The sequence below is a fragment of the Clostridium sp. 1001271st1 H5 genome (assembly GCF_005845215.1).
GTDB lineage: Bacteria > Bacillota > Clostridia > Lachnospirales > Lachnospiraceae > Enterocloster.
Genome location: NZ_SPHO01000006.1, coordinates 115,344 through 172,005, shown reverse-complemented (window position 1 = coordinate 172,005; position 56,662 = coordinate 115,344). Strand labels below are relative to the sequence as shown.

At 48.2% G+C, this 56,662-nt stretch carries 62 protein-coding genes and 1 riboswitch (2 of these 63 only partly in view); of the genes, 34 read left to right on the top strand and 28 right to left on the bottom strand.

The annotated features are described in order from the left end of the window. From FGS84_RS11175 to FGS84_RS11155, 5 genes are all read left to right on the top strand, one after another. Positions 1-204 carry the final stretch of a cytochrome c biogenesis CcdA family protein gene (locus FGS84_RS11175; RefSeq protein ID WP_138308347.1) on the top strand. Its footprint begins 489 nt before the window's first position, so 204 of the gene's 693 nt are visible here — the last part of the coding sequence; its start codon lies beyond the left edge, outside the window; its stop codon occupies positions 202-204. Between the two features lie 129 nt (positions 205-333). Next, positions 334-1,260 (top strand): permease, encoded by a 927-nt coding sequence (locus tag FGS84_RS11170; protein ID WP_138308345.1) that lies wholly within the window; start codon positions 334-336, stop codon positions 1,258-1,260. A gap of 63 nt (positions 1,261-1,323) precedes the next feature. Next, positions 1,324-1,770 carry a thioredoxin family protein gene (locus FGS84_RS11165; RefSeq protein ID WP_347563826.1) on the top strand — a complete coding sequence of 149 codons (447 nt, stop codon included), beginning with the start codon at positions 1,324-1,326 and terminating at the stop codon, positions 1,768-1,770. Positions 1,771-1,782: 12 nt separating this feature from the next. Further along, a complete protein-coding gene (arsB, locus tag FGS84_RS11160) occupies positions 1,783-2,829 on the top strand; it encodes an ACR3 family arsenite efflux transporter (protein ID WP_138308344.1) in 1,047 nt (348 codons plus the stop codon). Then, positions 2,822-3,214 carry an arsenate reductase ArsC gene (locus FGS84_RS11155; protein ID WP_138308341.1) on the top strand — a complete coding sequence of 131 codons (393 nt, stop codon included), beginning with the start codon at positions 2,822-2,824 and terminating at the stop codon, positions 3,212-3,214. The genes arsB and FGS84_RS11155 overlap by 8 nt, the downstream gene beginning before the upstream one ends. 33 nt (positions 3,215-3,247) lie before the next feature. Here the strand turns inward: FGS84_RS11155 and FGS84_RS11150 are convergent, their stop codons facing one another. Continuing rightward, complete coding sequence (locus FGS84_RS11150; protein WP_138308339.1) at positions 3,248-3,601, bottom strand: helix-turn-helix transcriptional regulator; 354 nt, start codon at positions 3,599-3,601, stop codon at positions 3,248-3,250. 138 nt (positions 3,602-3,739) lie between these two features. Here FGS84_RS11150 and FGS84_RS11145 point away from each other — a divergent pair, with 138 nt between their 5' ends. The 6 genes from FGS84_RS11145 to FGS84_RS11110 all read left to right on the top strand — a co-directional run bounded on the left by FGS84_RS11145 (position 3,740) and on the right by FGS84_RS11110 (position 8,244). Next, positions 3,740-3,943, top strand: a complete 204-nt coding sequence (locus tag FGS84_RS11145) for a cysteine-rich KTR domain-containing protein (protein ID WP_138308336.1) — start codon at positions 3,740-3,742, stop codon at positions 3,941-3,943. Between the two features lie 433 nt (positions 3,944-4,376). Continuing rightward, entirely contained in the window at positions 4,377-4,805 is a 429-nt protein-coding gene (locus FGS84_RS11135; RefSeq protein ID WP_138308334.1) for a sigma-70 family RNA polymerase sigma factor, read from the top strand. Positions 4,806-5,388: 583 nt separating this feature from the next. After that, entirely contained in the window at positions 5,389-5,781 is a 393-nt protein-coding gene (locus tag FGS84_RS11125; protein ID WP_138308332.1) for a type II toxin-antitoxin system PemK/MazF family toxin, read from the top strand. Further along, positions 5,774-5,977 carry a hypothetical protein gene (locus FGS84_RS11120; protein ID WP_138308330.1) on the top strand — a complete coding sequence of 68 codons (204 nt, stop codon included), beginning with the start codon at positions 5,774-5,776 and terminating at the stop codon, positions 5,975-5,977. Before FGS84_RS11125 ends, FGS84_RS11120 begins: the two co-directional genes overlap by 8 nt. Before the next feature lie 64 nt (positions 5,978-6,041). Next, positions 6,042-7,844, top strand: coding sequence for a recombinase family protein (locus FGS84_RS11115; protein WP_171042611.1), 1,803 nt, complete (start codon positions 6,042-6,044; stop codon positions 7,842-7,844). Further along, entirely contained in the window at positions 7,795-8,244 is a 450-nt protein-coding gene (locus tag FGS84_RS11110) for a macro domain-containing protein (protein WP_347563830.1), read from the top strand. The genes FGS84_RS11115 and FGS84_RS11110 overlap by 50 nt, the downstream gene beginning before the upstream one ends. Positions 8,245-8,471: 227 nt before the next feature. Here FGS84_RS11110 and FGS84_RS11105 read toward each other — a convergent pair whose 3' ends face one another. Further along, positions 8,472-9,758 (bottom strand): MFS transporter, encoded by a 1,287-nt coding sequence (locus FGS84_RS11105; RefSeq protein WP_138308326.1) that lies wholly within the window; start codon positions 9,756-9,758, stop codon positions 8,472-8,474. Further along, positions 9,758-10,930: a M20 family metallopeptidase gene (locus FGS84_RS11100; RefSeq protein WP_138308324.1), complete on the bottom strand. Its 1,173-nt coding sequence runs from the start codon at positions 10,928-10,930 to the stop codon at positions 9,758-9,760. The genes FGS84_RS11105 and FGS84_RS11100 overlap by 1 nt, the downstream gene beginning before the upstream one ends. Positions 10,931-11,129: 199 nt before the next feature. On the opposite strand from FGS84_RS11100, the gene FGS84_RS11095 reads away from it, so the two are divergent. Beyond that, the gene (locus tag FGS84_RS11095; protein WP_138308322.1) at positions 11,130-12,485 is read left to right on the top strand and encodes a hypothetical protein; all 1,356 of its coding nucleotides are present in this window, start codon (positions 11,130-11,132) and stop codon (positions 12,483-12,485) included. A 269-nt stretch (positions 12,486-12,754) separates the two neighbouring features. Here FGS84_RS11095 and FGS84_RS11090 read toward each other — a convergent pair whose 3' ends face one another. The 11 genes from FGS84_RS11090 to FGS84_RS11040 form a co-directional block, all read right to left on the bottom strand. Then, the gene (locus tag FGS84_RS11090) at positions 12,755-14,380 is read right to left on the bottom strand and encodes a recombinase family protein (RefSeq protein ID WP_002594230.1); all 1,626 of its coding nucleotides are present in this window, start codon (positions 14,378-14,380) and stop codon (positions 12,755-12,757) included. Between the two features lie 127 nt (positions 14,381-14,507). Continuing rightward, on the bottom strand, positions 14,508-14,702 hold the full coding sequence (locus FGS84_RS11085; protein ID WP_002594231.1) for a transposon-encoded TnpW family protein: 195 nt from the start codon (positions 14,700-14,702) through the stop codon (positions 14,508-14,510). Then, a complete protein-coding gene (locus FGS84_RS11080) occupies positions 14,699-15,553 on the bottom strand; it encodes an ATP-binding protein (protein WP_002594232.1) in 855 nt (284 codons plus the stop codon). The genes FGS84_RS11085 and FGS84_RS11080 overlap by 4 nt, the downstream gene beginning before the upstream one ends. After that, positions 15,550-16,290, bottom strand: a complete 741-nt coding sequence (locus FGS84_RS11075) for a replication initiator protein A (protein ID WP_002594233.1) — start codon at positions 16,288-16,290, stop codon at positions 15,550-15,552. The genes FGS84_RS11080 and FGS84_RS11075 overlap by 4 nt, the downstream gene beginning before the upstream one ends. 130 nt (positions 16,291-16,420) lie before the next feature. Further along, the gene (locus FGS84_RS11070) at positions 16,421-16,807 is read right to left on the bottom strand and encodes a cysteine-rich VLP domain-containing protein (RefSeq protein ID WP_002594234.1); all 387 of its coding nucleotides are present in this window, start codon (positions 16,805-16,807) and stop codon (positions 16,421-16,423) included. Beyond that, positions 16,797-18,422: a relaxase/mobilization nuclease domain-containing protein gene (locus tag FGS84_RS11065; protein ID WP_002594235.1), complete on the bottom strand. Its 1,626-nt coding sequence runs from the start codon at positions 18,420-18,422 to the stop codon at positions 16,797-16,799. Before FGS84_RS11065 ends, FGS84_RS11070 begins: the two co-directional genes overlap by 11 nt. Next, positions 18,394-18,789 (bottom strand): plasmid mobilization relaxosome protein MobC, encoded by a 396-nt coding sequence (locus tag FGS84_RS11060; protein ID WP_002594236.1) that lies wholly within the window; start codon positions 18,787-18,789, stop codon positions 18,394-18,396. Before FGS84_RS11060 ends, FGS84_RS11065 begins: the two co-directional genes overlap by 29 nt. Before the next feature lie 38 nt (positions 18,790-18,827). Further along, on the bottom strand, positions 18,828-19,049 hold the full coding sequence (locus FGS84_RS30840; protein WP_156327584.1) for a hypothetical protein: 222 nt from the start codon (positions 19,047-19,049) through the stop codon (positions 18,828-18,830). Positions 19,050-19,416: 367 nt separating this feature from the next. After that, the gene (locus FGS84_RS11050; protein WP_002569239.1) at positions 19,417-19,905 is read right to left on the bottom strand and encodes a hypothetical protein; all 489 of its coding nucleotides are present in this window, start codon (positions 19,903-19,905) and stop codon (positions 19,417-19,419) included. Positions 19,906-20,019: 114 nt separating this feature from the next. Further along, a complete protein-coding gene (locus FGS84_RS11045; protein WP_002569240.1) occupies positions 20,020-20,325 on the bottom strand; it encodes a hypothetical protein in 306 nt (101 codons plus the stop codon). Positions 20,326-20,488: 163 nt separating this feature from the next. After that, positions 20,489-20,887 carry a metal-dependent transcriptional regulator gene (locus FGS84_RS11040; protein WP_138308536.1) on the bottom strand — a complete coding sequence of 133 codons (399 nt, stop codon included), beginning with the start codon at positions 20,885-20,887 and terminating at the stop codon, positions 20,489-20,491. Positions 20,888-21,152: 265 nt separating this feature from the next. Between FGS84_RS11040 and FGS84_RS11035 the strand changes: the two genes are divergently transcribed. From FGS84_RS11035 to ahpC, 8 genes are all read left to right on the top strand, one after another. After that, positions 21,153-21,362, top strand: a complete 210-nt coding sequence (locus tag FGS84_RS11035; RefSeq protein ID WP_138308320.1) for a ferrous iron transport protein A — start codon at positions 21,153-21,155, stop codon at positions 21,360-21,362. A 39-nt stretch (positions 21,363-21,401) separates the two neighbouring features. Beyond that, positions 21,402-21,623: a ferrous iron transport protein A gene (locus tag FGS84_RS11030; protein WP_138308317.1), complete on the top strand. Its 222-nt coding sequence runs from the start codon at positions 21,402-21,404 to the stop codon at positions 21,621-21,623. A gap of 85 nt (positions 21,624-21,708) precedes the next feature. After that, complete coding sequence (gene feoB / locus FGS84_RS11025) at positions 21,709-23,883, top strand: ferrous iron transport protein B (protein WP_138308315.1); 2,175 nt, start codon at positions 21,709-21,711, stop codon at positions 23,881-23,883. A gap of 139 nt (positions 23,884-24,022) precedes the next feature. After that, positions 24,023-24,304, top strand: a complete 282-nt coding sequence (locus tag FGS84_RS11020; RefSeq protein WP_138308312.1) for a transcriptional repressor — start codon at positions 24,023-24,025, stop codon at positions 24,302-24,304. An 81-nt stretch (positions 24,305-24,385) separates the two neighbouring features. After that, positions 24,386-24,718, top strand: a complete 333-nt coding sequence (locus FGS84_RS11015) for a DUF6110 family protein (protein ID WP_138308310.1) — start codon at positions 24,386-24,388, stop codon at positions 24,716-24,718. An 87-nt stretch (positions 24,719-24,805) separates the two neighbouring features. Next, positions 24,806-26,881 (top strand): heavy metal translocating P-type ATPase, encoded by a 2,076-nt coding sequence (locus FGS84_RS11010; protein ID WP_138308308.1) that lies wholly within the window; start codon positions 24,806-24,808, stop codon positions 26,879-26,881. A 240-nt stretch (positions 26,882-27,121) separates the two neighbouring features. Continuing rightward, a riboswitch (glycine riboswitch) is annotated at positions 27,122-27,203 on the top strand. A gap of 291 nt (positions 27,204-27,494) precedes the next feature. Further along, positions 27,495-28,523 carry a PTS sugar transporter subunit IIC gene (locus tag FGS84_RS11005; protein ID WP_138308306.1) on the top strand — a complete coding sequence of 343 codons (1,029 nt, stop codon included), beginning with the start codon at positions 27,495-27,497 and terminating at the stop codon, positions 28,521-28,523. Positions 28,524-28,813: 290 nt separating this feature from the next. Further along, positions 28,814-29,377 (top strand): alkyl hydroperoxide reductase subunit C, encoded by a 564-nt coding sequence (gene ahpC / locus FGS84_RS11000; protein ID WP_138308304.1) that lies wholly within the window; start codon positions 28,814-28,816, stop codon positions 29,375-29,377. 388 nt (positions 29,378-29,765) lie between these two features. Here ahpC and FGS84_RS10990 read toward each other — a convergent pair whose 3' ends face one another. Then, positions 29,766-29,999 (bottom strand): hypothetical protein, encoded by a 234-nt coding sequence (locus FGS84_RS10990; RefSeq protein WP_138308300.1) that lies wholly within the window; start codon positions 29,997-29,999, stop codon positions 29,766-29,768. A 199-nt stretch (positions 30,000-30,198) separates the two neighbouring features. Here FGS84_RS10990 and FGS84_RS10985 point away from each other — a divergent pair, with 199 nt between their 5' ends. The 3 genes from FGS84_RS10985 to FGS84_RS10975 all read left to right on the top strand — a co-directional run bounded on the left by FGS84_RS10985 (position 30,199) and on the right by FGS84_RS10975 (position 34,540). Beyond that, entirely contained in the window at positions 30,199-30,873 is a 675-nt protein-coding gene (locus tag FGS84_RS10985; RefSeq protein WP_347563825.1) for a helix-turn-helix domain-containing protein, read from the top strand. 137 nt (positions 30,874-31,010) lie between these two features. Next, on the top strand, positions 31,011-32,801 hold the full coding sequence (locus FGS84_RS10980) for an ABC transporter ATP-binding protein (RefSeq protein WP_207739905.1): 1,791 nt from the start codon (positions 31,011-31,013) through the stop codon (positions 32,799-32,801). Then, complete coding sequence (locus FGS84_RS10975; protein ID WP_138308294.1) at positions 32,798-34,540, top strand: ABC transporter ATP-binding protein; 1,743 nt, start codon at positions 32,798-32,800, stop codon at positions 34,538-34,540. The genes FGS84_RS10980 and FGS84_RS10975 overlap by 4 nt, the downstream gene beginning before the upstream one ends. A gap of 77 nt (positions 34,541-34,617) precedes the next feature. Here the strand turns inward: FGS84_RS10975 and FGS84_RS10970 are convergent, their stop codons facing one another. The 10 genes from FGS84_RS10970 to FGS84_RS10925 form a co-directional block, all read right to left on the bottom strand. Next, positions 34,618-35,616, bottom strand: a complete 999-nt coding sequence (locus FGS84_RS10970) for a 2-dehydro-3-deoxygalactonokinase (RefSeq protein ID WP_138308292.1) — start codon at positions 35,614-35,616, stop codon at positions 34,618-34,620. A gap of 26 nt (positions 35,617-35,642) precedes the next feature. Beyond that, the gene (locus FGS84_RS10965) at positions 35,643-36,281 is read right to left on the bottom strand and encodes a bifunctional 4-hydroxy-2-oxoglutarate aldolase/2-dehydro-3-deoxy-phosphogluconate aldolase (protein ID WP_138308290.1); all 639 of its coding nucleotides are present in this window, start codon (positions 36,279-36,281) and stop codon (positions 35,643-35,645) included. 14 nt (positions 36,282-36,295) lie between these two features. Then, the gene (locus tag FGS84_RS10960; protein ID WP_138308287.1) at positions 36,296-37,411 is read right to left on the bottom strand and encodes a D-TA family PLP-dependent enzyme; all 1,116 of its coding nucleotides are present in this window, start codon (positions 37,409-37,411) and stop codon (positions 36,296-36,298) included. A 35-nt stretch (positions 37,412-37,446) separates the two neighbouring features. Next, entirely contained in the window at positions 37,447-37,905 is a 459-nt protein-coding gene (locus FGS84_RS10955) for a RidA family protein (RefSeq protein ID WP_138308285.1), read from the bottom strand. 27 nt (positions 37,906-37,932) lie between these two features. Further along, the gene (locus tag FGS84_RS10950) at positions 37,933-38,664 is read right to left on the bottom strand and encodes an amino acid ABC transporter ATP-binding protein (RefSeq protein WP_138308284.1); all 732 of its coding nucleotides are present in this window, start codon (positions 38,662-38,664) and stop codon (positions 37,933-37,935) included. After that, positions 38,661-39,308 carry an amino acid ABC transporter permease gene (locus tag FGS84_RS10945; RefSeq protein WP_138308282.1) on the bottom strand — a complete coding sequence of 216 codons (648 nt, stop codon included), beginning with the start codon at positions 39,306-39,308 and terminating at the stop codon, positions 38,661-38,663. Before FGS84_RS10945 ends, FGS84_RS10950 begins: the two co-directional genes overlap by 4 nt. Before the next feature lie 5 nt (positions 39,309-39,313). Beyond that, positions 39,314-39,988: an amino acid ABC transporter permease gene (locus tag FGS84_RS10940; protein WP_138308280.1), complete on the bottom strand. Its 675-nt coding sequence runs from the start codon at positions 39,986-39,988 to the stop codon at positions 39,314-39,316. A gap of 56 nt (positions 39,989-40,044) precedes the next feature. Then, positions 40,045-40,881 (bottom strand): transporter substrate-binding domain-containing protein, encoded by an 837-nt coding sequence (locus FGS84_RS10935; RefSeq protein WP_138308277.1) that lies wholly within the window; start codon positions 40,879-40,881, stop codon positions 40,045-40,047. Between the two features lie 53 nt (positions 40,882-40,934). Then, positions 40,935-41,591 carry a helix-turn-helix transcriptional regulator gene (locus tag FGS84_RS10930; RefSeq protein WP_138308275.1) on the bottom strand — a complete coding sequence of 219 codons (657 nt, stop codon included), beginning with the start codon at positions 41,589-41,591 and terminating at the stop codon, positions 40,935-40,937. Positions 41,592-42,079: 488 nt separating this feature from the next. Continuing rightward, positions 42,080-42,292: a hypothetical protein gene (locus FGS84_RS10925; RefSeq protein WP_178332027.1), complete on the bottom strand. Its 213-nt coding sequence runs from the start codon at positions 42,290-42,292 to the stop codon at positions 42,080-42,082. Positions 42,293-42,327: 35 nt separating this feature from the next. On the opposite strand from FGS84_RS10925, the gene FGS84_RS10920 reads away from it, so the two are divergent. Both FGS84_RS10920 and FGS84_RS10915 read left to right on the top strand, forming a co-directional pair. After that, positions 42,328-42,741, top strand: a complete 414-nt coding sequence (locus tag FGS84_RS10920) for a hypothetical protein (protein WP_347563824.1) — start codon at positions 42,328-42,330, stop codon at positions 42,739-42,741. 12 nt (positions 42,742-42,753) lie between these two features. Then, on the top strand, positions 42,754-44,475 hold the full coding sequence (locus FGS84_RS10915; protein ID WP_138308271.1) for a carbohydrate-binding domain-containing protein: 1,722 nt from the start codon (positions 42,754-42,756) through the stop codon (positions 44,473-44,475). A 24-nt stretch (positions 44,476-44,499) separates the two neighbouring features. Here the strand turns inward: FGS84_RS10915 and FGS84_RS10910 are convergent, their stop codons facing one another. Then, the gene (locus FGS84_RS10910) at positions 44,500-45,738 is read right to left on the bottom strand and encodes a HAMP domain-containing sensor histidine kinase (RefSeq protein ID WP_138308269.1); all 1,239 of its coding nucleotides are present in this window, start codon (positions 45,736-45,738) and stop codon (positions 44,500-44,502) included. Further along, positions 45,735-46,409 (bottom strand): response regulator transcription factor, encoded by a 675-nt coding sequence (locus tag FGS84_RS10905; RefSeq protein ID WP_138308268.1) that lies wholly within the window; start codon positions 46,407-46,409, stop codon positions 45,735-45,737. Before FGS84_RS10905 ends, FGS84_RS10910 begins: the two co-directional genes overlap by 4 nt. Positions 46,410-46,710: 301 nt before the next feature. Between FGS84_RS10905 and FGS84_RS10900 the strand changes: the two genes are divergently transcribed. Together FGS84_RS10900 and FGS84_RS10895 are read left to right on the top strand one after the other, a co-directional pair. Then, entirely contained in the window at positions 46,711-47,301 is a 591-nt protein-coding gene (locus tag FGS84_RS10900) for a TetR/AcrR family transcriptional regulator (RefSeq protein ID WP_138308266.1), read from the top strand. Positions 47,302-47,417: 116 nt separating this feature from the next. Continuing rightward, the gene (locus tag FGS84_RS10895) at positions 47,418-48,206 is read left to right on the top strand and encodes an SDR family oxidoreductase (RefSeq protein WP_138308264.1); all 789 of its coding nucleotides are present in this window, start codon (positions 47,418-47,420) and stop codon (positions 48,204-48,206) included. 65 nt (positions 48,207-48,271) lie between these two features. On the opposite strand, the gene FGS84_RS10890 is transcribed toward FGS84_RS10895, so the two are convergent. After that, complete coding sequence (locus FGS84_RS10890) at positions 48,272-48,985, bottom strand: GntR family transcriptional regulator (RefSeq protein ID WP_138308262.1); 714 nt, start codon at positions 48,983-48,985, stop codon at positions 48,272-48,274. 173 nt (positions 48,986-49,158) lie between these two features. Here FGS84_RS10890 and FGS84_RS10885 point away from each other — a divergent pair, with 173 nt between their 5' ends. The 7 genes from FGS84_RS10885 to FGS84_RS10855 form a co-directional block, all read left to right on the top strand. After that, entirely contained in the window at positions 49,159-50,169 is a 1,011-nt protein-coding gene (locus tag FGS84_RS10885) for an SIS domain-containing protein (RefSeq protein ID WP_138308261.1), read from the top strand. A 186-nt stretch (positions 50,170-50,355) separates the two neighbouring features. Continuing rightward, positions 50,356-51,186, top strand: coding sequence for a sugar phosphate isomerase/epimerase family protein (locus tag FGS84_RS10880; protein WP_138308259.1), 831 nt, complete (start codon positions 50,356-50,358; stop codon positions 51,184-51,186). Positions 51,187-51,604: 418 nt separating this feature from the next. Further along, positions 51,605-52,927 (top strand): anaerobic C4-dicarboxylate transporter family protein, encoded by a 1,323-nt coding sequence (locus FGS84_RS10875; RefSeq protein ID WP_138308257.1) that lies wholly within the window; start codon positions 51,605-51,607, stop codon positions 52,925-52,927. Positions 52,928-53,052: 125 nt separating this feature from the next. Continuing rightward, a complete protein-coding gene (locus FGS84_RS10870; RefSeq protein ID WP_138308255.1) occupies positions 53,053-53,874 on the top strand; it encodes a sugar phosphate isomerase/epimerase family protein in 822 nt (273 codons plus the stop codon). A 16-nt stretch (positions 53,875-53,890) separates the two neighbouring features. Beyond that, positions 53,891-54,700, top strand: a complete 810-nt coding sequence (locus tag FGS84_RS10865; RefSeq protein WP_138308254.1) for a BtpA/SgcQ family protein — start codon at positions 53,891-53,893, stop codon at positions 54,698-54,700. A gap of 13 nt (positions 54,701-54,713) precedes the next feature. After that, the gene (locus tag FGS84_RS10860; protein ID WP_138308251.1) at positions 54,714-56,267 is read left to right on the top strand and encodes an FGGY family carbohydrate kinase; all 1,554 of its coding nucleotides are present in this window, start codon (positions 54,714-54,716) and stop codon (positions 56,265-56,267) included. Positions 56,268-56,331: 64 nt separating this feature from the next. Beyond that, positions 56,332-56,662 carry the beginning of an amidohydrolase family protein gene (locus FGS84_RS10855; protein ID WP_138308249.1) on the top strand. It continues 536 nt past the right edge of the window, so the window shows 331 of its 867 coding nt (coding positions 1-331); the start codon lies at positions 56,332-56,334; its stop codon lies beyond the right edge, outside the window.

Genomic DNA, 56,662 nt, shown 5'->3' with positions numbered 1-56,662 from the left:
AGAAATCTTGTGTGGGGCATTATACTGATGCTGCTTTATTCCATTGGGCATAGCACTCTTGTTATGGTGGCGGGAACATCCATCGGATTTATTCAAAAAATCAACAGTAGTGATAATTATAAAAAAACAGCGGCTGTTCTAAAAATTGTAATAGGAGCTGTAATTCTTCTGATTGGTTTATATATGTTCTGGCTTGCATTTTAAAAGAAAGTGTATCGAGTTGTGAGGTGGATTTTATGTGTATATGCGGATGTAGGTTACATTGCCGTTCTCGATAATTGAATTGCTGATTAAAAATTAGAAAATTCAATTTCAGAAAGGTAGGTTTTATTTATGACATTCAATGCGGAAACATTGATTAACGCAGGTAAAACATTTTTAATGCTGTTTGGAGAATTGTTTGGACTGTTCATAGGAATCAGTTTTATTGTTGCTTTGCTACAAGTTTATATTTCACAGGAGCGTATAAAACGTATTCTGACAACGCCAAGAAAAGGATTAAATAGCTTTTTGGGTGCGATGCTTGGGGCAGTAACTCCTTTTTGCTCTTGTTCTACAATCCCTGTATTGGTTGGGTTATTTAAGAGTGGGGCTCCGTTTTGTGGAGCAATTTCATTTTTGCTGACTTCACCCATACTGAATCCAGCCATTATTACTTTAATGTTAGCTTTTTTTGGATTAAAGGCAACGATTGTATATGCAATATTCACCTTTTTATTTGCGGTAATAATGGGTTTGATTTTGGATAAATTAGGTTTTGAAAAAGAGATAAAAAATGTTACGGTAAAGGGTGGGCATCAAGATAATGTATGTTGGGAAAATTTAAAAGGAACTTTTTGGCAGAAGCAATGGCAGGCAATTAAACTGTCATTAAAAGATGCTTTCGGTTTATTTAAAGGTGTTGTTATTTTTCTGTTGCTTGGAGCAGGAATCGGTGCATTTATTTATGAATTTATTCCCACAGACTTGTTAGCGAATTTTGCAGGTGCGTCAAATTTGTGGGCAGTTCCATTAGCAGCCATTGTTGGTATTCCGATGTATATTCGCACAGAAACAATGATACCGATTGCAAGTATTTTGATTTCTAAGGGAGTTGCCCCAGGTGTTATGATAGCACTGATTTTAGGAGGAGCAGGAGCAAGTATTCCAGAGGTATCCTTATTAACTTCTATCTTCAAAAAGAAAATGGTTATTACTTTTGTCCTTTGTATTTTTGCTGTTGCAACAATTACGGGTTATGTATTTAATTTTATTCTTTAGAATGGAAGAAGTAGAAATGTTCTGCTTTTGCCATAAAACAAATTTAAAATGGAGGTAATTCACATGAGTGAAAAAAAGAGTTTTCTTTCTGGGTTATTTGGAGGTAAAAAATCTGGCGGCTGCTGTAATATGGAGATTGTTGAGGAAAAAGATACAGATGCCAAAACAGAGGAACCTACACCTGCTTGTGCGTGTGACTGTAATTGCTCTGCAAGCGAAACAAATGATATTGTAAACGATTGCTGCGATGCTGCGAAAGGTGGTATTTGTTGTATTAAGGTACTCGGCACTGGTTGTAAAAATTGCCATATTTTACTGGAAAATACCAAAGAAGCGATGAAAGCAATGGGACTTTCCATAGAAGTGGAATATATAACTGATATGCAAAAAATTATGGAATACGGCATTATGAGTACGCCTGCTCTTGTAGTGAATGAAAAGGTAGTTTCTTCGGGAAAGGTCTTGAAAAGTGGCGATGTGGAAAAGTTATTGCACAAATTAGGATTCTAAGGGGACTGTTTTATGAATCAAGGAAAAAATAATATCAGTGCTTTTCAGAAGTATTTAACAGTATGGGTAATTCTTTGTATGGTAATCGGGGTATTGATTGGTAAGTATTTACCAATCATCCCCAATTTCCTTAACAGATTTGAGTATGCAAAAGTATCTATTCCAATGGCATTATTGATTTGGCTGATGATTTATCCCATGATGATGAAAGTGGATTTTCAAAGTATAAAAGATGTTGGTAAAAATCCCAAAGGCTTATTTGTTACTTGGATAACAAATTGGCTTATTAAGCCTTTTACTATGTATGGCATTGCAAGCATATTCTTCTTTGTGATTTTTAAGGCATTTATTGAACCAGAACTTGCAACGGAGTATCTTGCAGGGGCTGTCTTGCTTGGAGCTGCACCTTGTACGGCAATGGTCTTTGTTTGGAGTTCATTGACAAAGGGAAATCCTGCTTATACCGTAGTACAGGTAGCGACAAATGACCTTATCATCCTTATAGCATTTGTACCGATTGTAAAATTTTTATTAGGTGTGTCGAATGTTTCTGTTCCGTGGAATACTCTTATTCTTTCGGTCGTGTTATTTGTTGTCATACCGCTTATTGGTGGGATGCTTACCCGCTATTATGTTATTCGTAAAAAAGGAAAAGACTATTTTAATAATATTTTTACTCATAAGTTTGATAATGCTACAAGTATTGGACTTTTATTGACACTAATTATGATTTTTTCTTTTCAAGGAAAAACTATTTTACAGAATCCGCTACACATTATTTTGATTGCAATGCCCCTTATTTTACAGACATTTTTAATATTTGCGATTGCTTATATAGCTTGCAAATTTTTGAAATTACCATATAGTATTGCTGCTCCTGCTGGAATGATAGGAGCATCGAATTTTTTTGAACTTGCAGTTGCAGTCGCAGTTGCTTTATTTGGAACAAGTTCGCCCGCAGCATTGGCTACGACAGTTGGTGTATTAACGGAAGTGCCTGTTATGTTATTTCTTGTAAAAATTGCAAATAATACGAAAGGTTGGTTTAAAAATGAATAAGAAAAAAATAGCGTTTATATGCGTACATAATTCCTGCCGAAGTCAAATAGCCGAAGCTCTTGGAAAACATTTTGCAGGGGAAAAGTTTGACTTTTATTCCGCAGGAACAGAAACAAAGCCACAAATCAATCAGGATGCTGTACGCATTATGAAAAGACTTTATGGAATTGACATGGAAAAGGAACAATTTTCTAAATTGATTTCGGACATTCCTACGCCCGATATTGCGATTTCAATGGGATGTGACGTAGGATGTCCATATATAGGAAGAACCTTTGATGATAATTGGGGACTTCCAGACCCAACAGGAGAAAGTGATGCTATGTTTGAAACAGTAATTAAAGATATTGAAAAAAAAATATCGGTATTGTCAAATACTCTTTAAAACACTCGATGAATAAAAAGTAAACGAAAGTTGTTACTCTTTCGGTTGCCCTTTTGCGGCACAGATACCATTGATAGTACCTTTAATAATTGTAAGTTCGTTATCATTGAATGTGTCAAGTACAGTATCAATTTGTCTGCGAATAGTTGATTTGTCTGTTTTCTTGTCTGGAAATATGTATTGGTCAGCCGATATATCAAACATAGTAATCAGACGTACAAATAGTTGAAAACTTGGGTGTTGTCCCTCGTTTTCAATAGATTGAATGTGTCTTGGAGCAAGGTCAAGAATTTCAGCTAATTGCTCTCTGGTAATGCCTTTAGCTTCACGAGCATTTTTTATTGCTTGACCTAGTGCCATAAAATCGAAATTTTTGATAGTATTCATATTTTCCACCTTCGTACATATAAATTTTTCCTTTTATATTGTATGGAAATGTGGCTTCTTATTAAACGAGATGAAATATCTTGTTTATAGAGATTTTATATCTTATATAAGGAGATTTTAGTTCAGAATGTAAAGGAGATGATTACGATTAAATGTGAGTGGATGTTGTGTCCCGTCTGCGGTAACAAGACCCGTAATAAAATCAGAGAGGATACAGTCTTAAAAAACTACCCGTTATACTGCCCCAAATGCAAACACGAAAGTTTGGTTGAGGTAAAGGATTTACAGATAATTGTCATCAAAGAGCCAGACGCTTTAGACGCAGAGCCGATGAACTTGTGAATAATCACAGAGCATCGGCTCTTTCTTTATATATTATAGGTAAAACAAGCCCACCGAATAAAAAAAACGATGTATCGGTGAGCTGATTTGCCATGCTTTGAAATCTCTCCGACTTCGCTTTTTGAAGTTTGGAGGGATTTTTATTGCCTGCAAGCAGCGGTTTCTATTTACATATACCATATCAAGGATGGACGGATAACCTGTTAAAAAAATCCTTGTCAATACATGGGGGCTTTGCACCCTACAAACAGAAGTAAAATTTCTACATAATAGAAATAAAATTGCCATAAACCGTAAAGGTCTAACAGCCTTTGCGGTTTTTCTTTTGTCGATTTTTGCAGGAATACGCCGCAAGGTTGTTTCTGGCGTTGGATGCCGTTCTCCACCTCTCAATCTGGATTATCAAAAAAATTCAGATTGGAGGTAATAGATTATGGCGTACAACAAAGCCAGAGAAGAACGAAAATGGAGAATATGGAAAGAAGCCGAGGAAAAGCAGCTTAGAAGTTTGGGTGTCAGTGAGGATGATATTGAAAAGCTCCGTGTCCATGATTGGGCGATATTCAATTCCGACAGACGGTACTATGAGAAATTGCAGGATGCAGGTACATATCTTGAGGAAGTTGCAGAGGACGCAGCGCAGCCCGAAGTGAAAACGGTTGAGGAATTTTTGGACAGCATTGAAAATGCAGTGCTGTATCAAGAGCTGTATCAGTTGGACAAGCTCACGCTCCAAGCGTTGCTGATGAGAACGCAAGGTTTTTCAATCACTGAAATTTCAGTGAAATTATGTTTAAACAGGGAAGTCATTTATAAGCGTTTGAACAGGTTTAAGAAAAAAATTAAAAAACTTTTGGGATAGTGTCCAAAATCACACTTTCCCATCGGCTACTGGGTGAGAGGGCAAAAACCTCTTGCCCAGTTTTCTTTTATGTCGGAAACGGGACAGCTCTTTGACAACCGAATACCCATTCACCAAATACATTCTCTTTGTGACTGTAATAAGCATAAGCGTGTGCAGCGGTACGCCATGACCCGCCGAAAGGCAGTAAGCGAAAAATACCGACTGAAAATATCGGACAGCTCCCGATTTCGCCAAGACCCACAAAGAGGACAATGATACTCCCGTCCAGTCACAGTCCGAGTGGTAACCAATCCATCGCAGGCAATGAGGGCGGCTCTGTCAGACCGACAGTTGGGGTGTAACTCCCGTGGCGTCAGTTCGCTGCTGACCGTTTGGTGACTTCCCTTGCGTTGTAACGTATCAGCATTTTCGGGGTGTCGGGGACAAATAGAAAATGCTTTCTATCATAAAGCCAGATGCAAGGCGGTCAATGGAAACGGAGTTTGTTTTATAATCTTCCTACCTTAATTATTCCTTTGCGTCTGGCGGCTACATAGGCAGGAAGTTTCCGCCTAAATCAAGATAGGAGGTCAATCACATAATGAAAAACAATATTAAACGTGGCGATATTTATTTCGCCAGATTAAATCCCATTGTTGGCTCGGAACAAGGCGGCAAACACAGACCTGTACTCATCATTTCCAACAATAAAGGTAACAGATACAGCACTACGGTTATCGTGGCGGCGATTACTGGTATGGAACACAACAAAGCGAATCTGCCTACCCATGTCATAGCGAAAGGATGTGAATTTCTCGAAAAAGACTCCATCATATTGCTTGAGCAGATAAGGACGCTTGATAAACAACGCCTGCAAGAATACATCGGTACTTTTGACAAGCATTTGATGTTGTCAGTTGATGATGCGTTGGCTGTCAGTATAGGAGTAAAGATTGCCAAGCCAGAATCTGAAAAGGAGGTATCCAATGATTGAAAATAAAGTAGGAAGTAAAAAACGGGGGAACAGAGGAATGAGGGCTATTGTGCATATGCATGATGACAGCCATGCAGCAATGAAAGCCTTTTCGGAAAAACGGGCAGCTATGGCGATAGGGTATGTTAGGGATTGCAGTGCCGCAGAGATTAAATGTCTGCGGCATGAATTGTATAAGGAAATGGTAAGTGCGTAATTTGCACATTTGTATGAGGTCAATTCCTACGCTATAATTTTTTAAAAGAATGGAGGTAAGAGATATGCGAAGAAAACCAAGAGTTGGGATTGACCTTAGAGATGTTGCTATTTATACAAGAAAGTCAAAGCTAACGCATATGGGCGACAGCACAGGCATCCAGATGAAGCAGAGTGCTGACTTTGCAAGAAGCCAGTTAAATTTACCAGAGGACTACTGCTTTTTAGAATATGAAGATAAAGGCTTGAGCGGATATTATGCAGACAGACCCGATTTTCAAAGAATGCTTCACGATATTGAAGCAGGGAAAATCCGTGCGGTTGTGTGCTATAAATTAGACCGTATCAGCAGGAAAACATCTGACCTGCTTCGGTTAATTGATTTCTTTAATAAGCATGATGTGGCGTTGTTGGTCTGTTCCAACAATATCAATACACTAATCAGCACTTCAAAGATAATGATTTCTTTTTTGGCAATCATAGCTGAATTTGAAAGGGATATTATTGCAGAACGAATAGCGGATAACTTAATCGAACTTGCAAAGGATGGCAGATGGATGGGTGGCTGTACGCCCACAGGCTTTAAGGCGATACGGAACACTATCGGTAGTGGAAAAAATAAAACTTCCATTACTCATTTAGAGCCTATACCCGATGAAAAGAAAATGGTACAGCAGATTTTTAAAACTTTCCGTCAATGTCGTTCTATCAATAAGACTGCTACTATCATCGGTGAGGACTACAAGACCAAATTTGGAAAAGAGCATACGTCTTTGAGTATCAAAGATATTCTGTCAAATCCTATTTATTGCACAGCAGACGAAATATCTTTTGATTATTTCTATCAGAAGAACGGGAATATCTGCTCTGATGAAAAAGATTTTGATGCCATTCATGGAATTATGGCGTATAATAAGACTGACCAAGAAAGATTGGAAGATGAAGAAAGCACATTTATTGAACCGAAATTTGTTCAGGTTTGTGCGGACAAGCCGATTGCCGAGTGGATTATTTCTGTCGGTAAGCATGAGGGCTTTATTCCGAGTGTTGAATGGATTGAAACGCAGGAGCTTCTTGAAGCGATTGCCGATAAATACAACAGACCTCACAGAGCGACCAATGCTCTGCTTGGCGGACTTGTCTACTGTCCGATTTGCGGCGGCAGATTGCGTGTCCTGCCAGAATCCAATCGTTGGACAAATGGCAAACCACGTTTCAAATATGGCTGTCCGAAAAGGCGAGGGAAAGAGAAATGCAACTTTAAGTCCATTGACGGAAATCGTCTTGATGATTTTGTAATGGAGCAGTTAGGAAAGATTGCGGAACAGGACAGCGAATACTACACAAAGATTTTAGACAGCAAAATGCAGTCCTTAATCAAAAATGACAGCAATGAGCGTGACTTAGCTGAAGCAAAAAAAAGGAAAGAGAAAATACAGTCCACTATTGCTACGCAAGTCAGAAATCTGCGTGAAGCGGACGAAACAATTAAAAAGTATATCCAAGATGATATAACCGCATTGTCTGATGAGTTGGTACAGACAGAACGCATTATTGCCAAATTAGAACAGGCACATCAAGGACAGCAGGATTTGATGAAAGGACTTAGTGAAGTTAAGAAAACGCTGCTTAATTTCAATAGCCTTGTTGCCGATATGGAGTACGAAGATAAACTTTCCCTGCTTACTACTTTAATTGAAAGAATCATTGTAGCCCCGAATGATAAAGAAGAAATATGCCATATCTTTATAAAAGGATGCTCTAATGAGGAATATGATGATTTTTTTCGGGAAAGTGAGGATGAAATGTGTGATTTAGATAGGCATAGCAAATGCGATTCATTCCGCTGCGGGTCTGGGGCTGCGTGAAGCCTGCCGCCGGTACATGGACGAAAAGCGCAGGGAGGAACCGGATTATGAGGAGCCCGTTGGGAGGGCGGTTCTGACGCCGGGATTCTGCCTTCCCTGTAAGTATGTGATTCATACCGTGGGGCCAGTTGTGGGAATGAGGCTGACAGAAGAATTGAGACAGGATTTGAGGAACTGCTACTATTCCTGCATGGCTGCGGCTGCAGAACGGGGAATAAGGAGCATTGCCTTTTGCTGTATCTCTACCGGGGAATTCCATTTTCCCAATGATGAGGCGGCAGGGATTGCAGTGGATACAGCGGCAGAATTCCTGGAACAACGGCAAACAGCCTTTGACCGAATTATTTTTAATGTGTTTAAGGACGTGGACAGGAAACTATATGAGGGACTGTTATCATAAAAGGGTTATCAGCAAGAATGATTGCAGACAGCGGCAATCCTGTGGTACAATCCCGGCAGGCAGCGGATTGGCGGCGAAGGGGAGCCGTCCTATGACTGATGGAGTCCTGAAATAACATAGGGGAAATATGTCGTTAATAGACGATACGCAGACACACTAAAAGGAGTGCTCCGGCACCATTCTGATATACAGATGGTGCTTCGGAGACACTCCTTTTTTACCTGGCCTTATGCATTCTGCGTATTGCTGTCCGGCAGAGGCTTTTCACAGTACTTTCTGGAGGCTGCGTATGCGCCTACCCAGCCCGCGAAGGCGCCCAGGGTCAGGATGAGCAGGAGAATCCAGGCTGTATTGTAGGAGCCGCTGGTATCATAGATGGCAGCCACCATAAGCGCGCCCAGGGAAAGGCCAATCTGTGAGAAGCTGTTGGCGATTCCGTATGCCTCGCCGTATTTTTCAGCGCCGAAGATGGCGGAGGTAATAAGAGGCGGAGTCACGGTGCCGATGGCATCTCCCAGGCCGAAGAGCAGGGCCATGATGTACAGCATGTTTATGTTCTGTCCAAAGAGGATGAAGATGAAGGACAGGGCAAAGGTGATGCATCCAAAGGCAGTGCTGGCCACAACGCCGAACCTGTCATTGAGCCATCCCAGCACCAGTTTGCCGAATATGCCAATCATGGAGTACATGGAGATGATTAAAGCCTGTACCTGGGGACCCTGAAGTTCCTCGATGGCCGGGGGAAAGTGGCCCAGGGAACCGGTATTAATCAGGCCGTTGCACAGCATGCCGAAGATAAAAAGGATGAAGAACACTTTTGTCCTGGATTCCTTTACACTGAGGGGAAATATAATATCTGCCTTTTTGGGGCTGCTTTTGGGCGCAGCCTCCTGTTGGGATACATCCTCGCTGCCGTAAGGCAGGAGTCCCATGTCCTCCGGGCGTTTCCTGAGAATGAACAGGGCAGCGGGAAGGGCCAGCACCAGGATGATGACTGCCATAATGCGGTAGGTGCTCCTCCAGCCGTAGGCTCCCAGCAGCCATGTGATGACAGGGCTGAAGATGGTGCCGCCCACTCCGATTCCGGCCATGGCAATGCTCATGGCAAGTCCCCTCTTTTTGATGAACCAGTTGGTAATCATCATGCTTACGGGAATCAGGGAGGCATTTAGGAAGAAAATGCCGGTGAAAAAGGAGGATATGTAAAGATGAATCACGTTGGTGGCAAGGGAGAAGGAGGCGTATGAAAGGACAAAGCCAATGATGCTGACGGTCTGGATACGCTTCATGTTGCCCCTTGCAAGCCTGGCGGACACCATGGGGGACAGGAAGATTCCCAGGCCCTGGAGAATGGTGTTGGCCAGGGTAAAGGCGCTTCTGGAAATCTGCAGCTCACCGGTGACCTGAATCAGGAATTTATTGCTGAGCGCCATGATGGGGGGCACCATGGTACATGTAATCATGAGACATCCAAAGACAACAAACCAGCCATAATATATTTTTTTGTGCTCCATTATGCGTTCCTCCTGTTCAGCCAGTTATATGCACAGGCTGCATGTACGGCGGCCCCGTAGGGCATGACGGTTTCATCGAATAATACCCCTGGATTGTGGTGCTGGACCGTACATCCTTCCACCTTGCATCCTATCATGAAGTAGACAGAGGGAACCTTCTCAGCCACACGGGCAAAGTCGTCGGAGGGCGTGACGGAGTAATCCGTGCGTTGGATGAAATCAGGCGTTATCTCTGAGGCGTAGCCTGCCAGCTCCCTGGTAAGGTCCGGGTCGGAATAGGTGGAGGGAACCTCGGAGAGGGATTCATATAAAACAGTGACTCCGAAGACCCTGCCCGTGTATTCGGTAATCTCATGCATTCTTTTTACCAGTCTGGCCCGCAGCTCCTTATTATAGGTGCGCAGGGTGCCCATGAGCACGGCGCTGTCAGGAATGATGTTGGAGGTGGAGCCTGCATTGAAGGCGCCCAGGGTAAGGCTTGCCTTCTCGCCCGGGTCGCATTCTCTGGCTATGAGATTCTGGAAGGCGCTGTAAATATGGAAGCCCACATTGATGGGGTCAATGCCCAGATGAGGCATGGCGCCATGGCAGCCCACGCCCTTTACCGTGATTTTAAAACCGTCGCAGGAGGATGTCATGAAGCCGGTGCCATAGTTGAGGGAGGGAACCGGGGTGTCTAACATCACATGTATACCCATGGCGGCATCCACTGTTGGATTGGACAGGAGCCCTGCTTTAATCATGTTTTCAGAGCCTGAGAAAACCTCTTCCGCGGGCTGGAACATCAGTTTCACGTTCCCCCGGAGTTCATCCCTGCGCTCGTACAGAATCCGGGCAGCCGCAAGCAGCATGGAGGTATGTATGTCGTGGCCGCAGTTATGGGCTGCACCCGTGACCGTCTTAAAGGGAAGGCTGTTTGTCTCATTCATAGGGAGGGCATCCATGTCAGCCCTGAGAAGAATGGTCTTACCAGGGTGTCCGCCTTCAATCAGGGCAGTGATGCCTGAGTCGCAGATTTCCTGGGGGGAAAGCCCTATAGAGGCAAGGCGTTCCATGACATATGCCGTTGTGCCGGGCAGGTGTTCGCCTGCTTCGGCGTGCTGGTGCAGATAATGGCGGTCCTTCTGCATCTGGGATTCAAGTTCCATTGCTCGCTGTAAGAATTCATTCATTATGGTACCCTCCTTAAAATATAAAAAGACTATATAGAGACATGTCTTTATTATAGCAAATATACTATGGTTGTCAAGGGACTAAAAAAGATTTATATACAGAATTAACAAAGAAATAAGGTTTTTTTTATTTGGAGGGTGCGGATTTTACGTTGCTATGTTAAGATTAAGGGACAGAGCGGTTTTGGGAGGAATGAAATTGAAGAGGAAGATTGCAGTTATCGCAACAGAGTATATAAAGGAATTTCTCCAGTCCATGCTTGCGGATTTGGACTTTGATTACAGCATATTTACGTACAGGACATTTGCAGATATACAGCAGATTCATGAAAAGATAACCGATGAGTATGACGGCATTCTTACATCCGGCAGTTTTCCGGCCCACATGATACATCTTTACTATAAAGAAGAGAACCGTCCCATCTGTTTCTTCAATACGGATGAGGCTGCCCTGTACCGTTTGTTCCTGAAGCTGTTAAATGAGAACAGGAATCTGGATTTTACAAGGGTATACGCCGACATTGTGGAAGTCTTCGGCGTGGGTCTTAAGGATTTCGTGGAGGGGCGCAGCCCCATGCCTGATATCCGGGAGCTTTCAGAGGACGAGTTTGACATGGAGCGGATGCTTCAGATTGAGCAGGAGGAGTACAAAAAGCATGTAAGCCTCTGGGAGGAAGGAAAAATTGATTTATCCGTCACCCGGTTTTCCAGTATTATGCCGGCTCTTGTGGAGGCTGGTGTGAAGGTCTATTTTCCCTTCCCCGGCAAGCGGTATGTGGGGGAAGTGTGCGATAAGCTGCTCAATGAGATAGAGCGCAGGAAACTGGAGGAGCAGATACCGGGCGTCATCATTGTGAAGCTGTCGGAGCATGGTTCCGCAGACGAGATGTTCCAGGGACTGGATTACGATTACATGCGGCTTGAAAATCTTGTGATTGAATTCATAGGCGCGTCCATGATTGACTGTTCGGTGCACCGCCGCCATTACGGGCTGGAAATCGTGTCCACCAAGAAACATGTGGCCGGATGGACTGGAGATTTTAGGGAGGACCGGCTGAACGCCTTTCTGAGGGAGAAGAAGCTGTCAGCCCGTTTCAGCATAGGCTACGGCCTTGGAAACAGCCTTTCCCAGGCGCGGTTAAATGCCCTTGACGCCTGCCATGAGGCGGAACTGAAGCAGTCCCCGGCCTATCTGATTAATGAGCGGGAGCAAATCATCGGTCCCATGGGGGAGGCGGGCCAGCTTCTCATAAATGTGGACAACAGCCAGGTACTGGATGTACAGTCCAGGCTTTCACCCCTGACGGTAAAGAAAATATTCACAGCCATCAGCGCCTCTGACAAACAGGAAATCACGGCCAGGACCCTTGCCCTCAGACTGGGCATCACCAAACGCAGCGCCAACCGTTTTCTGGCCGTACTGGAGCAGGAGGGATATCTGAGGATTGCATATAAGACAAGGACCACCACCAAGGGGCGGCCGGAGAGCGTGTATATAAGAACAGGACGGCCGGAGGTTCCGGAAGAAGAGCAGGGACAGCAGAGTGAACATTAACAATAGGGGAAAGTCATCGCAGGAACCATCAGCAGGGAGCATCAGCAGGGACCATCAGCAGGAACCATCAGCAGGAACCATGAAACAATGCGGAAATAGAACAAAAAACACAGCGCTTCCAGGCGGCATGGCCGGGAAAGGCTGTGTTTTTGCGTATATATGAATATATGTCTTACGATTTTGCTTATGTGTGATAAAGAAGTAATAGAAGTGTAAAAAATTTTGCCGTTCCTATCCGGCACATGAGGTATGTCGGATAGGTCGGGCGGTTAGGTGTCGGGCAGTTCTACCTTGCCGACAAAAGAATAATAGATTTCGATTTCCTGTCTGCGTAACTTGCCCCGGCGTTTCCCGTCAAGGGCAACGCTTTCATGGACAACGATTTTCTCCACAAACTCCCGCAGCAGAGTAGGGGTAAGTTCTTCAATGGTAGTGTGCCTGCGTACCACATTCATAAACTTTTCAGCGTTTGCGGTGGCTTCCTGCGCTTTGGAAAGTTCTTCCCGCAGTCTGGCGGCACGTTCTTTCAGTTCTTTCTGCTCGGCTTCATAGTCTGCCGACAGCTCTGTGAAACGCTCGTCCGATATGCGCCCGGTTACGCTGTCCTCATACAGCCGCTTGAAGATAGCAGATAACTCGGCTATGCGTTTCTCGGCGGCTTCCAGCTCCTTTTTCTTGGCGGCGTTCCTGCGTCTGTCCCCGTCCTCATTCTGCTCGATTAAAAGCTTCATAAACCGGGCTTCATGCTTTGCCGCATAGCTGGTAACTTTCCGCAGATTGGAGAGTACGCCAGCGGTCAAGAGGTCAGTGCGGATAAAGTGCGCTGTGCAGTCGGCGGTGCGTTTCTTGTAGCTTCCGCAGATATAACAGTCCTGCTTGCGCTTGTCCGTCTGGTATCGCTGCTGGTACATGACGCTGCCGCAGTCGGCACAAAAGAGTATGCCGGAGAACAAGCCCACTTCGTCATAACGGTTGGGGCGTTTGCGCTGCTTGCGTAACTCCTGCACCCGTTCCCACGTTTCCCGGTCAATGATAGGCTCATGGTGGTTCTCAAAAACCGCCTGCTTTTCCGGGGGATTTTCTATGCTGTGTTTCAGCTTGTAGGACGGCTTCTCGGTCTTAAAGTTTACCAGACAGCCCGTATATTCCCGGTTTTCCAGCAGATGAACCACGGTATTGGTCGCCCACTTGCACTCATAGCCGGGGTGGTAGCGGCGGGTGCTGCCCGTCCTGCGGTATTCCAGCGTCCCCGGCGTGGGGATTTGCTGCTCGGTCAGCATACGGGCTATCTTGGTCGGACCGTTCCCGGCAAGGCAAAGGCTGTAAATCTGCCGTACCACCGGGGCGGCTTCCTCGTCAATGATAAAGTTTTCGTCCTCGTCCATGAGGTAGCCATAGACGGGCTTGCTTGTGATGGGCTTTCCGCTCATGCCCTTAGAGCGTTTTACTGCCTTGATTTTCTTGCTCGTATCTCTCACCAGCCATTCGTTAAAAATGTTCCGCAGCGGGGCAAAATCATTTTCCCCCTGTGCGCTGTCCACTCCGTCATTGATAGCGATGAAGCGGACACCTTTCTGTGGGAAAATCATTTCTGTGTACATTCCCACCTGTAAGTAGTTTCGCCCTAACCTCGACATATCCTTGACGATAACTGTCCCGACTTTCCCTGCTTCAATGTCTGCAAGCATGGCTTGAAATCCGGGTCTTTGAAAGTTCGCACCGGAATAACCGTCGTCGGTGTACCAGCGCAGATTAGAAAATCCATTCTGTTTGGCATAGGTTTCCAAAATCCTCTTTTGGTTGGAAATGGAATTGCTCTCGCCTTGCAGCTCGTCCTCATGGGACAGTCTTGGGTAAAGGGCGGTAATGAGTTGCTGGGTGGTCTGTCTTAACATAAATTCCTCCGTTTCCGACAGCCAGCCCCACTATTCCGTACCTTGATTGTACCACATGGGGCGGCTGTCTGTATAGCGGCAAAAGCGTCAAATCTGCTTCTTTACGGTCGGTAAAAATGACGGTTTTTCAATCAGGCTTATCACAGGTCAAATATCCGGCGGCGGCTTCTGCTTCCAGCACTTTCATCATCTTGTCAGCGGCGGTGTCGGTCGCCCCCTCCTTGAAAAAGCCAGACACCACAAGGATTGTGTTGCCTATCCTCGTTTCGGTCACGCAGTCCGGGCGGCGGGCAGGGCGTTTGTTTCTCTGGGTGTCGGTCATAGGCAAATCTCCTTTCCGGCAAGCAGCCGTTTCAGCTGTTCCATTTTTCCCTGTGCGGCGGCTTTCCTCAAATTCTCCCCGGTAAAGCAGAGAGGGGAACACATTTCAAGCAGGCGGTCATAAATCCGGGCGTGGGCGGTGTCCTCCGGGTGCTGCAATTCCTCCAGCGTGAGGTTGGTCGTCACAATCAGCGGCTTCCTGCTCCGGTAGCGGCTGTCAATCACATTGTAGACCTGTTCCAGACCGTATTCTGTGCCACGCTCCATTCCAAAATCGTCAATGATGAGCAGGGGGAAGCTGCAAAGGCGGGAAATATATTCGTTCCTGCCCGCAAAGCTGGCGGCAAGGTCGTTTAATATTGCTGCAAAGTTTGTCATGCACACCGGGACTTCCTGCTCCATGAGGGCGTTTGCAATACACCCGGCAAAATAGCTTTTCCCAGTGCCTACCCTGCCCCACAAGAGCAGCCCGTAGTTCCCGTCCTTTATCTGTTCCCAGCGTGCCACATATCCGGCGGCGTTCTTCATCTGCGGGCAGCTGCCGTTATCGTTGGCAAATGTCCAGTCCTGCATGGTCTTGTCTGTAAAGCCCTGCCGTTTCAGCCGTTCCACCGTTTCAAGGTGGCTGCGCCGCTTCTCGGCGGCTTCCCGTTCCTTACGGGCTGCCCGCTGGCAGTCGCACTCTGACGGGTGGCGGTCACGCCCGAAAAAGGTCTTGCCCTCCGGGAAATAGGCTTCTTTGGGTTTCCGGCATTTGCCGCAGTATAAAAGCCCGTCCTCCCCGGTGTAATCCTCCGGCTCGGCTGTGGTGTCGGTCATAGGCAGTATGGTGTTGTGGATTGTATCGGTCATAGGCTTTCTCCCTCCTTGAATGAATAGTCCGGTATGCCTTTCTTTGGCTTCTCTTTGGCAGCGTCCTCCTGCGCCCACTTGTAAATGGTGGCTGCATGGCTCTGGTACTGCTTCCCGGTGGAAGCGATGTGGCAGGAAAGGCGGTCAAGGTAATACTCCCACTTGCCGGGGAAGTCCTGTTCCAGCTCCAAAAGTTCTGTGTCAGAAAGAAATACATTTTTATATCTGCCATAAGCGGCGGGGGGCTGCCCCTCACTCGCTCCTTTTGTTTGGCTCTCTATTAGGTTGTTTATATTAGTTTGGTTAGGGGACGGTTTTCCGACCGTCATAAGGTCAGTTTTCCGGCTGTCAGTTGGTCGGTTTCCCGCCCTTATGAGGGGCGGTTTTCCGTCCGTCAGTTGGTCGGAAAACTGTACCACTGGGATAGGCGGCACTTTCACATACAGACGGTTGGCGGCAGAAAAGCCCGTCCGTCTGCGTTCCAGCAGCCCGGCAGCGTCCAGTTCGTTCAGTGCGCCCTTTATGGTGGTGCAGCCTTTATCCAGCATTTCCGCTATCTCTGCTATGGGGTAGACAATGTATGTCCGTCCCTCGCTGTCCTGCCAGCCGTTCTTCTGCGAAAGGGTGGAACGGTCTAACAGCAGCGCATATAACTCTCTTGCGGTGTGGGATAGGTCTGTTTCCAGCAGGAAACGGGGGTAAGGCAGGTAAGCGGGCAGCTCCGTTCCTGCGGTCATATAATCAGCGATAGGGTTCACCTCCTTGTGGTGTCTGTCTGTGGGTTCTGTTACGCTTTTAGGGGGCGTTTTTAAGGGAAAAGGATAAATGTATCACGCACCCTTTGACACCCTCCAAAAAAGCCTTGATTTATGCGGGTTTGAAATGCCCTAAAGCGTGACATTTCTCCCTTTGTTTCCGCTTCCGTTTGGCGGCGTTTATCCGCTTCATGCGTCCGGCGCAGTCCGGGCAGTATTTCCCCCGGTTGGATTTTGGGAAGAAGAACGCCCCGCAGACAGCGCAGCGTTTCCGGCTTCCCCGGCGCAAGAGGGCGGCTTCCAGTGCTTCATCAAGGGGCAGGACAGCGGCGGTAAACCAGCGGCAGAGCAGCGAATAGCTGATACTCTGTACACACACGCAAGGCTCGCCGTCCTCCAACAGCAGGCAGTTCCCGCTGTCATAGTTGCAGCACTCATGCACAAGGCGGCGGGCTGCCCGGTACTGGCGGTAGTCCATGCGGGGGATATTACCGTTCATGGCTCTGCTCCTTTCTGCGCTGCGGCTCGCTCCGGCGTAAAATCTGGTCGATATTGCCCTTGACAGTCTGCAAGCGGCGGTACTCCTCCCGTTTTGCCCGGTAATCGTTGTAGCCGCTGTTTTTCTCTTTGATAAGGCTTTCAATCTCTGCTTGCAGGGATTTATAGCTCGGCAGCTTGGAAATGCCGTTCTCCCTGAAATAGCGGGCGGCTGCGTCTGCTATGATAAAGTCACTTTCATGCTTCTGACGGTAGGCTGCTTTTGCTTTGGCGTTTTTCTGCTGTTTCAGCCCGTCCCGGACAGGGCGGGTCTTGGAATAGGCAAGCACCTGCCGTTGCAGCTCCTTTTTCCCGTTCAGCGTCTTTTCCACCTGCTTCAACCACGCAAGGCTTTCCTGCATGGCGGCATAGGCGGCAGAACAGGCTTCGTCCAGTTCCTCCGGGGAGGAAAAGCCGTACTGCTGATAGGCGGTAACGGTAGCTGCCATTTGCTTTAGGTTGTGCTTTGCCGCCCAGCGGTCATAGCCCACGCCCTTGCCCTCGGCTCGCTTGGCTTCCCGGTCAACCATGCGCTGCAAGGTGTTGTCTGCCGGGGTGGTTTTTGCAGCTTTTTCCCCTTGTAACGGCTTTTTAACTGCGGCAGGGTATTCGGGTATGGCTTTGGTCTGTTCGGCAGCTCTGTGGGCGTTCTGCGTGAGCAGGGCAAGGACAGCAGCCTTGTCAAAATCGTCCCCCAGCTTTCGGGCTGTGATAGGCTTTGTCCTGTCCGGCGTGAGGTAGGAAAGCCGCCCCCGGCTCTCCTTGACGGTCACACCCTCCCGCAGCAAAAGGGAAGAAAACTCGTCAAAGCTGCCAGCTTGGGAAAGTGCCTGCCGTATCGTCCGGCGCAGCTTCGCCTTGTCCGTTTCAAACTTGGTGGGCTTGGTCGGCTGTCCGGCGGCTTCTCTGGCGGCGTTCTCTTTGTCAAGGGCAAGCTGCCCTTTCTTTGCCGCCCAGTATTCCCGTTCGGTTATCCGTTCCTTGCTGCCGTTCAAGAGGTCGATTTGGTAAAGCCCCTCCCGGTGGCACATTTCCATGACTTCGCTCTTGAAATATTCCATAGCGGCGTTGGTGCAGCGGTGCTTGCAGCCCTCCAGCGTGTCGGCTGGTCTGTCCATGTAGGGCAGAAGCGGGACTTCGTAAATCCGCAGGGAGTTGATGACGATATGCACATGGATATTCCCGCTGTGGTTATGCCCGTCCGGGTGGGTGCAGATTAGGGCTTGGTGTCCGGGGAAATGCTCCTTGCAGAACTGCTCGCCCAGCTCCTGCGCCCGGTCTACGGTCAAGCCGTTGTCTGTCCCGTCCCGTGGGTCAAAGCTGATGATATAGTGGTGGCTTTTCACATCTTCCCGTTTTTGGTTTTTCTCATAGCGGAGATTGGCTCGCATACAGGCAACAGCGAAATCCTCGCCCCCGCAGTTGAGGGAAGAAATGCGGTAATCCTCCCTCGGTATCAGCCGCCCGTTTTCATCAAGGGTGGCTTTCATGGTAAACTCGTCATGCTCAAATGTGAGATAGGCTTCCGCTGCGCCATAGTCGGCGTTTTTAGAGCTGATATGTTTGAATGTTGCCAACAGCGTCACCCACTTTCTGCAAGACTTCAAACTTTAGGGCAGCAAGGTCGGAAACCGCCGCCCGTACCTCCCCGGCAAGCTGCGGATAGGGACTGTGCCACTCGTTCAGCGTCCGGGCTATCTGGTTTAAGTTGCCGCCGATCCTCCCGTATTCGGCGGTCAGCTTCCCGACAGCGGCAAGCAGCTCGTCATTGATGGGGGAAACGGTTATGATGGGGCGTATGGCTGCCCCGGTTATGGCTTGCCGGATAAACTCGGCTTGGCTCATGTGGTAAGCAGAAAGCCGCTGGGCAAACTCGGCGTATTCTTCCTCGGTCATGCGTGTTTTGACTACCCGGCTGCGGTGCGGCGTGTTGTATCGTTTCATAGGTGGTTGACCTCCTTTCTGTGCGTGGTGTCCTCTCACTAATAGGAGAAAAACAGGGTGTGAAGCGGAACTGTTTTTGAAAAATCCGAAAAATATTTTGAGGGGTTTTTCAGCGGCGCAAGCCGCATAAGCAGGGTTTGGGGAAGGCACTCCCCAACAAGATTCCCGCAGGGGCAAAATGAGCGATAAGCGAATTTTGGCACCTCGGTAGAATCTTGCTCTAAGAAACTGCCGGCCTGCCGTTCACTTGCTACTGCCACTTTTTCAGAAAATCTATAACCAGCTTTTTTTATAAAAGGCTGCGGGCTGGCGTTTTTCCCTTACTCCCTACAAACCACAAAAGAGCAGAATGGACGGACTTTCCGGCAAGAACTTTTCCGGCGGCTCGGTCTTTCCCGACAATAAGGCGTTTCGGAAGCTGCGTTTTGCCCGCTGTCTGAAAAAAATGGCAGCCTTTTTTGGTTTCACTGTCTAATACGGAACTTTTGGAAATTTGCCAAAAATGGACGCAAAAAAAGCAGCAAATCTTTTTCGGATTTACTGCTTCATGTGCCGCTGCGGTGCGGCGGGATGGATATTCAGTTGAAATAAAAGAGGATGGTGGTACTTTAGTCTATCGACTCTTTACTAACTATTAGGTAATCTTGAAAGATTTTCCTTGAATTTATCTAAAGAATGTTCATTGTTTCCCGCAAAAATAAGTGGAATTGTATATTCATATGATATGCCATTTTCATAGTCCGATAATTGTATTTTTATAGTATCATCCCTCTCATCTTTAGGTGCTATATATATGAATGAATTTTTATTTATATCAGATATTTTCCCTTTTTCAGAAGAAACAGTATAACCCCAGTCTGTTAAATTTGTCTTTATTGTAACTTCTGTTTCTGTTTCTTTTCTAGTCTGCAATGCTGTTTTATCGATTTGGATATCAAAAGGAGTCGAACCTAACAATTCACTGTTTATATTTACAAGTTCTTCTCCATTTGTTTTAGAAATATTAGATTCATCTTCATAATTTTGTTGAGATTCATCTTTTGGTGTTTCTCTGTTACATCCTAATAAAAAGCATAAAATAATTAGTACTAATACAGAAAGTTGTTTTTTTTGCATTTATTTCTCCTTTCATATTATCAAAGAAAGCACTGAGAGTACTTTCAAGAAATTATGAAATATTCTCAATGCTTTCTATTTTTTGATTATAAACTTGCCGGTAATGATACTATGTTAATTTATCTCTTTCGCGTAACCTTTGTTGCAATATACACATGCACCATTCACCCATTTGTGAGACATTTCAATCGTCTCAACTTCATAAATGCTTACTTCTCCACAAATTAAACATTGTTTGTAATTATATACATGACGTGTCGCACATTTATCCCAGTCATCATATATACCAGGCATTTCATCTTCATATCCATAGTACTGGGGAGAACCCCAACTATGAGTATGAGCGGCAAATACAGTCATTGGAGCAGCTACAATTCCAGCTACTACTGAAAGTGCTAAAATAGATTTTCTTAAATTCATAAGTTCCTCCCTTTCCTTAAAAATACATAGCTCTTTGTTACATTGTCATTTTAACATAATAATTGGTAAAATGCAATAATTTATTTTCTATTTACGAGAAAATACTGTGCATATTATCTTATTTAGGAATAGTTAAGGCGGCTACCTAAATCTTTTTATTACTTTACCGCACATGAGCATTGTCTTCCGGAAGCTCATGTCCTCTGGTGATATGGTCCTTGATTGCACGGAAGCTCTCGGCGCTGACCACATGCTCAATGCGGCATGCATCCTCTGCGGCTGTCTTTTCATCCACCCCCAGATACATGAGCCACTGGGACAGCATGGTATGGCGCTCGTACATGGTCTCAGCAATTTCCTTCCCCATGCTGCTGAGGGTGATATGGCCCTGGTCATCCATGAGGATATAACCGTTTTCGCGGAGATTCTTCATGGCTACACTGACACTGGGCTTGGAAAATGCCAGCTCGTTGGCAATGTCGATGGAGCGGACATAGGGGTTGCGGCGGCTTAAAATCAAGATTGTTTCCAGATAATTTTCAGCTGATTCCTGTATTTTCAATTTAATCAAATCCTCCCACTGATAGTAATTCGTTCGCTCTGAGTCTGCGGCGGCTATTTTCTATTTTATCATACACGGGAGGGAAACGCAAATTGGGAACTGAACTGTAATTGCAAAAAACCCGCATTTAAATTGAAAAAAATTATTGACATTTCGGTTAACTGGTGCTAACCTAAATTTGCAGTTAGGATACCATAACTTTCCAGCTGCAATACGGATATAGGAAACAGAATCACATCAGGTTTCAGAAAGAGGAGTGATGGGTATGCCGTTGACAATGGTAAGGGAAGGTACGGTGACATCCATAGTCCGGGTGGGCGGTAAGGAAGAGGTAAAGCGTCATCTGGAGAACATGGGATTCGTACCGGGAGCAAGCGTGACTGTTGTTTCTGTTAACAATGGCAATGTGATTGTCAATGTAAAGGAATCAAGGGTTGCCATCAGCAAAGAGATGGCCAATAAGATTATGGTGTAAACTGGCCAAGGGTATGAAAAGGAAAGGAGCATGAATAAGATGCGCACATTGAAGGAAGTAAAATGCGGAAACACGGTATCGGTTGTTAAACTGCACGGAGAAGGGGCTGTAAAGCGCCGTATCATGGATATGGGCATTACAAAGGGGACAGAAGTCTATGTCCGCAAGGTGGCGCCTCTGGGGGACCCCGTGGAAGTAAATGTAAGGGGCTATGAGCTGTCCTTAAGGAAAGCGGATGCAGAGATGATTGAAGTGCAGTAGAAACTGCTTTTTTTTAAAGAACTGAGTTAGTTGAAACTAATTTGTTGATAAATTTTCTCAATAAGAAAATGAGGAGGATATGAAAATGTCAATCAAAATTGCTTTGGCCGGTAATCCCAACTGCGGAAAGACCACACTGTTTAATGGTCTCACCGGTTCCAATCAGTTTGTAGGTAACTGGCCTGGTGTCACGGTGGAAAAAAAGGAAGGCAAACTTAAGGGGAACAAGGATGTCATCATCATGGACCTTCCCGGTATTTATTCGCTGTCTCCCTACACCCTGGAGGAAGTGGTTGCCAGGAATTACCTGATTACCGAGCGTCCGGACGCCATACTGAATATTGTGGATGGAACCAATCTGGAGCGCAACCTGTACCTGACCACCCAGCTGATGGAACTGGGGATTCCCGTGCTGATGGCCGTTAACATGATGGACGTGGTTAAGAAGAGCGGGGACCAGATTAATATCGAGGCCCTGAGCAGGGAACTGGGCTGCCCGGTGGCGGAGATTTCCGCATTAAAGGGCACCGGCATCATGGAGGCTGCCAACAAGGCAGTGGAGCTGGCAAGGGACAGCAGGGCGTCTGTGCCGGTACACAAGTTTTCTTCTGATGTGGAGGCTTCCCTGGAGGAAATCGAGCAGTGCATCGGAGGCAATGTGCCTGAGGCACAGAAGCGTTTCTATGCCGTCAAGCTGTTTGAACGGGATGACAAGATTGCAGCACAGATGACCATGGTTCCGGATGTGGAGAGCATTGTAAAGCGTATGGAAGACACCATGGATGATGATGCTGAGAGCATCATTACCAATGAGCGCTATACATACATTACTTCCATCATTGGCAAGTGCTATAAAAAGAAGAGCAGGGAAAAACTGAGTATTTCCGACAAGATTGACCACATTGTCACCAACCGTTTCCTGGCCCTCCCAATCTTTGCAGTGGTAATGTGGATTGTTTACTATGTATCCGTATCCACAGTGGGAACCGCTGCAACCGACTGGGTCAACGACGGCCTGTTTGGCGAAGGCTGGTCCATGTTCGGCATGGATGTCCCTGGCATTCCGGTTGTGGCAGAAGGCTTCCTGGCGGCTGTTGGCTGCGCTGACTGGCTGTCCAGCCTGATTTTAGACGGTATCGTGGCCGGTGTTGGCGCTGTGCTGGGCTTTGTGCCTCAGATGCTGGTACTGTTCATTTTCCTTGCATTCCTTGAGTCCTGCGGTTACATGGCCAGGGTTGCATTCATCATGGACAGGATTTTCCGCAAGTTCGGACTGTCGGGAAAGTCCTTTATCCCAATGCTGATAGGAACCGGCTGCGGCGTTCCCGGAATCATGGCTTCCCGTACCATTGAGAATGACAGGGACCGTAAAATGACCATTATGACCACCACCTTTATTCCCTGCGGCGCCAAGCTTCCGATTATCGCATTGTTTGCAGGCGCGCTGTTCGGAGGCGCCTCCTGGGTTGCACCCAGCGCTTATTTCGTTGGAATCGCAGCCATTATCTGCTCCGGCATCATCTTAAAAAAGACGAAAATGTTTGCAGGGGACCCGGCGCCATTTGTAATGGAGCTTCCTGCCTACCATCTTCCCACTGTATCCAACGTACTGCGCAGCATGTGGGAGAGGGGCTGGTCATTCATCAAGAAGGCGGGAACCGTGATTCTGTTATCCACCATCTTTGTATGGTTTACATCCAGCTTCGGTTTTACGGACGGACACTTCGGGATGGTGGAAGATTTGTCTGACGGACTGCTGGCAACCATTGGCCAGGGCATTGCTTGGATATTTGCACCTCTGGGCTGGGGCAACTGGCAGGCGGCCGTTGCAGCCATCACAGGCCTGGTGGCAAAGGAGAACGTGGTTGGTACCTTCGGCATCCTTTACGGATTTGCAGAAGTGGCTGAGGACGGCGAGGAAATCTGGGGAACCCTTGCACAGAGCTTCACTGTGGCCAGCGCATACTCCTTCCTGGTATTTAACCTGTTGTGCGCGCCCTGCTTTGCAGCCATCGGCGCCATCAAGCGCGAGATGAACAATGCAAAGTGGACCTGGTTTGCAATCGGCTACCAGACCCTGCTGGCATACGCTGTTTCACTGTGCATCTACCAGCTGGGGAACTGGTTTATGACAGGAACCTTTGGAATCGGGGCAATTGCCGCAATTGCAGTAGTGGCTGGTTTCATTTATCTGCTGGTAAGGCCTTATAAAGAAAGCAGCTCCCTTAATGTCAGCATAAAGACAAAAGCAGCATCATAATGTGCCGCCGCAGGCAGACACGGCTTAAGGCCGGCCTGTGTGCGGGGCACCTGAAGGATAGAAGTGTCCGGAAAAGCTGAGGCAGGCATTTTCCGGACACATTCCGATTTGGCCGGTGGAAGGTGAGGAGGGAACTGACATGTGGCAGAAGGCACAGGTGATAGATGAGTTTCAGAGGAGGGGAATGCGGATTACAGAACAGCGTAAGATGCTCTTAGATGTTATACTGGAGGGAAACTGGACAAACTGCAAGGAGATTTTCTACGAGGCGCGGAAACGGGACCCGAAGCTGGGGATGGCCACTGTGTACAGGACTGTAAGTGCGCTGGAGGAAATCGGTGTGCTGGTCCGTTCCTATCAATACTCCTTTGTGCCTGACAGGGAGGACGAGGCAGAGGCCGTGTCCTGGGAGGCTAAATGAGCAAATTTCTCAACAACTTATGTTAGAATTGACTACCCCGGGGGGCGGAAGTTAGTATAAAAATAATAGGAGGGCAAAGGAATGATGGATTGTTTTAAATGTAAGAGAATAGGCCTTTTTTTAGGCGGCGTCCTGTTTGGAACAGCTGGCGTAAAGATTTTGGGAAGTGATGACGCCAAGAAGTTTTACATCAACTGCCTGGCAGCCGGATTAAGGGCTAAGGACTGTGTGATGACTACCGCTACCAATATCCAGGAGAACGCTGAGGACATTCTGGCAGAGGCTAAGGAAATCAATGCGCAGCGCTATCAGGAAGACGTATTTGAGGATGAGAGCGGGGAGGAAACCCCGGAGCAGACCGCAGAAGGCTTAAAGGAAGCGGGGACAGCTCCTGCTGATACGGTTACAGCGTAGGATACAATCCGCCTGGGGAAGGATATCTCCGGGCGGTAATTTTTTCCGGAAAGTGTCCGGCCAGGTTGAGAATAGGAGCTTAAAACAATGAAGTTTGTGATTAGACATGAGATAAGGGGAAGGGTTAGAATTCATTTTTATCAGAAGGATATGAGCATACGGCAGGCTGATTTGCTCCATTATTATATCTGTACCCTTCCCGGGGTAAAGGCTGTCAGGGTATATGAGAGAACAGCGGATGCAGTGGTTGTGTATGAGGGCGGTTCCGGGAAAATCCTGGAGGATATACAGCGGTTCTCTTATGAGAATCAGCGGATTCAGGAACTGGTGCCAAAGAACAGCGGCAGGGCCCTGAACCGGGAATACAAGGAAAAACTGGTGCAGAAGGTGGTGGTGCGGGCATTTACAAAGTCCCTCCTGCCGGCTCCTGTCCGGGCCGTCTATACGGCAGCCCACACCCTCCGGTATCTGATGAAGGGAATCCGGTGCCTGCTCAGAGGAAAGCTGGAGGTGGAGGTGCTGGACGCCACAGCCATTGCCGTCTCTGTGCTGAGAAGGGATTTTGACACAGCTGGTTCGGTCATGTTTCTCCTGGGAATCGGGGAGCTTCTGGAGGAATGGACCCGCAAAAAGTCTGTGGGCGACCTTGCCAGGAGCATGTCCCTGAATATTTCCAGGGTATGGCAGAATGTGGACGGAACAGAGGTCCTGGTCCCTGTTTCAAAAATCCGGGAGGGAGACCTGGTAACGGTCCACATGGGGAATGTCATCCCTCTGGACGGTGTGGTTGCCTCGGGGGATGCCATGGTGAACCAGGCGTCCATGACAGGGGAGTCCGTAGCTGTCAGGAAGGAAGAGGGTTCCTATGTGTATGCAGGGACAGCCGTTGAGGAGGGGGAGATTACCCTCCGGGTCAAAAAGGCGGCAGGCGACACCCGGTTTGAGCGTATTGTGACCATGATTGAGGAGTCGGAGCAGCTTAAGTCCACGGCAGAAGGCAAGGCAGCCACCCTGGCTGACGCCTTAGTCCCCTGGAGCCTGGGCGGAACCGCCCTGACGTGGCTTCTGACGCGCAATGTGACCAAGGCCCTGTCTATTCTGATGGTGGACTTCTCCTGCGCGCTGAAGCTGGCCATGCCCCTTTCCGTGCTCTCGGCCATGCGGGAGGCCAGCAGCTACCATATTACGGTAAAGGGCGGCAAATACATGGAGGCAGTGGCTGCTGCGGACACCATTGTCTTTGACAAGACAGGAACCCTGACAAAGGCCAGGCCCCAGGTGGCGGACGTGGTGGTATTCAACGGCATGAAGAAGGATGAGCTGCTGCGGATTGCGGCCTGCCTGGAGGAGCATTTCCCCCACTCCATGGCCAACGCGGTGGTCCATGAGGCGGTGAAGCGGGGGCTGGTTCACAAGGAGATGCATTCCAGGGTGGATTATATGGTGGCCCACGGCATAGCCACCTATGTGGGCGATGAGAGGGTGGTGATAGGAAGCTATCACTTTGTATTTGAGGATGAGGGATGCAGGATACCGGAGGATAAAAGGGATGAGTTTGACAGCCTGCCCGCGGAATATTCCCATCTCTACCTTGCCATCGGAGGAAACCTGGCAGCTGTAATCTGCATTGAGGACCCGCTGAGGGATGAGGCTGATGCTGTCATTGCCGCCCTTCACAGGCAGGATATAACCAAGATTGTTATGATGACAGGGGACAGCGAACGCACGGCTGCCGCCATTGCCAGGCGCGTGGGAGTGGATGAATACGATTCAGAAGTCCTTCCTGAGGACAAGGCCAGGTTTGTGGAGGAAGAAAAGAGAAAGGGCCGCAGGGTTATTATGATTGGCGATGGAATCAATGATTCGCCGGCCCTGTCGGCTGCCGACGCTGGAATTGCCATCAGCGAGGGGGCTGAGATTGCCAGGGAGATAGCAGATATCACCATCTCCGAGGATAACCTGTTCCAGCTGGTGACACTGAGGGCCATCAGCCGGGGACTTATGGACCGGATTGACCGGAACTACCGGTTTGTCATCGGTTTTAACCTGGGCCTTATTCTGCTGGGAGTGGGAGGCGTCATAACCCCGGCCGCGTCAGCCATGCTCCATAACACCTCCACGCTGGCCGTCAGCTTAAAGAGCATGACCAATCTTCTGGACTGATTTTTTGGGGCGTATACGGAGAAAAAATAAAATCCCCCTTCCTATATTTTACAATTAATTTAAGGATGGCAGAGAGTAAATGGACATCCGTTTATTTTCTGTCATTTTTTATGGACTATTTTGTGCCAGGTGCATAAAAACACATGCGGATTTTTGTGAAAAAGAAATGAACTGAACATAATTCTATTGCTTTTTTCTATGTTTGATGTTAAAATATAAACAAAGTTAATGACAGACCGGTTGATGAATTCGGGAGAGCTTACCGTCAGGTAACGCCGAAGGGGATGCGCAAACTCTCAGGCAAAAGAATCGAATTCGGACGGGACTCTGGAGAAGGTCACTAAATTGTGAATACCGATGAAGCAACCTGCGGCATAGCAGCAACCGCGTCAGGGAAACTTTCAGGTGAAAGGACAGAGGCAGACATCTACGCTATGTTTATGTCTGTCTCTGTTTTTTTGCAATTTTGGGGACTTCTTCGTTACCTGCATTGCGAAAACTCTACCAAGGATATACCTTAGCTTAAGAGCTATCACAGCGGTAACGGCGGTCTGTGGTGGGAAGCGGCCAAGGGATATCTGCGGAGAGCAAAAAACAGGAGGAACGTAGATTTATGACAATTATTACGGGGTTAGGATTACTATTATTGACGCTGGCAGCATTCTCACTTTTCAGCATGAAGGCACCCAAAGGTTCAGCGGCCATGTCGGGAATGGCCAATGCAGCAGTTGCAACTTTCCTGGTGGAGGCTGTCCACAGGTACATATCCGGAGATTTGCTTCACCTGGCATTTCTTGGAGAGACTGGTACCATATCGGGCAATATGGGCGGTGTGGCAGCGGCAATCATGGTACCGATTGGCATGGGTGTGAATCCTGTGTTTGCGGTAGTTGGAGGCGTTGCATTGGGTGGATACGGCATTCTTCCGGGATTCATCGCAGGATATGCAATTGGCTTTCTTGCACCGTTTATTGAGAAGCACCTTCCGCCGGGCCTGGATTCCGTGCTGGGAGCCCTCTTGATTGCGCCCATTGCCAGATTCATTGCTTTCCTGGTGGATCCGGCTGTAAATGCAGCCCTGGCTCACATCGGCGGCATGATTACGGCAGCTACCGAGCAGTCCCCCATTCTTATGGGACTTCTGCTGGGAGGCGTCATCAAGATGATTTGTACGTCGCCCCTTAGTTCCATGGCCCTCACCGCCATGCTGGGACTTACGGGACTGCCCATGGGCATTGCAGCCATTGCCTGCTTCGGCGGTTCCTTTACCAACGGCGTTATCTTTAAAATGCTCCACTTCGGGGATAACAGCAACGTAGCAGCTGTTATGATGGAGCCATTGACACAGGCGCATATTATTACAAAGCATCCCATACCGATTTACTGTTCCAATTTCTTCGGGGGAGGCTTTGCGGGAGTAGCCGCCGCATTCCTGGGCATCATCAACAATGCCCCGGGAACCGCTTCTCCCATACCGGGACTGCTGGCGCCCTTTGCCTTCAATCCGCCGTTAAAGGTACTGATGGCACTGCTGCTGGCCGGTATCAGCGGTACCCTGGCAGGCGTTGTGGGAGCCATTGCTTTCAAGAAGAAATATGATATGAAGCCGGAATTATCAGTCATTAATTCATTTGATGAGTAATAAGGAAGGGCGGGAACAGCCGGATGAGGAAACTTGTCCGGCTGTTTTTTTGCTCATGTTACAAAAGAAACAATATTAATAATTATTATTAATATTGTTTCTTGACAAACAGCCGGTGATTTGGTAAAATATAACTAAGTTAGTTAAAACTAACAAAGGAGCGGCACTTAAATACCAATATAAACCAAACCGCTGTAACCTGAATGGTTTGCCGGGTTATCAGCAAGATTATCAGAGAAGAACAGCGGGAGAACACCTAAAAACCATCATAAATAACAGGAGGAAACAATATGTCATTAATTGGAAAAGAAATCAGCGATTTTACAGTACAGGCCTATGCAGGCGGAGCGTTCAGGGAAGTAAAGAAATCAGACGTATTAGGCAAGTGGGCCATATTCTTTTTCTATCCGGCGGATTTTACCTTTGTGTGCCCCACTGAGCTGGAGGACCTGGCTGATAAGTATGAGGATTTTAAAACAGCCGGCTGCGAGATATACAGCGTGTCCTGCGACAGCCATTTTGTCCACAAGGCATGGCACGATGCATCCAAGACCATCCGAAAAATCAATTACCCCATGCTGGCAGACCCCACGGGCAGACTGGCCAGGGATTTTGACGTGATGATAGAGGCGGACGGAATGGCTGAAAGAGGAAGCTTCATTGTGAATCCGGAAGGTAAGATTGTGGCCTACGAGGTTATTGCAGGCAATGTGGGCAGGAATGCGGACGAGTTGTTCAGACGTGTCCAGGCATCCCAGTTTGTGGCAGAACACGGCGACCAGGTGTGCCCCGCAAAATGGCAGCCCGGAGCAGACACTTTAAAGCCAAGCCTGGATTTGGTAGGACTGATATAGGACAGCTGCCGGCACAGAGGACAGGTGCCCCGGGACCGGGGATTTTACAGCGGCGGGAATATTCTTTTCCACGGCGTTCCCGGCGGCCACGAGCTTCATTCCTTTGTGGTGGCCCTCTGCCATATGGCAGGTCCCTGTTGGGGAAGGCGTAGGCAGAAATGGGGAGAGACACATCCTGCCGCCATAGTCTGTAGCACAACTGGCTCCACCAGGCTTACAGCCAGACAGAGGTCTATCTTTAAGCAGATTTACAATTTTCTGTATATGAAAGGATTGTTCTGAATTGTTAGAAAGCAGGCTCCGGGATGCAAATCCCAGAGCCGCTTTGTCTGCAGCAGTCTGAGGTGCTGCTGCAACAGCACCTCAGACTGCATGAAGGTCCCCTGGCTTAATGGAGGAACCTGGCAAAGGAGAGTTCACAGCCTCCGCCTGCCCGGCGGAAAATGTTGACGGCCCTGGACATAACATCGGAGTAATCCTGATTGCCTGTCTCTATTTCCAGATAGTCCAGGCCTGTACTGAAATGGGCCTGCTTGATATCGGGAAGCTCACTTATTTCCCGAAGGATTTCCCTGGCTTGATTATCTGCCAGTTTCTTTGATAAATGATAACTGCGTCCCATGATATTTGTCCTTTCTAATAATTGTTTTTGACAATTTGATGCATTTGGATTAGACCTGTCTAACTTAATCATACTCCAAATCGCGTGATTTTAATCAGTTTATTTGAGAAGATTTTTCAAAAAATGCAAAAAATGGTTTAATGAGAAAAGGTATCAGTTATATGCATTGACGGATGCCTTTTTTTGTAACATAATAACGATGTTATATAACAGTGTTATAAGGATATGGGGAAAGGACAGGGGGATTGACATGGGGGGCCGGGATAACAGCACAGCTGCAGCCATATTAGAGGCAGGGAAAAAGGAATTTCTTACATATGGATATGAAAAGGCATCCCTCAGGAGAATTGCAAAGGAGGCGTCGGTGACAACCGGAGCCATATACGGTTATTTTCCGGGAAAGAAAGCATTGTTTGACGCCCTGACAGCGGACACGGCAGAGGAACTGCTGGCCATGTATGATAAAGTGCACAAGGAATTTGCTTCCCTGCCGCCCGGATTGCAGCCTGCCCGGCTGAATGAGATTACAGAGCAGTATATTCCATGGATGGTGAATTATATCTATGACCATTTTGAGGTATTCAAACTGCTGCTGTGCTGCAGTGCGCCGGGGGTAAGGGAACGCTATTTTGACAGACTGGCAGCAGTGGAGGAGCAATCCTGCTGGGATTTTATCAATGCCATGGAGTCTTTGGGGCATACGGCAGCGGGGATGAGCAGTACGCTGATTCATATTCTGTGCAGGTCCTTTTTCCAGCAGCTTCATGAATTTGTGTCCCATGACCTGCCAAGAGAACAGGCGGTCTCCTGCTCCCTTATCTTAAGCCGTTTCCAACATGCAGGATGGGTGCGCATCATGGGCCTGGATGTGTGAGTATGACAGAAATGGTGCAGGCTGCAGGCGGGAGAGAGGCTTAAGGCGGGAGCCTGACAGCCTTAATTTTATAACAAATGGTTAGTTGAAACTAATAAAAGGAGGATGAAAAAGTGGATGGTAAACGAAAGCATATTATGACACAGCTTCCTGATACAGGTAAGGTGACGCTCAAGACCTTTGCGGGAAAGCACAAATACCTGACGGGAGCAGGCTGCGTCCTGTCAGGAATCAGCGCAGTCATAAGCCTGGTGCCCTATCTGTGTATGTGGAAGGTGATAAAGCTGGCGGTGCTTAACTGGCCCGAGGGCCCGGACGGGGGAATGCTGGTTTACTGGGGATGGATGGCGGTGGCATCCTCGCTCTTCAGTATGCTGATCTATTTTGGAGCTCTGATGTGCACCCATATTTCTGCCTTCCGGACGGCCAGGAACATGAAAACAGTTGCCCTTCACCATCTGACAGAACTGCCTATTGGTTATTTTAAGGGGACTGGCAGCGGAAAGCTGCGCCGCATCATCGACGACGGAGCGGGCCAGACAGAGACGTATCTGGCCCATCAGCTGCCGGACCTGGCCGGTGCCCTGGTGACACCTGCGGCAGTGCTGGTTCTGCTTCTGGTGTTCGACTGGAGATTTGGCCTGATTAGTCTCATCCCCATGGCCGCAGGCGCATTTTTCCTCAGCCGGATGATGGGGACCGGAATGGCCGAGTGCATGAGGCAGTACCAGAATGCCCTGGAGGACATGAACAATGAGGCCGTGGAGTATGTGCGGGGAATACCTGTGGTGAAAACATTCCAGCAGAGCATTTTTTCCTTTAAAAGCTTTCACGATTCCATCATGCGCTACAAGGACTGGGCTGTGAATTATACCCTGTCCCTCAGGATACCTATGTGCTGTTATTCAGTCAGCATCAACGGCATTTTTGCCGTTCTCATACCAGCCGGGCTTCTTCTGGCAGGGGATGCGGCCAGGGGGGAAGCCTATGTGACAACGGTATTGGACCTGGTTTTTTATATCCTCTTTACGCCTGTCTGCGTGACCATGATGGATAAAATCATGTGGACCAGTGAAAATACCGTGGCTGCCAATGATGCCCTGGAGCGCATACTGAATATTATCAGGGAAAAACCCCTTCCTGAGCCAGCTGTTCCAAGGAAGCCTGAAAACCACAGGATTGAGATTAAGGACGTTTCCTTTTCCTATAATAAGGACGGGGTAAATGCCCTGGACCACGTGTCCCTTACCGTACCCCAGGGAGCAACCGCCGCAATGGTAGGGGCCTCGGGAAGCGGCAAGACCACCCTGGTCAGCCTGATTCCCAGGTTCTTTGACGTGGACAGGGGAAGCATATGCATCGGCGGCGTGGATGTGAGGGACATGGGGACAAAAGAGCTGATGAAGCAGGTCAGCTTTGTGTTCCAGGACAGCCGCCTCTTTAAGGACAGCCTGCTGAACAATATACGGGCGGCAAGGCCAAAGGCGGATAAGGAGGAGGTCATGAGGGCCGTGAAAGCAGCCAGGTGTGAGGACATCATTGAAAAGATGCCCCAGGGGCTGGATACGGTGGTGGGGACCAAGGGCGTGTACCTGTCAGGCGGGGAAATGCAGAGAATTGCCCTGGCCAGGGCAATCCTGAAGGATGCTCCCATTGTTCTCCTGGATGAAGCCACGGCATTTGCAGACCCGGATAATGAATATCTGATTCAGCAGGCATTTGAGAAGCTGGTGGAGGGCAAGACTGTGATTATGATTGCGCACAGACTGTCTACGGTGTGCAGGGCCGACTGTATCTTCGTGATGGAGGAAGGCAGGGTGGCTGAGCAGGGAAATCACGATGAACTTCTGAAGGCCCGGGGGCTGTATGCAAAAATGTGGAAGGATTATCAGACCTCAGTAGAGTGGAAGGTAGGTGGAATGGCATGAGCAAGTATCTGCAGAGAAAATTCGCATTGAGCGAACAAGGGGGAAGAGACCTGACAAAGGCCATATTTTTCTGCGCCCTGACTAATATGGGGCTGATTTTCCCCATGGGCATACTGTTCCTGTTTCTGGAACGGCTGCTGGGCCCTCTGGTGGGTCTTAAGGCTCCTTCCATGGGGATGGCCGGGTATGTAATTATCAGCATTATCCTTTTGATATTAATATTTGTTTTTTGGAGAATCCAGTATAACGCTACCTTTGTGGCCTCCTATACGGAAAGCGCCAATATGCGCATCCGGCTGGCAGAACGGCTCAGGACCCTGCCCCTGTCCTTTTTTGGAAAGAGGGACCTGGCGGATTTAACCACCACCATTATGGCTGACAGCGCGTTTATTGAAAAGGCATTCTCCCATTTCATACCGGAACTCATAGGCGCATTTATATCCACGGCCTTCATCGGAGTGTGCCTTCTGGCTGCTGACTGGCGGATGGGCCTGGCTGTGCTGTGGGTGGTTCCTGTGTCCTTTCTTCTGGCAGCAGGCACCCGGCCCATGGTGGACCGGGTGGAGCGCAGGCAGAAGGGGACGAAAATCGCTGCATCCGACGGTATCCAGGAGTGCATTGAGAATATTCAGGATATCAAGGCCAATAACCAGAAGGAGGAGTATCTGCAAGGACTGGACCGGAAGATTATGAATGTGGAGTCCATTACCATACGCCTGGAGCTGTTTAACGGCACCATGGTCACGGCGTCCCAGATGTTCCTGAAAGTCGGCATGGCCACCACGGTACTGGCGGGAGCATCCCTGCTGTCATCCCGTTCCATTGACTTCATGCTGTTCCTCATGTTCATGGTGGCGTCTACCAGGCTGTACGGCCCTCTTAGCAGCTGTCTGCAGAACCTGTCGGCTGTGTATTCCACCCTTCTGGTGGTGGAACGGATGAAAGGAATTGAGGAACAGCCTGTCCAGCAGGGCAGTAAGGAAGCTGTCTATGATGGTTATGACATTGTGTTTGACCATGTGGGATTTTCCTATAAAGACGGGGAACCGGTTTTAAAGGATGTGTCCTTTACTGCAAAGCAGGGCCAGGTGACGGCTCTGGTCGGGCCGTCAGGCGGCGGAAAATCCACCAGTGCCAAGCTGGCAGCCAGGTTCTGGGATATTGACAGAGGGAAGATTACACTGGGGGGAACGGACATAAGCCAGATAGAGCCGGAGACACTGCTCAAAAGCTTTTCCATTGTGTTCCAGGATGTGGTCCTGTTTAACGATACCATCATGGAAAATATCCGGCTGGGCCGCAAAGGCGCATCCGACCAGGAGGTTATGGAAGCAGCCGAGGCAGCTCAGTGCGGGGAATTCATCCGCCGTCTGCCAAAGGGGTATGAGACACGGATTGGAGAAAATGGCTCCACTCTGTCCGGCGGTGAGCGCCAGCGGCTGTCTATTGCCAGGGCCCTCTTAAAGGATGCGCCCGTGATTCTCATGGATGAGGCCACGGCCTCGCTGGATGTGGAGAATGAGACGCAGGTACAGGAAGCCATATCCAATCTGGTTAAGAATAAGACTGTGCTGATAATTGCGCACAGAATGAGGACCGTGGCAGGAGCAGACCGGATTGTGGTGTTAAAGGATGGCTGCGTGGCAGAGCAGGGGACGCCGGAAGAACTGATGGAGCAGAAGGGAATATACCATCATATGGCGGAACTTCAGGGAAAGAGCCTGAACTGGAGTTTGTAGACAGATGGAAAGAGAAGGGCCGCCGGGAATGGATTTGGGTTCCGGCGGCCGAAATGAATGAGACAGGCGTGAAGTGGCTAATTATCCAGGGAAGCCTGCCAGATTAACCTGGCTCCCATGCCTGCCAGGTATTCCGTGCAATCCTGTAAAACCTCTGAATCAGGATACTCTTCCTTTAGGATTTGGGAAAGGGCAAGGGCCATTGTTCCTTTTCCGCCAATTACAATCTTATGGCCGTGGTTAAAGGTGATTGCTTTTGAACCCTTAAGCGCCTCCAAATCCAGAGCAACGACTGTTCCCAGGAGATAGCTGCCTAATTGCTGGGGCGAACGTTCGCAGAACAGATGAAGGACCCTGGTCAGAAATGCAGCTCTTCCAATACCTAATGCATGGCTGTTTCTGCAGCCGTTCAGGAGCCAATATGTATCCAGCTCAGACTCATCTAAAAAGCTGCAGTTAACGGATGCTGCCAGTATGGTATTTAACGTAAGAGATGAGAGTATTTCGCCGCTCATTGATGTCATGCATCCGGTAATCCTGCATTTCTCATCTACGGATATATATTTGTTGTGGGAACCAGGAAGAATGAGCAGCATGGGGGTTCCCTTGTGATGGCGGCTCAATAAGGCCATGCTTTCTGTTTCCTCTCCGCGCATCATATCCATCCGGTCCACGGATTCGAAGTCCGGATGATTTACACGGTTTTTCACACCGGGTATAAAATGAATGGGCACAGGACTTACATCGGGAATCAGTATGGTTTTTATGCCCTCGGCCAATTCTTTTAATCCGGCAGGTGTACTTAAATGAGCCAATTCATATAGTCCTGAGGAACTGGTAATCATACCGCATGCAAGGACGGATTCCACATCTGCCCAACAATGGCCCGAGGACTCCAATACCTGCTCCAGATTGAGTTTGAGCTGGGTCTTTAGAGCGTCATTTCCGTGTTCAATAGCGCCGTTGCGCGCTCCGATGCTTAATTTGCAGCCGGCTATGACCTGTTCTTCCCGGTTCCAAACCAGACAGCGGGTATTGGTGGTTCCTCCGTCTATTGTTATACATATATTTCCCATAGATATACCTGCTTTACTTGTTTTTGCTATATTGCTGTGTCCGCAATTTCTTTATAAGCTCTGGCCAGGGAGCTGATTTTCCGGAAGTCGCCGTCCTGTATAGCCTTTTTGTCGGCCAGGTTTCCTCCCACAGCAATCATGTGATAACCAGCCTGCAGCAGCTTTCCGGCATTTTCAAGATTGACCCCTCCCACAGCAGCAAACGGAATAAAACCCAGAGGGCCTTTTATCGCTTTGATATAATCTGCCCCCAGATTTCCGGCCGGGAATATTTTGACAATATCGGCGCCATTTTTATAAGCGTCTGCAATCTCCGAGGGGGTCATGGCTCCCGGCATGGAGAACAACCCCAATGCCTTGGTCTTTTTTATGGTTTCAGGGTCCATGTTGGGAGATATAATGTATTTTGCTCCGGCATTGGCCGCGGACTCGGCTTCTTCAGGACTTAATATGGTTCCGGCCCCCAGGAAAATCTGGTCTCCAAAAATCTCATGGGATTTTTGGATGGTTCGGAGGCTGGCTGCTTTGGCGGCAGGAGAGTTATGGCTTAACGGAATCTCAATGGCTTTGATGCCGCCATCCATCAAAGCGTTTATTACGTCTGCGATGTTCTCTGCATCCACATCCCTTAGGATGGCAATTATCCTGTTATCCAGTATATTCATAAGCATTTACCTCCCTATATGGAAAGCTTTCTGTTTCTGGCTGTCACTTCCCAAATATCAACTATTTTACCATCCAGGGCAACCAGGGCTTCAGGATACAGGGCGCTGGTGGGACAGATATGGGTGGGAATCACATATAATACAGTTCCGATAGCGGGCCTCTGGTCCTCATAGCCCTCTTCCATTTTCCAAATCCAATGTTCTTCATTCTGATTCAGGGGGGTGGCATGCCAGTCACCGATAAGACAGCCTCTGAGGCCGGGAGGGTCGGCGGCGATTCCTTTATAGCCCAAATCCAATGTAAAGAGTCCGGGAGCGCCATGACTGACAACACGGGTCATGAGCAATCCGGCAGGCGCAAAGGTTTCATCTGTAAATTTACTGGCGTAACCGAAGTCGGAGATAACGCCTGTGCCAGGTGACAGATAAACACGTTTATAGCGGGCATGACAGGGAAAAGAGGGGGTGCCGCCCATAACCAGAACCGGGCAGGGAAAGCCCGCCTGCTCCAGGGCGGCCACGGTTGTGAATACTGCCCGGTCTATTTCGTCCACTGCTTTTTCCCTGGCATCGTATTCGGCAATGCCGTTGTTGCCGTCATAGCAGTGAAGCCCCTGGACAGAGAGCCAGGGAAGATTACAGCAGTACCGGTAAAAATCCGGCAGTTTATCCATGGAAATCCCGGTTCTGTTGGTACCCATGTTGACGTCGGCCAAAAAATTCACCATGATTTCCTGGGTGCCGGCAGCGCTGTTAAGCAGTGAGACCTGCTCCCGGTCATCTCCAATGGCCCAGAAACGTGTGCCTGTATAGGTTTTAACTAATTCAAGAAACCGTTTTATGTTGGGCCCCACCAGCGGGTAAGCCACCAGTGCATCGGAAGCACCGCTTTCGGCAACCATCTGGGCTTCGGCTATGGTTGCGCATTTGAATCTTGTAATACCCATTTTAATCTGCAGCTCCACCAGCTTTTTCATTTTATGGGATTTCACATGGGGCCATAAACGGTTTGCATTGCCGGCGGCAGATATCATTTCAGTTATATTCTGCTCAATGATATCCTTATAATAGATTAAGCATGGGGTGATAATCTCGTCCGTGTGTTTAAGAAGATAACGGTTTTCGTCCATTCCTATCCCTCCTTCCCAATGTGAGACAGTCTGCATCAAATTTCGAATATGAACTCAATTTCCACTGAAATATTACCAGGTAATTCAATAGCAGAAATAGCAGACCTGGCGCCTACTCCGTTGTCATCACCAAATACGTCCTTTAAAAGCTGGGAAGCACCGTCAACCACAGCGGGCTGGGAATTGAATCCCGGAGCGCTGGCTACAAAGGCCAGAATCTTAACAACACTTTTGATCTTGTTTAAATCGCCCAGATATTCATGGAGCACGCTTAATGCATTCAGCGTGCAGATTCTGGCAGCCTCCTGTCCTTCTTCGATGGTACGTTCACTGCCCAGTTTTCCGGAGACAGCAGGCTGTCCATTGCGTGTAGCTCCCTGACCTGATATGAACAACAGATTTCCTACCTGTTTAACGGGTTTATAGATACCTCCTTTGGGCGGGCTTGGGGGCAATTCGTATCCTGATTTTCTGATATTTTCGTATACATCCATAGCATTATATCCTTTCTATCTTTTATTTTATTCTTTTTCCAAAACTGACCGCAGGAATGAACGGGTGCGTGCCTCTTTAGGCGCTGTGAACAACTCTTCAGGAGGTCCCTGCTCTATGATGTGGCTGTCCGCCATTACGATTACGCGGTCCGCCACCTCCTTGGCGAACTTCATCTCATGAGTCACGATAATCATTGTCATACCGTCCTTTGCCAGCTGGCGCATGACTTCCAGTACTTCTCCGATTAACTCCGGGTCCAGGGCAGAGGTGGGTTCGTCGAACAGCATGTATTCCGGATTCATGGCCAGTGCTCTGGCTATGGCAATGCGCTGCTGCTGACCGCCCGACAGCTGGGGGGGATAACTATACTTTTTGTCAGACAGCCCTACCTTTGCCAGAAGGTCATCCACCGTTTTATCCATGTCCTCTTTGGACATGCTCTGCACACGCTTAGGCCCCAGAGTGATGTTGTCATAGACATTCATATGAGGAAAGAGATTGAACTGTTGGAAAACCATACCAAGGTTGGCCCTGACCTTTCTGATTTGGCTGGATTTGCCGGTGAGAACCTGGCCATCCACCACGATTTCGCCCTTATCAGGAGTCTCCAGATGGTTGATGCAGCGCAGCAGCGTACTTTTTCCTGAACCGCTGGGGCCTATGATTACTACCACCTCGCCCTTGTTTACAGTCAGAGATACATCCTTCAGAACATCCAGAGCGCCAAAGGATTTATAAATATTTTTCACCTCAATCATAAGCCTGCCTTCCTTTCTGTCCACCCTACGTATTTTGAAAGCGGATAACATATAATGAAATAAATCACTGCCACAAGAATGTAAGTCTCAAAAGGATACCCTGTGACATTCATGATGGTTTTCCCTTCCCGCAGAAGTTCGGAATATCCAATGATGGATGCAATGGACGTATCTTTGATTAGTCCCAGATGAAAACCAATCAGTGCCGGCAGGGATATTTTAAAGGACTGCGGCAGTATGACGTCTCTGAGTACATCCAGTGGACGCAGGCCAATACATTTAGCGGCTTCCCACTGTCCCTTTGGAATGCTTTCGATTCCGGAGCGTATGATTTCCGCTATATAGGCGCCTCCGTACAAGGTGTATACTAATACTACAGCTGAAAAGATATCTATCTGTATTCCAAGATAAGCCAGGCCGTAATAACCCATAAACAGCTGCATGAGCAGAGGGCATCCTCTGAATAATTCCACATATACCCTTAAAATGCCCCTGACACCCTTGTTTTTTAAGGTAAAGAGCATACCGCACATAACTCCTAAAAGGGTGCTGGTAATGATTACTGTGAGAGAAAGCTTAAGCGTAATCAGAAAACCGTCCAGCAGCAGCCTCCAATAGGAGAAAACTCGTAAAAAACCATCCATTTATTTTACCTCCCGCCGTTGCTGATACTTGGAAAGAACCGGTTATTAACATATCTTAGGATTTTAGAGCAGAGCACCGACATAATATAGTAGATGCCAATAGCAAAGGTGAATAACTCCAGGGTTCGGAAATTCTGGGAATTCAGTATGGAGGCCACCTGGGTAAGGTCTTTGATGTCAAGAACGGAAAGCAGGCTCGTACCAAAGAGTATCATGATGAACTGATTAATAAGCGAAGGGAAAATGTTGCGCAGGGCCTGGGGAAAGATGACATCCAGAAACGCGTGGATGGGCTTTAACCCCAGACAGTTGGCCGCTTCCCATTGGCCCTTGGGGATGGACTGGATACCGGAACGGACGATTTCCGCTATGTATGCTGTGTTGTTAATGGTCAGTCCCAGTATACCGGCGAATAAGGCAGGAAGATAAATCTTAAACTGGGGAAGTCCAAAATAGAGAAAGAAAATTTGAACCAGCATAGGGGTGTTGCGGATTAATTCCACATACACAGTTGCGATGCGGTAACCGGCTTTGTGCTGTCTGTTATACCGCAGAAATCCTACAACCGTTCCGAAAAACAGGGACAGCGCGAAGACGGTCAGGGTAAGTTCAAGGGATACAAGTGCACCTCTGAGCAGTGCCGGAAGATTTTCGATGGGAGTCCACCAATCCAGGAACATATTAACACCTCTTTCTATAGAATGGGGCTGCCGTAACGGAGCCCCATTTACTTTGATTAATATTGAGGATTTAAATCAAACGGCATTGGTTCCCCAAACCATTTTGAGTACATTTCATCATTTTTACCTGATACATTTGTGTTAAAGATGAAAAGGTTCAGGTAATTGAGCCAGTCCTGGTCGCCCTTTTTTACGCCGATTGCATTGTATTCCAGAGAAATCAGGGAATCGCCTACCACCTCAAGGTCATCATTCTGGGCTGCCTGGTATTGCTGGAAATTACTGTCCTCCAGGAAGGTGGCGCACTGGCCGTTCTTTACAGCCTGAAGTGCGTCTGCAGACGTTTCAAAGAAGACTACTTCAGCATTGGGGTTTAATGTTGCCATCAGTTCAGCATTTGTTGACCCCTTTGTAACGGCAACCTTCTTGCCGGTTAAATCGTCGACGGAATTAATCCCGCTGCCTTTTTTTACAAGAAGCCGTTCTCCGGCAACAACATAAGGATTTGAGAAATCAATCTTCTGTGCTCTCTCCAGTGTCCTTGTAAAGTTCCCGAATACAGCATCAACCTTGCCTGTCTCCAGGCTGGGAATCCTGGCGTCGGCAGTAACTTCCACAATCTCAACCTCCACACCTAAAGAATCCGCCAGTTCATGAATCATGTCCACATCATATCCCATGGGAGTGCCATCCTCTGATTTGTAGCCAAAGGGAGGGAAGGACAAAATGCATCCCACCGTCATCTTCCTCTCTTTCAGCACTTTCTGGAGGGTTCCTGTCTGGGAAGAGTTTCCCTGGGAGTCAGTTTTTTGCTGACATGCTGTCAGCCCCACTGCAACTGAAACCGCCATTACGACTGCTGCAATCCTTTTAATCTGTTTGATTTTTCTCATTACTACCTCGCCGTCCTTTCTTAATTTTCTACTCTTTGGTAGAAATTTTATTTCTAAATGGACTCTTTACGTTCACGTACTTCATCCAAATAGTTATACAAGGTAAATTTGGAGATTTCCAGAATCTGGCAGATTTTCGTACTGGATTTGCTGATGAGAAACGCTCCTCTGTCATCCAGAAAACGTAATACCTTCATTTTGTCTTCTTTGGTCATCTCGCTGACAGGTCTGCCAATCTTATTTATCCCCTGGTCTATTAGGTATACCAGTAAGTCAGATACATCCGTAGCAAAGAACTCTTCGTTGCTGTCCTTTTTATTCAGCTCTTCGGGAAGCGAAGCATCCAGATATTCCTTTATTTTGATTCTTTCGGATATATCTGTATTAATGCACAGAGCGCCCAAAGCCTGTCCGTCATCATTCTTTATATACATGGTGGAGGACAACAGGACTTTTCCGTCCCTTGTGCGCGTGACATAGTTGCATTTCATATCGCTTGTAGCGGTTCCGCGTATCACTTCCAGGCCCAGGTTGCTGCCGCAGTCTCCAATCTTGCGGTTTGTGATATGTCCGTTTTCAATGGCTACCACACTATGGTCATAACCTTTTGACCAGTCATGCAGGATAAATTCTGACTCCATACCAAACTGATTTTTTAAAAGTTTAAGCAGGGTTTGGAAAAATGGCATCTCGTTCTCAATGGTCTTCATATAATTTCCTCCTAAGTATAAATGTACTTAGATTGTAACCCCAATGTTTTAAAAAATAAAGTTTTTATTATTTTACGAAAATTATTACTTTATGTTATATGTACGGTATAAGGTCAGGCCGGGAATTACGCGGGCAGCGCAAAAGCCCCCTCACTGTTTTGAATCTATATTGACATTTTAAAATTAAAATTAATTTGATTTATTGCATTTTTAAAACTTTTAGTCTTTACACATTCAATATAGCAAATGTTTTGTTTTTTGTCAATTGTTAATTTTTTAATTATTTATTTTTCTTTTTTCGAATATTTTTTGAATTATGTGTACGATTTCTGGAAGGTTTTAGAAAACACTGTAAAAGGGAGAATGTAAAAAAGCCAGGGTTATTTGACGGGAAAAATTGAGATATAAGAGAAAACATGGCTTATGATAAGATATAAGACGCCTTATATTTATCATATTGCCATGTTGGTCAGATGATGGGGCACGCCTTATCTCTTTTTTTCTGCAATCAGGCAAATGCGGCCTTTCCGGCGGTCCTCGTCACACTGGATGCTGCTGAACCCTGCTTCCTGCAGATACTGTTCCAGCTGACTGCCGCTGTATACCGTCATTCCGTCTATGATTTTGCTCCACCTGTCGTCCTCCGGATTGCAGGCCTCGTTGCAAATCAGGAACAGACCGCCCGGCCTCAGCACGGTCAATACCTGCCGGAAGCAGGATGGTGCGGTTCAGGTCCATGCCGGGCAATGCAAGGGAGATTGGAAGCATATTTCTGGCCATGGCCCTGGGTCTGGCTGCCGGAATGGGCTATCTGGGAACCGCGCTGCTTCTGATGATAGTGGCCGGCGGGATTACCATTTTTCTGGTATCCCTTCCGGCCGGCAGTGCAGGGAGGAAGGAATTGAAGGTTACCATACCGGAAAATCTGGATTATTCGGGAATTTTTGACGATATATTTGAGAAATACACTAGAAATTCAGAGATTGTGCGGGTCAGGACTGTAAATATGGGCAGTCTCTATGAACTGTGCTACCACGTGGATTTAAAATCCGGGACAATTGAGAAGAACATGCTGGATGATATACGCTGCAGGAATGGAAACCTTACCATTGTCTGCGGCCGGCTGCCGGACAGCAGGGAAGAATTATAGGAGGATGTTTGTATGCATAGAGACAAAATAAGATACAGGAGATTTAGAAAAGCTGGCCTGGCAGCCGGTCTGGCAGGCGCCCTGCTTCTTGCCGGCTGTGCAAAAACAGCTGGCAAGGATGAGATAGGAGCGGGGAATACAGGGGGGCCAGAAGGGAATCAGACAGGGGCTTTTAGTGGGAATGGAAAGGAAACCTTAATTATAGGAAATGAAAATATAGTGACCATAGAAGGGGAGGGAGCGGCGGCGAACGGAGCCAATGTCACCATTTCTGCTGCCGGGACATACCGTTTAACAGGAAATATAGCAGAGGGAGGCGTGACGGTGGATGCGGGAAAGGAGGATGAGGTATTTCTGGTGCTGGATAATGTTTCTATTGCAAATTCCGGCTATTCTGCAATCTATGCCAGCCAAAGCGGGCTGCTGACCATTGTCCTGGAGGATGGTTCGGAAAACAAGGTATCTGACGGAAGTGCGTATGTCTATTTGCAGGCCGGGGAGGACGAGCCGGACGCAGCTATTTTCAGTAAGGACGATATGGTATTTGAGGGGAACGGCATGCTGGAAATCAGCGGTAATTATATGAACGGGATACGGGGAAAGGACGGGGTTATTATCAATTCCGGCACCTATGTCATAGGGGCGGCAAAAGACGGCGTAAAGGGAAAGGATTTTGTGGAGGTGAATGGCGGAAGTCTTGCCATTACAGCGGGCAGCGATGGAATCCAGTCAAATAATGACACGGAAGAGGACAAGGGATATGTGAGAATTACCGGCGGTACCGTGGCCATAACAGCGGGAAAGAAAGGAATACTGGCTGAAACGCTGGTTGAGGTTTCAGGCGGAACCATAACAGTGGAACAGAGCTATGAGGGACTGGAAGGGCTATGTGTGGAAATTACCGGAGGAACCATACGGATTCATTCAGAGGACGACGGAATCAATGCAGCAGGTGGCTCTGATGCCTCCGGGGTATCAAATGCAGAGGGGACAGATTCCTTTGGCAGCAGGCGGGGACCGGGCGGAGGTGCCTTTGATGTAACAGAGGGAGCTTACATCCGCATTTCAGGAGGAGACATAAGAATCAATGCCTCCGGAGATGGTATAGATTCCAACGGAGACTTGTTTCTGGAGGGGGGAACCGTCCTTGTGGAGGGACCAGAAAATGGCGGAAATGGTGCTCTGGATTACAACGGCACAGGAACCGTATCAGGCGGAACCATATTGGCTGTTGGAAGCGCAGGTATGTTCCAGACGTTTTCCGAGGACTCATCCCAGCCCATGCTGGTGGTTTTCTTAGATGAGAGTCAGAGTGCCGGAACAACCATATCAATCGAGGACAGTCAGGGGAATCAATTGGCGGAAACAGCGGTTTCAAAGGCGTTTGAGGCATTGCTCTTCAGTTCACCGGATTTAAAAACCGGGGAGACTTATCACATAGCGGCCGGAGACCAGGATATCCAGGTGACGGTGGACCGTATATTAAATCAATATGGTACGCCATCCGGCGGCGGTTTTGGAAGAATGCCCGGCGGAGGGAGGGGTACTTTTGAAAAAATCCCGGGACAAGGAGGCCGGGAAGGGAAGTTTGAAAGGGTGCCGGAAGAAGGAAATGTTTCCGGCAAAGCTTCTGTAGTGGAAATACAGGAGACTTTGCTGGCGGAGAATCTGGGTGAGGGTATCCATGTGTTTGACGGGTCCGGATACATGAATGGGACGGCGTTTCTTGAATAGGCCGGTGAACCGGGGATTATCTGTTTATTCCAGTAAGGGCAGCCGCACCATAAAGAGATTGACACCGGAGCCATCTGTGCCGGCACCAATCTTTCCTCCGTGCTCATTGACAATGCTTTGGGCAATGGAAAGTCCAAGACCGTAGCCGGGAATATTGCTGCGGGCAGCATCTGCACGGTAAAAGCGGAGAAACAAGTGTTTGATTTCTTCTTTTGTGAGAGGCGTTCCCTCATCTGACACAGTGAGGAGCGCCTCTTTCGCGCCGTCCTTTTTCAGCGTCACATAGATAGAACCGTTTTCCCTGCTGTATTTGCAGGCATTGTCAAGAAGGATATCTGACAGCTGCCGGAGTTTCTTCTCATCTCCATTTACCTGGAGCGAGGCTTCAATATCACAGGTGATGCGCTTGTCCATATCAAAGACAAGAGGTTCAAAGGCCATGAGGCTGCTGTTTACTATGAAGCTCAGGTCAATGGGCTTGTAGACTGCTGCTTCCTGTCCTGAGTCGCTTCGGGCGAGGGTGAGAAGGCTTTCTATCAGCTGTTTCATCCGCAGAGATTCAGCTTTTATGTGGCTTATTCGCTGCCGGTTTTGTCCATTGGGTATATTCCGGTCTTTTTCCAGCATATCCGCATTGGAGAGGATGACTGTGAGAGGAGTCTTCAGCTCATGGGAAGCGTCCGCGATAAACTGACGCTGCTGCTGCCAGGCAATTTCCACCGGCTTTACAGCCCAGCGGGAGAGAAGGGTGGAGAACAGGAAAAAAACGGCAAAGGAACATGCGCCGATAATGGAAGAGTGAATCACCTGCCAATAGAGAGAATTCTGCTCTTCGTATATATCGGCAAATACATACCGTACTGTTTGGCCGGGCATGGTTTTTCCGCGTAAATAACGCAGATGCAGGTCCTTTAGGGTGCCGGATTCACTGCCTTTGCTTTCTGCCAGGGAAACCAGGGTTTCGGCCTCCTGGCTTTCCGTACTCAGAAGCTGGTTCTTCACAACCGTATAATTGCCCTGCTTTATATCTACGACCATGAGAGGCAGCTCCTGCCTCCGGGGGCGGGAGGGATGGGGAGGGGGTGCCTGTCCCCTCGCACTGCCCGGGGGATTTTCCATCATGGCGGAATGAAGGGTGTCCATGCTTCTCTGGATATAGTTTATTTTTGTTGTGTAGTACAGTGTTATGAAGATGACAGCCAGAAGAAGGGTAACTATGGTCATCATGATGACTGAAAATTTCCATCTCACTTTCCGTATCATACAGATACCTCCAGTTTATATCCAATGTTTCTCATAACAGAGATGCTGACTGAGGAACCCAGCAGAGCGAGTTTTTTGCGCAGAAATGATATGTAGGCTTCCACGCTGTTGGAATTTACGTTGGCGTCATATCCCCATACCTTAAGGAGAATGGTTTCCTTGGGGAGATACTGGCTGCTGTTCTTTATCAGCAGGCTCATGAGTTCCAGCTCTTTGGCGCTTAAGGGTACGCTGCTGCCGCCGCAGCAGAGTTCGGGCATGGAAGGCGTGAGGATAAGGTCGCCGAAGGATAATGTGTCAGGTGCTATATCGCCGTGGCGCCTCAGCACGGTGCGCAGGCAGGCGAGGAATTCTTCTGTGGCAAAGGGCTTTGTCAGATAGTAGTCCGCGCCGGCATCCAATCCCCTGACCCGGTCTGACAGTTCCGACCTGGCAGTCAGCATGAGCACAGGCGTCATGCTGCGGGAGTTCCTCAGCCTTTTCAGGACTTCATAACCATCTATTCCGGGAAGCATTACATCCAGAACAATGGCGTCGTAAATACCGCTTTTAGCCAGCTCCAGCCCTTCTGCCCCATCGTGGGAGACATCGGTATAATATCCGGCCCCGCCTATCATGTCGGCTAATGTAAAAGCCAGCCGTTTCTCGTCTTCAATTACTAATATGCGCATGGAAATCCTCCTGTTATCAAGTGGAATGAGTCTATTATAACATGGAGAACAGGAGCAGAATTTTGAACTTTGTGTGAAATGTTGATAAAATTTGGCAGCTTAACACATGGAGTTAATTATGCGGCTTAATGAATAAACATAATTCATTGACTTTTGTTCAATGAGGTGGTATCCTATGATTACTGGAGGGAATAGTTTTATAAAGAATGCGAACAAAAGGTACAGTCAAGTAATACAGTCCAAAATTACAATCAGAAAATAACAGAACTGGGATAAATCCGGAAAAGAGGTGGGTTCACAGATGGAACGCAAGACAGCCAGGATATCCAAGGAGCCGGAGGTCCGCAAACAGGAAATATTGGACACGGCCATGCTGGTTTTTATGGAAAAGGGGTATGAGGCAGCAACCATGAGGGACATTGCCGCTGCCATGAATGTGGTGCCGGGCCTGTGCTACCGGTATTTTGAGTCAAAGCAGGTTCTGTATGACACTGCAATTGAGCAGTACGTAAAGGATATTACGCTGCCAATGATTGAATTGCTGAAAGAGAAGGATGGTTCGCTGGATGGTTTTCTGGACAAAATGGAGCAGCTCTTTCTTCAGTCAGATGGCAGGGAAAAGTATCATCATTTTTTTCATAAGAAGGAGAATCACGGTCTTCAGATGCTTATGTCGGTTAAACTGTGTGAAACCATAGAGCCTTATATGCAGGAAAAGCTGCAGGAGATGAATGAAATGGGAATTACAAGGGTGGGGAATATTCCGCTTACCGCGTCATACATGCTCTTTGGCGCGGTTCCGGTGCTGGAGAATGATGCGTTGTCATCGGCTGAGAAAGCTGCCGGAATCCGTATGATTATGAAACGTATCCTGGGCCCTGGAATTAGTTGAAAATGGTAAATATATGGGTAGGTACAGAGAAGGATTCCCGCTGCCGCTGGTCCGGGAATCTTTTTTTAAAAAGCGAATGAACAATGTTCATTAGAAAGACGTCAGGAGGTAGGAAGATGGAACAGTATGCATTGATTACAGGGGCGACAAGCGGTCTGGGACTGGCCTATGCAAAGTGGTTTGCAGGAAAGGGATATGACTTAATCATGACCGGGAGAAGGAAAGAGGTGATTGAAAGGAGGGCGCAGGAAATCAGGGACAAATATGGCTGCAGGGTAATTGTGATTCTGGTGGACCTGGCCCGGGATGACGGCGTGAAAAAGCTGCTTGCATCATTGGAGGGCAGGGAGGTTCATGTGCTGGTGAACAACGCCGGCTTTGGCTTCAGAACCTCATTTATTGATACGGATATGGAGGGGCTGAGGCGCCTTATCTATCTTCAGACATCAGCTGTGGCTGAAATCACCCACCATGTCCTGAAGGGGATGAAAGAACGGAATCAAGGCAGTATCATCAATATCTCATCCGACGGGGCATTTGCGGTAGTACCGGGCAATGTCACCTATGCTGCCGCTAAGCGCTTTATGATTACACTGACCGAAGGGCTCCACATGGAGCTTATGGGGACGGGAATCCGGATTCAGGCGGTGTGTCCGGGATTTGTGGATACGGATTTCCACGAAAATAATGGAATGCCTGTGGATAAAACGAGAAAAGGCATGTTCGGATTCCGGCAGCCGGAGGATGTGGTGGATGAGGCCATGAAGGATTTTGAAGCAGGGCGTGTCATCTGCATACCTGACAAGGCCGGAAAACTGGTGAAGGCCATGGCGGATTATATGCCAAAAAAGGTATATTACCGGTTTGCAAACGATTTTGTGAATAAAAAAATAAGGAAGAGCTAAAAGAGACTCCCCCAGCTGCTTGCTGTACACCGGCAGCTGGGGGAGTCGTTTGAATGTCCCGCATCCTAAATAATGAATTTGAATTTGTCTCCAATACAGAGCTGGCGGCAGAGGTTTGTAATCGTATTATCCACATCGTGAATCACACTTTCAATCCTCAAAAGGGGGTAACCGCTGGAAATTCCCAGGGCTTTGGCTTCTTTTGAGGTGGCAAACACGATGTCCAGTGTTTTTTGGGAATGGTCTAAAATAATATTATGTTTTTTCAGAATCTCATACAGGGAACCGTCGTTTAAATTTTCGCTGAACAAAAAGGAAAATGACTCAGGAAACTTGTTCAGTTCCAGCTGGACCGGTTTTCCGTCGGCATACCGTATGCGTTCCAATACCAGTATCTTTTCATCCTTGTCAAGTGACATCAGTTCCATCTCTTTTTCTGTTGGGTCCTCCAGGGCTATTTTGGTGATTTTGGCACCGGGAACCGCATTCATCATACTGCACATGTCGGTGAAGCTTAAGACGCCATTGGTGATGCCGCGCTGAATCTTTTTTTCTGCGACAAAGGTCCCCTTTCCGGATTTGCGGTAAAGATAACCTAATTCGGATAAACCGGCCAGGGCTTTCCTGACCGTGACACGGCTTACATTATATGTTTCGCTTAGTTCGTTCTCCGTGGGAAGCCTGCTTCCGGCCGGCCGCTCACCTGTTTCTATCTCTTTCTGCAGCTTTTCCTCCAACTGTTTATATAGAGGGGTGGCAATTGTATTATTTAGTTCCATATACATCCTCCGCGTTACCCTTAAGTTATAATGCTTGATTATATTATAATACAAATTGGCCGTATTGTATATATTTGCGAAAAATTTAATTTGTTATTGACAATAAGTATCATATTGTATTATCATTTATATAGAAACAATTAAAAACAAAAATGCAAAGGAGAGTTAAGACAATGGCATACTTTGGCACGGATATCAAAAATATAATTGCTGAAATTCTGGAAGCAAAGAAATCAAAGGGCGGAGTGAAAAGCCTGTACTTTGTGGGATGCGGAGGGTCTCTGGGAGCCCTTTATCCGGCAAAGACATTTATGGAGAAAGAGTGTGCCTCCATAAAATCCGCATGGATTAACAGCAATGAGTTTGTTCACAGCACACCCAGGGACTTTGGGGAAAATTCCATTATCTGCCTGGCATGTCACAAGGGTAATACGCCGGAGACCATTGAGGCTGCAAAGCTGGGTAAGGAAAAAGGAGCCGCAGTTATTGTGCTGACATGGCTTGAGGAATCGGAAATCATAGAATTTGGCGATTATATTATCCGCTATGCATTTGATGCAAGCCCGGACCATCTGGAGGGTGACATTGACTATGCAGGCGAGAAGACCTTATGCGCCCTGCTTGTGGCGGTTGAACTGGTTGCGCAGACGGAAGGATACGGGAACTACCATAAGTTCCAGGAGGGGCTGGGGATGATTAGCAATATCATCAAAAATGCCCGCGCCCATGTAGCTGAGAGAGCCCTGGAGTTTGCTGAAACGTATAAAAATGACCCGGTTATCTATACCATGGGCAGCGGAGCTTCTTACGGCGCTGCTTATATGGAGAGTATCTGCATTTTTATGGAAATGCAGTGGCTGGATTCCAGCAGCATCCATACCGGAGAATATTTCCATGGTCCGTTTGAGATAACGGATGCAAACCGTCCGTTTATGATTCAGATTTCGGAGGGCTCTACCCGCCCGCTGGATGAAAGAGCCCTAAAGTTCCTTCGTACGTATGCGAAAAGGATTGAGGTCCTGGACGCAAAGGAGCTGGGCCTTTCCACCATTGACGCTTCCGTGGTGGACTACTTTAACCACTCCCTGTTTAATAATGTATACCCGATTTATAACCACGCCCTTGCGGCAAAGCGTGAGCATCCGCTTCCGACACGCCGCTACATGTGGAAGGTGGAGTATTAGGGCACGGCAGAAAGTATGACAACATTGGTGCCCTGTCATTGATGACCCATAAAATATACCCGCGTAGGCAGCGTGCCGGAGCATTTTTCTGCCCGCTCTGAGGCGTACACGGCCTGGCTCCTGTCCGCGGGGGCTTAAACCCCGCAGCGTACTGCGGGGTATTTTGCTATACAAGGAGGAAAACGTATGGAACTTTCTCAGCTCTGCGCAGCAAATTACCATTACAAACGTTATACGCTGGATTATTTTCTGGATTCTGCAGAACGTCTGGGATACCAGTCAATTGAACTGTGGGCTTCCGGGCCCCATCTGCATCTGGAGGATTTTGATGCCGGACGTCTGCGTGAATTAAACAGGTCCATTAAGAAGCATCACCTGAATACAGCATGCTTTACGCCGGAGCAATGCGTTTATGCCGTCAGTGTCTCACATCCGGATAAGAGATACCGGGACAGAACCGTGGATTTTTTTATAAAGCATATAGAAGCAGCCGTATGTCTGGAATGCAGCTGTATGGTGGTGTCCACAGGCTTCGCCTATCTGGATGTGGATGCGGAGGAAGCATTTAAATGGACTGCAGATGCATTTTTGCAAATCAGCCGGAAAGCGGAGCAGGAAGGTGTTACACTGGCACTGGAACCATTCACAAAATACACAACCCATATCTGCAACGAGGCGGGCCAGCTGCTGCGTCTGCTGCGCGCCGTGGGCAGTCCTGTCCTCAAAGGCCTTGCAGATACGGATGTGATTGCCACAACCGGGGTAGATACATTTGAAACTTTCATCGGAATACTGGGCAGGGAGAACCTGGCCCATGTACATTTTGTGGATGGCAGTCCCGGCGGGCACCTGGTTCCGGGAGACGGGAACCTGTATCTGGACCAGGCGCTCCAGTACCTGGAGGCCATGGACTACAGGGGGTATCTGGGCCTGGAGATACTGGACAGGAGGTATGTCATGAATCCGGAAGACGCTATGAAAAGGGCGCTTGCATGGTATTCAGAACGCATAGGATGACGGATGGACAGCAAAAGTGCAGAAGCGCAGCCGTGATATGGAAGTACATGCCTGGAGTATGGAAGTGCAGACCGTGTGGAAGTACGGCCGGAAAATGGCTGCAAACTGACTGAATTATAGGTATTCAAATGTATTCTTGCTAATGATACATTGATGGTCCCTTGATTTGTGAGATTTGCATAAAAAATAGAACGATAACTATACGTTATATACAAAGTACCAAATACTAATTGACAAAACAATCAAATGAATATACTATTGTATTAGATACAAAACAATACAGAATAATACAAAGACATACATAACTGAATTGCTTTTGTATTACCAAGAATGTGCGCACCATTCTTAAAACAAAAGATTAAATCATTTCTTTGACCATGAAGGGGAAACATTTTACAAAGGATTAGGAGGATAATTTATGTTTTGGATAGAATTGATTATCGTTCTGGCTATCATTTTTCTGGGGGTACGAATTGGTGGTACATTCCTGGCGATGGCAGGCGGAATAGGAATGTTCATTATGACATTTATACTGCATGTAGCACCTTCCGACCCGCCGATTACCGTTATTCTGATTATGATTGCAGTAATCTGCGCGGCGGCCACCATGCAGGCATGCGGCGGACTGGACTATCTTGTTAAGATTGCAGAGAAGATACTTCGCAGGAACCCCAGGATGATTACCGTATTGGCTCCGGTTGTGGCTTATGTTTTTACATTTATGTGCGGTACAGGACACATTGTTTACAGCCTTCTTCCGGTTATCAACGAGATTGCCATTGAGACAGGCGTCCGGCCTGAACGGCCCATTTCAGCGTCCATTGTTTCATCCCAGCAGGCCATTACTGCGTGCCCGATTTCAGCGGCTACCGTGGCTGTCCTTGCTTTTATGGCCGAGGCCGCAGGCTATGGCTCTGTGAATATATTCACCCTTCTCCTTGTCTGCATCCCCGCAACCCTGATTGGTACCGTGGTCTGCGCTCTTGCAGTCATCAAAAAGGGCAAGGAACTGGCAGATGATCCGGAATTCCAGGCACGTGTTGCAGCAGGCCAGATTGAGGATTATACAAAGACAGAGAAAAAGGAAAGACCTGCAACTAAGGAAGCAAAGATTTCTGTGGCGATTTTCCTGATTGCCATGGCCGGCATTGTTTTGCTGGGCGCGGTGAAGCCCCTTGTGCCAACGCTTGCTGACGGAAATAAGCTGCCGCTGACAACGGTTATCGAAATCTTCATGCTGGTGGCAGCAGCAGCCATGGTGCTTATCACAAAGCTTGACAGCGACAAGGTGCTGGACCAGCCGGTGTTCCGTACAGGTATGTTTGCAGTGGTGCTGGCATTTGGACTGTGCTGGCTGGTGAATACCTTTATCGGAGACCAGTCATCCTTTATCACTGACAATATGTCTGCCCTGACCAACCAGTATCCATGGATTTATATTATAGCTGTATTCATAGTAGGCGCAATTACCACCAGCCAGTCCTCCACGACCATGATTATGGTGCCTATCGGTATTGCATTAGGACTTCCGGCCAACATCATAGTGGCTGGATGGATTGCCTGCTCATCCAACTATTTCATTCCCGCATCAGGCCAGTGTGTTGCGGCCATTGCCTTTGATTCAGCAGGAACCACAAAGATTGGAAAATTTGTCCTGAATCACAGCTACATGGTACCGGGACTTGTGTGTACGGTGGTATCCGTGGCAGCGGCCCTGCTCCTTGGAAGCATCATCTTTTAATACGGACCGGCAGCTGCCGGGACAGCTAAAAACTGCAGCCTGGAACCGTGATTCGCCTTGTGACAGGTTCCCGGGCTGCAGTTTTGCGAAAATGCGGTTTGTGATATGAAAGGAGGCTATATCATATGAAATTTGCCCCAATGAATTACCATTATTTACGCTATCCCATCAAAAAGTTTCTGGACAAAGTGGAGCGCTCACCCTTTGACAGCATTGACCTTTACTGCTCTGCACCCCAGCTTAACATCTTTGATTACCCCCTGGACCGGCTGATTGAACTGGACCGGGATATCAGGCGGAGACATCTGAAGGTAATGGCCATGACGCCTGAAAACTGCACCTATCCCGTGAATTTCTGTACCCAGGATACAGTCACAAGGCAGTCCAGCATCCGCTATTACCAGAGGGCAATTGATACCGCGGAGTTTCTGGGATGCCCTAACGTCCAAATCAGCACCGGTTTTGGCTATTTTGACCAGCCAAGGGATGAGGCGTGGAAATACTGCCGGGAGTCACTGGAGCAGCTGGATTCGTACTGCCGGAGGAAGCAGGTACGGCTTCTTCTGGAAGAATTAAAGGTAACTACCACCAATGTACTGATTACAAGCAGGGACGTGGCGGAGATGCTGGATGAAATAGGTTCTCCCTGGATTACAGGCATGCTGGATACGGACCAGATGACATATGCAGGGGAAACCGTGGATGATTATTTTGACCATCTGGGAGAGCGGCTTTGGCACATACATTTTAATGACAGGGGGCATACGGTTCCCGGCCACGGGGATTTTCCCATGAAGGAATACTATGATGCTATAAAGGGAAGAGGGTACGGCGGAACGGTTTCGTTTGAAATCTGTGACCGCAGATATTACTGCGACCCGGATAAAGCCATTGACGACATCGTTTCCTGGCTGAGGAAAAATACCCATGAATTAGAGGATGAATGAGAGTAGGAGATATGATATGTGGATTCATGACATGTTTGGGGCGGAGAAACCTATAATTGCACTGCTGCATCTGGACGCCCTTCCGGGGGACCCTGGTTTTTGCGGGGATATGGATGCGGTGCTGGACCATGCGGAGCAGGACCTCATGGCATTGCAGGACGGAGGCGTGGATGGAATACTCATTGCCAACGAGTTCAGCCTGCCGTACCAGCCTGTGGCTGATATTGCCGTTGTATCTGCCATGGCATACATAATCGGAAAACTGAAGGACAGAATCAGGGTTCCGTTTGGGGTCAATGTTGTGAAGAATCCCATTGCAACCATTGACCTGGCAGCAGCCACAGGCGCCTGCTTTGGGCGGAGCTGCTTTTCAGGCGCCTATATGGGAGAGTACGGGGTCTATGTCTCTAACAGCGGAGAGGCTGTCCGTCACAGAAAGGCCCTGGGAATGGAACACCTTAAGCTCCTGTTCAAGGTGAATCCGGAGGCGGATGCCTATCTTGTACAGCGGGACATCCAGGTGGTGGCAAAATCCATCATGTTTGGCGATTTTGCGGACGGCCTCTGTGTATCAGGGGCAGCGGCAGGCGCGGAGCCCGACGATGTGGTCCTGTCCAGGGTCCATGAGGTGGCAAAACAGAAAAATGTCCCGGTGTTCTGCAATACCGGATGCAATCATCAGAATGTAAGGGAAAAACTAAAGCACTGCGACGCTGTCTGCATTGGCTCGGCCTTTAAAAAGAATGGAATCTTTAACGAGCGTGTGGATGAAGAACGGGTCCGCAGCTTTATGGAGATTGTCAAAGAGGTCCGCAGGGAACCATAAGGAGATGGGAAGATTGAGACAATATTTTATGGGAATTGACATCGGAACCTATGAGTCCAGAGGGATGCTCATAGGAGAAGATTTCAGAGTGGCTGCAGAATATACCATGAGCCACGGAATGGCTCATCCAAAACAGGGATGGTTTGAACATGATGCAGACAAGGTGTGGTGGGGAGATTTCTGCGGGATATCCAGGCAGCTGATTGAAACCAGCGGTATTGCCCCGGAACAGATTAGCTGTATCGGAGCCAGCACCCTTGGGACGGACTGTCTTCCTGTGGATGAGCAGTGCAGGCCGCTGCGTCCGGCCATCCTGTACGGAATAGATTCCAGGGCGGACAAGGAGATACAGTGGCTTACCAGCTACTATGGCGGGGATGTGCATAGGCTGTTCGGCCACCCTATCTGTTCCGGCGACACTGCAACAAAGATACTGTGGATTAAAAACAATGAACCGGACGTATACAGCAGGACTTATAAGTTTCTGACAGGCAGCTCCTTTATCACGGCAAAGCTGACAGGAAGGTATGTGATTGACCAGTTTCTGGCCAAGGGTTCCTTCCGGCCCCTTTACCGTGCGGACGGGACAATCAATGAGGAGGAATGCGGGCTTTACTGCAGGCCGGACCAGATAGCATCGTGTGCATATTCGACCGATGTGGTAGGCTGTGTTACCAAGGATGCAGCGGCCCAGACAGGACTGGCAGAGGGAACGCCGGTTATCTGCGGTACAGGGGATTCCACGTCGGAGGCAATCAGCGTGGGGCTGACAGAACCTGGGACCGCATTCTTCCAGTACGGCTCATCCATGTTTTATTACTACTGCGTGGACCGCATGGCTGAGGATTATTCATCTCCCAGGGGAAATGGTTCTGTAAAAGGCGGCAAGGTATTTACCATACCAGGTACATTCTGCCTGGGGGACGGGACCAATGCGGCCGGTACCCTGACACGGTGGGTGCGGGATACGTTTTACCAGGAAGAGCTGGAAAGGGAAACCAAGGGCGGGGAAAACGCATATGCAGTCATGGCAAGGGAAGCAGGGGAGATAGCCCCGGGTTCTGAGGGACTGATGATTCTGCCCTACATATACGGGGAGCGCAGCCCCATACAGGACCCGCTGGCCACAGGCATGATATTCGGGCTGAAGGGAAACCACACGAGGAAGCATATCAACCGGGCAGCGCTTGAGGCTGTTGGCTATTCCACCTGCCAGCACCTGATGCTGTTTGAGGAAATGGGGCTGCCTCCCGATACCCTGATAACAGCCGGCGGAGGCACAAAGAATCACGTCTGGATGCAGATTATCTGCGATATGGCCGGAATGCCCCTGCATATACCGGAATCATTCCAGTGCTCCTCCTATGGGGATGCCATGCTGGCCGCCCTGGGCGCCGGCTGTTTAAAGGATTTTCACCAGCTTAAGGAGAAGCTTCCGGCGGGAAGACTCATACAGCCGGACAGGGAAAACCATGAATTTTACCGGGGAAATTACCCGGTATACAGGGACTTATACCTGAACAACAGGGAACTGATGCACAGGATGCAAAAGACTAAGTGCCAGTGACATGTATCGCACGTAAGCGCCTAAAGTACAGGCGCTAAGTGCTCATAACGAGGAGGCAACCGATATGGTTATTGATACGCATATACGTCCCGCGCTTTTTGAGCCGGTTTGCCGGGATAAGGACAGATTCAGAAAACGGTGCGACGAAATGAATTATCATCTGATGGGACCTTCGGGCATGGAATTGCTGAAGAAGCAGTATGCTCTGGCCGATATACAGAAGATATTCATGCTGCCAAGTGATTATTCATCTGAAACCGGGGAGCCGGCCATATCCAATGATGAGATTGCGCGGCTGGCAGCATATGATTCGGATTTTTTTATTGGGTTTGCATCAGCGGACCCGCGGAATAAGGATGCCGGGGAAGAACTCAGGCGGGCATTTGAACAGCTGG

Coding starts and splice junctions, on each gene's coding strand:
- FGS84_RS11170 (WP_138308345.1), top strand. CDS start 334: ATGACATTCAATGCGGAAACATTGATTAACGCAGGTAAAACATTTTTA.
- FGS84_RS11165 (WP_347563826.1), top strand. CDS start 1,324: ATGAGTGAAAAAAAGAGTTTTCTTTCTGGGTTATTTGGAGGTAAAAAA.
- arsB (WP_138308344.1), top strand. CDS start 1,783: ATGAATCAAGGAAAAAATAATATCAGTGCTTTTCAGAAGTATTTAACA.
- FGS84_RS11155 (WP_138308341.1), top strand. CDS start 2,822: ATGAATAAGAAAAAAATAGCGTTTATATGCGTACATAATTCCTGCCGA.
- FGS84_RS11150 (WP_138308339.1), bottom strand. CDS start 3,601: ATGAATACTATCAAAAATTTCGATTTTATGGCACTAGGTCAAGCAATA.
- FGS84_RS11145 (WP_138308336.1), top strand. CDS start 3,740: ATGATTACGATTAAATGTGAGTGGATGTTGTGTCCCGTCTGCGGTAAC.
- FGS84_RS11135 (WP_138308334.1), top strand. CDS start 4,377: ATGGCGTACAACAAAGCCAGAGAAGAACGAAAATGGAGAATATGGAAA.
- FGS84_RS11125 (WP_138308332.1), top strand. CDS start 5,389: ATGAAAAACAATATTAAACGTGGCGATATTTATTTCGCCAGATTAAAT.
- FGS84_RS11120 (WP_138308330.1), top strand. CDS start 5,774: ATGATTGAAAATAAAGTAGGAAGTAAAAAACGGGGGAACAGAGGAATG.
- FGS84_RS11115 (WP_171042611.1), top strand. CDS start 6,042: ATGCGAAGAAAACCAAGAGTTGGGATTGACCTTAGAGATGTTGCTATT.
- FGS84_RS11105 (WP_138308326.1), bottom strand. CDS start 9,758: ATGGAGCACAAAAAAATATATTATGGCTGGTTTGTTGTCTTTGGATGT.
- FGS84_RS11100 (WP_138308324.1), bottom strand. CDS start 10,930: ATGAATGAATTCTTACAGCGAGCAATGGAACTTGAATCCCAGATGCAG.
- FGS84_RS11090 (WP_002594230.1), bottom strand. CDS start 14,380: ATGTTAAGACAGACCACCCAGCAACTCATTACCGCCCTTTACCCAAGA.
- FGS84_RS11085 (WP_002594231.1), bottom strand. CDS start 14,702: ATGACCGACACCCAGAGAAACAAACGCCCTGCCCGCCGCCCGGACTGC.
- FGS84_RS11080 (WP_002594232.1), bottom strand. CDS start 15,553: ATGACCGATACAATCCACAACACCATACTGCCTATGACCGACACCACA.
- FGS84_RS11075 (WP_002594233.1), bottom strand. CDS start 16,290: ATGACCGCAGGAACGGAGCTGCCCGCTTACCTGCCTTACCCCCGTTTC.
- FGS84_RS11070 (WP_002594234.1), bottom strand. CDS start 16,807: ATGAACGGTAATATCCCCCGCATGGACTACCGCCAGTACCGGGCAGCC.
- FGS84_RS11060 (WP_002594236.1), bottom strand. CDS start 18,789: ATGAAACGATACAACACGCCGCACCGCAGCCGGGTAGTCAAAACACGC.
- FGS84_RS11050 (WP_002569239.1), bottom strand. CDS start 19,905: ATGCAAAAAAAACAACTTTCTGTATTAGTACTAATTATTTTATGCTTT.
- FGS84_RS11045 (WP_002569240.1), bottom strand. CDS start 20,325: ATGAATTTAAGAAAATCTATTTTAGCACTTTCAGTAGTAGCTGGAATT.
- FGS84_RS11035 (WP_138308320.1), top strand. CDS start 21,153: ATGCCGTTGACAATGGTAAGGGAAGGTACGGTGACATCCATAGTCCGG.
- FGS84_RS11030 (WP_138308317.1), top strand. CDS start 21,402: ATGCGCACATTGAAGGAAGTAAAATGCGGAAACACGGTATCGGTTGTT.
- feoB (WP_138308315.1), top strand. CDS start 21,709: ATGTCAATCAAAATTGCTTTGGCCGGTAATCCCAACTGCGGAAAGACC.
- FGS84_RS11020 (WP_138308312.1), top strand. CDS start 24,023: ATGTGGCAGAAGGCACAGGTGATAGATGAGTTTCAGAGGAGGGGAATG.
- FGS84_RS11015 (WP_138308310.1), top strand. CDS start 24,386: ATGATGGATTGTTTTAAATGTAAGAGAATAGGCCTTTTTTTAGGCGGC.
- FGS84_RS11010 (WP_138308308.1), top strand. CDS start 24,806: ATGAAGTTTGTGATTAGACATGAGATAAGGGGAAGGGTTAGAATTCAT.
- FGS84_RS11005 (WP_138308306.1), top strand. CDS start 27,495: ATGACAATTATTACGGGGTTAGGATTACTATTATTGACGCTGGCAGCA.
- ahpC (WP_138308304.1), top strand. CDS start 28,814: ATGTCATTAATTGGAAAAGAAATCAGCGATTTTACAGTACAGGCCTAT.
- FGS84_RS10990 (WP_138308300.1), bottom strand. CDS start 29,999: ATGGGACGCAGTTATCATTTATCAAAGAAACTGGCAGATAATCAAGCC.
- FGS84_RS10985 (WP_347563825.1), top strand. CDS start 30,199: ATGTTATATAACAGTGTTATAAGGATATGGGGAAAGGACAGGGGGATT.
- FGS84_RS10980 (WP_207739905.1), top strand. CDS start 31,011: ATGACACAGCTTCCTGATACAGGTAAGGTGACGCTCAAGACCTTTGCG.
- FGS84_RS10975 (WP_138308294.1), top strand. CDS start 32,798: ATGAGCAAGTATCTGCAGAGAAAATTCGCATTGAGCGAACAAGGGGGA.
- FGS84_RS10970 (WP_138308292.1), bottom strand. CDS start 35,616: ATGGGAAATATATGTATAACAATAGACGGAGGAACCACCAATACCCGC.
- FGS84_RS10965 (WP_138308290.1), bottom strand. CDS start 36,281: ATGAATATACTGGATAACAGGATAATTGCCATCCTAAGGGATGTGGAT.
- FGS84_RS10960 (WP_138308287.1), bottom strand. CDS start 37,411: ATGGACGAAAACCGTTATCTTCTTAAACACACGGACGAGATTATCACC.
- FGS84_RS10955 (WP_138308285.1), bottom strand. CDS start 37,905: ATGGATGTATACGAAAATATCAGAAAATCAGGATACGAATTGCCCCCA.
- FGS84_RS10950 (WP_138308284.1), bottom strand. CDS start 38,664: ATGATTGAGGTGAAAAATATTTATAAATCCTTTGGCGCTCTGGATGTT.
- FGS84_RS10945 (WP_138308282.1), bottom strand. CDS start 39,308: ATGGATGGTTTTTTACGAGTTTTCTCCTATTGGAGGCTGCTGCTGGAC.
- FGS84_RS10940 (WP_138308280.1), bottom strand. CDS start 39,988: ATGTTCCTGGATTGGTGGACTCCCATCGAAAATCTTCCGGCACTGCTC.
- FGS84_RS10935 (WP_138308277.1), bottom strand. CDS start 40,881: ATGAGAAAAATCAAACAGATTAAAAGGATTGCAGCAGTCGTAATGGCG.
- FGS84_RS10930 (WP_138308275.1), bottom strand. CDS start 41,591: ATGAAGACCATTGAGAACGAGATGCCATTTTTCCAAACCCTGCTTAAA.
- FGS84_RS10920 (WP_347563824.1), top strand. CDS start 42,328: ATGCCGGGCAATGCAAGGGAGATTGGAAGCATATTTCTGGCCATGGCC.
- FGS84_RS10915 (WP_138308271.1), top strand. CDS start 42,754: ATGCATAGAGACAAAATAAGATACAGGAGATTTAGAAAAGCTGGCCTG.
- FGS84_RS10910 (WP_138308269.1), bottom strand. CDS start 45,738: ATGATACGGAAAGTGAGATGGAAATTTTCAGTCATCATGATGACCATA.
- FGS84_RS10905 (WP_138308268.1), bottom strand. CDS start 46,409: ATGCGCATATTAGTAATTGAAGACGAGAAACGGCTGGCTTTTACATTA.
- FGS84_RS10900 (WP_138308266.1), top strand. CDS start 46,711: ATGGAACGCAAGACAGCCAGGATATCCAAGGAGCCGGAGGTCCGCAAA.
- FGS84_RS10895 (WP_138308264.1), top strand. CDS start 47,418: ATGGAACAGTATGCATTGATTACAGGGGCGACAAGCGGTCTGGGACTG.
- FGS84_RS10890 (WP_138308262.1), bottom strand. CDS start 48,985: ATGGAACTAAATAATACAATTGCCACCCCTCTATATAAACAGTTGGAG.
- FGS84_RS10885 (WP_138308261.1), top strand. CDS start 49,159: ATGGCATACTTTGGCACGGATATCAAAAATATAATTGCTGAAATTCTG.
- FGS84_RS10880 (WP_138308259.1), top strand. CDS start 50,356: ATGGAACTTTCTCAGCTCTGCGCAGCAAATTACCATTACAAACGTTAT.
- FGS84_RS10875 (WP_138308257.1), top strand. CDS start 51,605: ATGTTTTGGATAGAATTGATTATCGTTCTGGCTATCATTTTTCTGGGG.
- FGS84_RS10870 (WP_138308255.1), top strand. CDS start 53,053: ATGAAATTTGCCCCAATGAATTACCATTATTTACGCTATCCCATCAAA.
- FGS84_RS10865 (WP_138308254.1), top strand. CDS start 53,891: ATGTGGATTCATGACATGTTTGGGGCGGAGAAACCTATAATTGCACTG.